Source organism: Pseudoalteromonas sp. McH1-7, from assembly GCF_013366255.1.
Taxonomy (GTDB): Bacteria; Pseudomonadota; Gammaproteobacteria; order Enterobacterales; family Alteromonadaceae; genus Pseudoalteromonas; species Pseudoalteromonas peptidolytica.
The window spans coordinates 1-57,671 of the sequence record NZ_JABWPQ010000030.1; the positions used below are offsets into that span (position 1 = coordinate 1).

50 protein-coding genes, 4 tRNA genes and 1 pseudogene (1 of these 55 running past the window's edge) are annotated in these 57,671 nt (G+C 42.6%); 21 read left to right on the forward strand and 34 right to left on the reverse strand.

All coding sequences use genetic code 11. The annotated features are described in order from the left end of the window. From HUZ36_RS18425 to HUZ36_RS18440, 4 genes are all read right to left on the reverse strand, one after another. A tRNA-Pro gene (locus HUZ36_RS18425) sits at positions 1–74 on the reverse strand. 19 nt (positions 75–93) lie between these two features. Next, positions 94–169, reverse strand: a tRNA-His gene (locus tag HUZ36_RS18430). 24 nt (positions 170–193) lie between these two features. Then, positions 194–270, reverse strand: a tRNA-Arg gene (locus HUZ36_RS18435). A 43-nt stretch (positions 271–313) separates the two neighbouring features. Continuing rightward, a tRNA-Pro gene (locus tag HUZ36_RS18440) sits at positions 314–390 on the reverse strand. Between the two features lie 416 nt (positions 391–806). Between HUZ36_RS18440 and folD the strand changes: the two genes are divergently transcribed. Then, entirely contained in the window at positions 807–1,661 is an 855-nt protein-coding gene (folD, locus tag HUZ36_RS18445; RefSeq protein WP_125253528.1) for a bifunctional methylenetetrahydrofolate dehydrogenase/methenyltetrahydrofolate cyclohydrolase FolD, read from the forward strand. 61 nt (positions 1,662–1,722) lie between these two features. Here folD and HUZ36_RS18450 read toward each other — a convergent pair whose 3' ends face one another. The 3 genes from HUZ36_RS18450 to prmB all read right to left on the reverse strand — a co-directional run bounded on the left by HUZ36_RS18450 (position 1,723) and on the right by prmB (position 4,320). Next, positions 1,723–2,154 carry a hypothetical protein gene (locus tag HUZ36_RS18450; protein WP_147391147.1) on the reverse strand — a complete coding sequence of 144 codons (432 nt, stop codon included), beginning with the start codon at positions 2,152–2,154 and terminating at the stop codon, positions 1,723–1,725. A gap of 85 nt (positions 2,155–2,239) precedes the next feature. Next, positions 2,240–3,337, reverse strand: coding sequence for a chorismate synthase (aroC, locus tag HUZ36_RS18455; RefSeq protein WP_176033641.1), 1,098 nt, complete (start codon positions 3,335–3,337; stop codon positions 2,240–2,242). 47 nt (positions 3,338–3,384) lie between these two features. Beyond that, on the reverse strand, positions 3,385–4,320 hold the full coding sequence (prmB, locus tag HUZ36_RS18460; protein WP_147391151.1) for a 50S ribosomal protein L3 N(5)-glutamine methyltransferase: 936 nt from the start codon (positions 4,318–4,320) through the stop codon (positions 3,385–3,387). A 95-nt stretch (positions 4,321–4,415) separates the two neighbouring features. Here prmB and smrB point away from each other — a divergent pair, with 95 nt between their 5' ends. Continuing rightward, on the forward strand, positions 4,416–4,967 hold the full coding sequence (gene smrB, locus HUZ36_RS18465) for an endonuclease SmrB (RefSeq protein WP_176033642.1): 552 nt from the start codon (positions 4,416–4,418) through the stop codon (positions 4,965–4,967). Positions 4,968–5,182: 215 nt separating this feature from the next. Next, positions 5,183–5,425 (forward strand): hypothetical protein, encoded by a 243-nt coding sequence (locus HUZ36_RS18470; RefSeq protein ID WP_147391149.1) that lies wholly within the window; start codon positions 5,183–5,185, stop codon positions 5,423–5,425. A 256-nt stretch (positions 5,426–5,681) separates the two neighbouring features. Here the strand turns inward: HUZ36_RS18470 and HUZ36_RS18475 are convergent, their stop codons facing one another. The 3 genes from HUZ36_RS18475 to HUZ36_RS18485 all read right to left on the reverse strand — a co-directional run bounded on the left by HUZ36_RS18475 (position 5,682) and on the right by HUZ36_RS18485 (position 9,353). After that, on the reverse strand, positions 5,682–6,287 hold the full coding sequence (locus HUZ36_RS18475) for a peroxiredoxin C (protein ID WP_099641288.1): 606 nt from the start codon (positions 6,285–6,287) through the stop codon (positions 5,682–5,684). 321 nt (positions 6,288–6,608) lie between these two features. After that, positions 6,609–7,322, reverse strand: coding sequence for a fatty acid metabolism transcriptional regulator FadR (gene fadR, locus HUZ36_RS18480; protein ID WP_125253522.1), 714 nt, complete (start codon positions 7,320–7,322; stop codon positions 6,609–6,611). 258 nt (positions 7,323–7,580) lie between these two features. Next, on the reverse strand, positions 7,581–9,353 hold the full coding sequence (locus tag HUZ36_RS18485; RefSeq protein ID WP_176033643.1) for a winged helix-turn-helix domain-containing protein: 1,773 nt from the start codon (positions 9,351–9,353) through the stop codon (positions 7,581–7,583). Positions 9,354–9,498: 145 nt separating this feature from the next. Here HUZ36_RS18485 and HUZ36_RS18490 point away from each other — a divergent pair, with 145 nt between their 5' ends. The 3 genes from HUZ36_RS18490 to HUZ36_RS18500 all read left to right on the forward strand — a co-directional run bounded on the left by HUZ36_RS18490 (position 9,499) and on the right by HUZ36_RS18500 (position 11,995). Beyond that, complete coding sequence (locus tag HUZ36_RS18490) at positions 9,499–10,995, forward strand: amidohydrolase family protein (protein ID WP_176033644.1); 1,497 nt, start codon at positions 9,499–9,501, stop codon at positions 10,993–10,995. Between the two features lie 169 nt (positions 10,996–11,164). Next, positions 11,165–11,674, forward strand: a complete 510-nt coding sequence (gene dsbB / locus HUZ36_RS18495) for a disulfide bond formation protein DsbB (RefSeq protein WP_128731984.1) — start codon at positions 11,165–11,167, stop codon at positions 11,672–11,674. A 12-nt stretch (positions 11,675–11,686) separates the two neighbouring features. Beyond that, complete coding sequence (locus tag HUZ36_RS18500; RefSeq protein ID WP_125253518.1) at positions 11,687–11,995, forward strand: hypothetical protein; 309 nt, start codon at positions 11,687–11,689, stop codon at positions 11,993–11,995. Between the two features lie 53 nt (positions 11,996–12,048). Here HUZ36_RS18500 and HUZ36_RS18505 read toward each other — a convergent pair whose 3' ends face one another. After that, a complete protein-coding gene (locus HUZ36_RS18505; protein ID WP_128731985.1) occupies positions 12,049–12,351 on the reverse strand; it encodes a ComEA family DNA-binding protein in 303 nt (100 codons plus the stop codon). A gap of 272 nt (positions 12,352–12,623) precedes the next feature. On the opposite strand from HUZ36_RS18505, the gene HUZ36_RS18510 reads away from it, so the two are divergent. After that, entirely contained in the window at positions 12,624–12,932 is a 309-nt protein-coding gene (locus HUZ36_RS18510; protein WP_125253516.1) for a YebG family protein, read from the forward strand. Between the two features lie 130 nt (positions 12,933–13,062). Here the strand turns inward: HUZ36_RS18510 and HUZ36_RS18515 are convergent, their stop codons facing one another. From HUZ36_RS18515 to HUZ36_RS18530, 4 genes are all read right to left on the reverse strand, one after another. After that, positions 13,063–14,253: an amino acid aminotransferase gene (locus HUZ36_RS18515; protein ID WP_128731256.1), complete on the reverse strand. Its 1,191-nt coding sequence runs from the start codon at positions 14,251–14,253 to the stop codon at positions 13,063–13,065. Positions 14,254–14,485: 232 nt separating this feature from the next. Beyond that, positions 14,486–15,151 carry a GAF domain-containing protein gene (locus HUZ36_RS18520; protein ID WP_176033645.1) on the reverse strand — a complete coding sequence of 222 codons (666 nt, stop codon included), beginning with the start codon at positions 15,149–15,151 and terminating at the stop codon, positions 14,486–14,488. Between the two features lie 128 nt (positions 15,152–15,279). Further along, on the reverse strand, positions 15,280–16,938 hold the full coding sequence (locus HUZ36_RS18525; RefSeq protein WP_176033646.1) for a fused response regulator/phosphatase: 1,659 nt from the start codon (positions 16,936–16,938) through the stop codon (positions 15,280–15,282). 21 nt (positions 16,939–16,959) lie between these two features. Then, positions 16,960–17,265, reverse strand: coding sequence for an STAS domain-containing protein (locus HUZ36_RS18530; protein WP_128731259.1), 306 nt, complete (start codon positions 17,263–17,265; stop codon positions 16,960–16,962). 141 nt (positions 17,266–17,406) lie between these two features. On the opposite strand from HUZ36_RS18530, the gene HUZ36_RS18535 reads away from it, so the two are divergent. After that, a complete protein-coding gene (locus tag HUZ36_RS18535) occupies positions 17,407–17,736 on the forward strand; it encodes a stress response translation initiation inhibitor YciH (protein WP_176033647.1) in 330 nt (109 codons plus the stop codon). Positions 17,737–17,858: 122 nt separating this feature from the next. Here the strand turns inward: HUZ36_RS18535 and HUZ36_RS18540 are convergent, their stop codons facing one another. Beyond that, positions 17,859–20,822, reverse strand: a complete 2,964-nt coding sequence (locus HUZ36_RS18540; protein WP_147388859.1) for an EAL domain-containing protein — start codon at positions 20,820–20,822, stop codon at positions 17,859–17,861. A gap of 365 nt (positions 20,823–21,187) precedes the next feature. On the opposite strand from HUZ36_RS18540, the gene pheA reads away from it, so the two are divergent. Continuing rightward, positions 21,188–22,342: a prephenate dehydratase gene (pheA, locus tag HUZ36_RS18545; RefSeq protein ID WP_125254099.1), complete on the forward strand. Its 1,155-nt coding sequence runs from the start codon at positions 21,188–21,190 to the stop codon at positions 22,340–22,342. A gap of 301 nt (positions 22,343–22,643) precedes the next feature. On the opposite strand, the gene HUZ36_RS18550 is transcribed toward pheA, so the two are convergent. From HUZ36_RS18550 to HUZ36_RS18560, 3 genes are all read right to left on the reverse strand, one after another. Then, the gene (locus tag HUZ36_RS18550; RefSeq protein WP_176033648.1) at positions 22,644–25,484 is read right to left on the reverse strand and encodes a discoidin domain-containing protein; all 2,841 of its coding nucleotides are present in this window, start codon (positions 25,482–25,484) and stop codon (positions 22,644–22,646) included. A gap of 144 nt (positions 25,485–25,628) precedes the next feature. Further along, positions 25,629–28,613, reverse strand: a complete 2,985-nt coding sequence (locus tag HUZ36_RS18555; RefSeq protein ID WP_176033649.1) for a TonB-dependent receptor — start codon at positions 28,611–28,613, stop codon at positions 25,629–25,631. 600 nt (positions 28,614–29,213) lie between these two features. After that, a complete protein-coding gene (locus HUZ36_RS18560) occupies positions 29,214–29,945 on the reverse strand; it encodes an AraC family transcriptional regulator (RefSeq protein ID WP_176033650.1) in 732 nt (243 codons plus the stop codon). Between the two features lie 157 nt (positions 29,946–30,102). Between HUZ36_RS18560 and HUZ36_RS18565 the strand changes: the two genes are divergently transcribed. The 8 genes from HUZ36_RS18565 to HUZ36_RS18600 all read left to right on the forward strand — a co-directional run bounded on the left by HUZ36_RS18565 (position 30,103) and on the right by HUZ36_RS18600 (position 38,859). After that, positions 30,103–31,263, forward strand: a complete 1,161-nt coding sequence (locus HUZ36_RS18565) for a Gfo/Idh/MocA family protein (RefSeq protein WP_176033651.1) — start codon at positions 30,103–30,105, stop codon at positions 31,261–31,263. Between the two features lie 7 nt (positions 31,264–31,270). Beyond that, complete coding sequence (locus HUZ36_RS18570; RefSeq protein ID WP_176033652.1) at positions 31,271–32,326, forward strand: sugar phosphate isomerase/epimerase family protein; 1,056 nt, start codon at positions 31,271–31,273, stop codon at positions 32,324–32,326. Positions 32,327–32,340: 14 nt separating this feature from the next. Next, entirely contained in the window at positions 32,341–33,558 is a 1,218-nt protein-coding gene (locus tag HUZ36_RS18575; protein WP_176033653.1) for an MFS transporter, read from the forward strand. A gap of 171 nt (positions 33,559–33,729) precedes the next feature. Further along, on the forward strand, positions 33,730–34,425 hold the full coding sequence (locus tag HUZ36_RS18580) for a 3-keto-disaccharide hydrolase (protein ID WP_176033654.1): 696 nt from the start codon (positions 33,730–33,732) through the stop codon (positions 34,423–34,425). Continuing rightward, positions 34,425–36,107: a GMC family oxidoreductase gene (locus HUZ36_RS18585; protein WP_254879588.1), complete on the forward strand. Its 1,683-nt coding sequence runs from the start codon at positions 34,425–34,427 to the stop codon at positions 36,105–36,107. Before HUZ36_RS18580 ends, HUZ36_RS18585 begins: the two co-directional genes overlap by 1 nt. Beyond that, on the forward strand, positions 36,107–36,859 hold the full coding sequence (locus tag HUZ36_RS18590) for a gluconate 2-dehydrogenase subunit 3 family protein (RefSeq protein ID WP_125254090.1): 753 nt from the start codon (positions 36,107–36,109) through the stop codon (positions 36,857–36,859). Before HUZ36_RS18585 ends, HUZ36_RS18590 begins: the two co-directional genes overlap by 1 nt. Positions 36,860–36,924: 65 nt before the next feature. Then, positions 36,925–37,788: a sugar phosphate isomerase/epimerase family protein gene (locus HUZ36_RS18595; RefSeq protein ID WP_254879589.1), complete on the forward strand. Its 864-nt coding sequence runs from the start codon at positions 36,925–36,927 to the stop codon at positions 37,786–37,788. Positions 37,789–38,031: 243 nt separating this feature from the next. Further along, entirely contained in the window at positions 38,032–38,859 is an 828-nt protein-coding gene (locus tag HUZ36_RS18600) for a hypothetical protein (RefSeq protein ID WP_176033655.1), read from the forward strand. A 313-nt stretch (positions 38,860–39,172) separates the two neighbouring features. On the opposite strand, the gene HUZ36_RS18605 is transcribed toward HUZ36_RS18600, so the two are convergent. The 4 genes from HUZ36_RS18605 to HUZ36_RS18620 form a co-directional block, all read right to left on the reverse strand. After that, on the reverse strand, positions 39,173–40,303 hold the full coding sequence (locus HUZ36_RS18605) for a serine hydrolase domain-containing protein (protein WP_176033656.1): 1,131 nt from the start codon (positions 40,301–40,303) through the stop codon (positions 39,173–39,175). Between the two features lie 133 nt (positions 40,304–40,436). Further along, positions 40,437–41,186 carry a type 1 glutamine amidotransferase domain-containing protein gene (locus HUZ36_RS18610; protein WP_176033657.1) on the reverse strand — a complete coding sequence of 250 codons (750 nt, stop codon included), beginning with the start codon at positions 41,184–41,186 and terminating at the stop codon, positions 40,437–40,439. Between the two features lie 270 nt (positions 41,187–41,456). Beyond that, entirely contained in the window at positions 41,457–42,461 is a 1,005-nt protein-coding gene (locus tag HUZ36_RS18615) for a hypothetical protein (RefSeq protein ID WP_176033658.1), read from the reverse strand. 50 nt (positions 42,462–42,511) lie between these two features. After that, on the reverse strand, positions 42,512–42,913 hold the full coding sequence (locus tag HUZ36_RS18620; protein ID WP_147388849.1) for a VOC family protein: 402 nt from the start codon (positions 42,911–42,913) through the stop codon (positions 42,512–42,514). 61 nt (positions 42,914–42,974) lie between these two features. On the opposite strand from HUZ36_RS18620, the pseudogene HUZ36_RS21810 reads away from it, so the two are divergent. Then, positions 42,975–43,121: pseudogene (locus HUZ36_RS21810) on the forward strand (IS110 family transposase); the annotation flags it as partial. Positions 43,122–43,149: 28 nt separating this feature from the next. On the opposite strand, the gene HUZ36_RS18625 reads toward HUZ36_RS21810, so the two are convergent. From HUZ36_RS18625 to rpsP, 8 genes are all read right to left on the reverse strand, one after another. Next, entirely contained in the window at positions 43,150–43,611 is a 462-nt protein-coding gene (locus HUZ36_RS18625; RefSeq protein WP_176033659.1) for a GNAT family N-acetyltransferase, read from the reverse strand. A gap of 590 nt (positions 43,612–44,201) precedes the next feature. Continuing rightward, complete coding sequence (locus HUZ36_RS18630; protein WP_176033660.1) at positions 44,202–44,729, reverse strand: hypothetical protein; 528 nt, start codon at positions 44,727–44,729, stop codon at positions 44,202–44,204. A 172-nt stretch (positions 44,730–44,901) separates the two neighbouring features. Continuing rightward, the gene (locus HUZ36_RS18635) at positions 44,902–46,911 is read right to left on the reverse strand and encodes a methyl-accepting chemotaxis protein (RefSeq protein WP_176033661.1); all 2,010 of its coding nucleotides are present in this window, start codon (positions 46,909–46,911) and stop codon (positions 44,902–44,904) included. Positions 46,912–47,605: 694 nt separating this feature from the next. After that, positions 47,606–48,754, reverse strand: a complete 1,149-nt coding sequence (gene tyrA, locus HUZ36_RS18640) for a bifunctional chorismate mutase/prephenate dehydrogenase (protein WP_176033662.1) — start codon at positions 48,752–48,754, stop codon at positions 47,606–47,608. Between the two features lie 212 nt (positions 48,755–48,966). Next, the gene (gene rplS / locus HUZ36_RS18645; RefSeq protein ID WP_125254081.1) at positions 48,967–49,326 is read right to left on the reverse strand and encodes a 50S ribosomal protein L19; all 360 of its coding nucleotides are present in this window, start codon (positions 49,324–49,326) and stop codon (positions 48,967–48,969) included. A gap of 33 nt (positions 49,327–49,359) precedes the next feature. Continuing rightward, a complete protein-coding gene (gene trmD, locus HUZ36_RS18650) occupies positions 49,360–50,127 on the reverse strand; it encodes a tRNA (guanosine(37)-N1)-methyltransferase TrmD (protein WP_176033663.1) in 768 nt (255 codons plus the stop codon). Next, entirely contained in the window at positions 50,127–50,660 is a 534-nt protein-coding gene (rimM, locus tag HUZ36_RS18655; RefSeq protein ID WP_176033664.1) for a ribosome maturation factor RimM, read from the reverse strand. The genes trmD and rimM overlap by 1 nt, the downstream gene beginning before the upstream one ends. 17 nt (positions 50,661–50,677) lie before the next feature. After that, positions 50,678–50,926, reverse strand: a complete 249-nt coding sequence (gene rpsP / locus HUZ36_RS18660) for a 30S ribosomal protein S16 (RefSeq protein ID WP_017216164.1) — start codon at positions 50,924–50,926, stop codon at positions 50,678–50,680. A 255-nt stretch (positions 50,927–51,181) separates the two neighbouring features. Here rpsP and HUZ36_RS18665 point away from each other — a divergent pair, with 255 nt between their 5' ends. Further along, on the forward strand, positions 51,182–52,897 hold the full coding sequence (locus HUZ36_RS18665) for a tannase/feruloyl esterase family alpha/beta hydrolase (protein WP_254879590.1): 1,716 nt from the start codon (positions 51,182–51,184) through the stop codon (positions 52,895–52,897). Positions 52,898–52,946: 49 nt separating this feature from the next. Here HUZ36_RS18665 and ffh read toward each other — a convergent pair whose 3' ends face one another. Next, a complete protein-coding gene (ffh, locus tag HUZ36_RS18670) occupies positions 52,947–54,326 on the reverse strand; it encodes a signal recognition particle protein (protein ID WP_125254078.1) in 1,380 nt (459 codons plus the stop codon). A gap of 208 nt (positions 54,327–54,534) precedes the next feature. Here ffh and HUZ36_RS18675 point away from each other — a divergent pair, with 208 nt between their 5' ends. Further along, positions 54,535–55,341: a cytochrome C assembly family protein gene (locus tag HUZ36_RS18675; RefSeq protein WP_125254077.1), complete on the forward strand. Its 807-nt coding sequence runs from the start codon at positions 54,535–54,537 to the stop codon at positions 55,339–55,341. Positions 55,342–55,409: 68 nt separating this feature from the next. Further along, positions 55,410–56,687, forward strand: a complete 1,278-nt coding sequence (locus HUZ36_RS18680; RefSeq protein ID WP_176033665.1) for an HlyC/CorC family transporter — start codon at positions 55,410–55,412, stop codon at positions 56,685–56,687. Positions 56,688–57,179: 492 nt separating this feature from the next. On the opposite strand, the gene HUZ36_RS18685 is transcribed toward HUZ36_RS18680, so the two are convergent. Together HUZ36_RS18685 and HUZ36_RS18690 are read right to left on the reverse strand one after the other, a co-directional pair. After that, complete coding sequence (locus HUZ36_RS18685; protein ID WP_176033666.1) at positions 57,180–57,326, reverse strand: hypothetical protein; 147 nt, start codon at positions 57,324–57,326, stop codon at positions 57,180–57,182. A 99-nt stretch (positions 57,327–57,425) separates the two neighbouring features. After that, on the reverse strand, positions 57,426–57,671 hold the end of the coding sequence (locus tag HUZ36_RS18690; RefSeq protein WP_176033667.1) for a trypsin-like serine protease. Its footprint extends 627 nt past the window's final position; the window shows 246 of its 873 coding nt (coding positions 628–873); its start codon lies beyond the right edge, outside the window; it ends in the stop codon at positions 57,426–57,428.

Here is a 57,671-nt window from a genome sequence, read left to right on the forward strand (position 1 = left end):
TCGGCGATGCAGGATTTGAACCTGCGACCCCTTGGACCCAAACCAAGTGCGCTACCAAGCTGCGCTAATCGCCGACTAATTTTGGCATGTAGATGGGGCGACTGATGGGACTTGAACCCACGACAACCGGAATCACAATCCAGGGCTCTACCAACTGAGCTACAGCCGCCACTACATGTGGATTAAAATAAGATGGCGCACCCTGAAGGATTCGAACCTTCGACCGACGCCTTAGAAGGGCGTTGCTCTATCCAGCTGAGCTAAGGGCGCAAACTCGAGTAAACATCTTCATGCTACTATCTTATTTTAAAAGTGGTCGGCGATGCAGGATTTGAACCTGCGACCCCTTGGACCCAAACCAAGTGCGCTACCAAGCTGCGCTAATCGCCGACTGTGACCTTGGAGAACTAAGAACCTTTTTATCGGTGAGTCCTCGTTGGCAACGGGGTGCATAATAGTGATTTGCCCCCAGCAGGTCAAATATTTTTTTTAGTTTTTGTTTCAACTGCCTAATTTTACCACAAATTGTTGATAAAACAGCTGACTTAATCAAATTTTATACGCTCTTACCTAGGCAAGTTGTGAAAACCTCCGGTTTTACGCAATGCTAACTTGGCGGGCTAGCTGTTTTTTGCGAAAATAGCGGGCAAATGTCCTCTATCAAACTAATTAGCAGGACATATAAATAGAGCAACCCCATTATTTTTCTTTACAAGCAGAGTCATCACTCAATAAAAGTACTTGTATAGGAGAATTTAAAGGCTCTATCATCGTTCAAGTTTTTTAACCCTTAATATAGGTCAATCATGACGGCAAACATCATTGATGGCAAAGCTATCGCGAAACAAGTTCGTTCTACTGTTGCACAACGAGTTCAAGAGAGACTGGCACAAGGTCTGAGAGCACCAGGCTTGGCAGTTGTGTTAGTAGGTCAGGATCCTGCGAGTCAAGTTTATGTTGGTTCAAAGCGTAAAGCCTGTGAAGAAGTTGGATTTGTTTCTAAATCTTTCGACTTACCAGGTGACACGAGCGAAGCGCAACTGCTCACGCTAGTTGACGAGCTTAATGCAGACCCTGAAGTTGATGGGATCTTAGTGCAATTGCCGCTACCTGAAGGCCTAGACGCGGAAAAAGTGTTAGAGCGTATAGATCCTCACAAAGACGTCGACGGCTTCCATCCTTATAATGTGGGTCGTCTTGCTCAACGAATGCCAGCACTAAGACCTTGTACGCCAAAAGGGATCATTACCCTACTCGACTCTACCGGTGTGCGTTATAAAGGGATGCACGCTGTTGTGGTTGGTGCTTCAAACATTGTAGGTCGTCCAATGTCACTTGAACTGCTACTGGCAGGATGTACCACAACCGTTTGCCATAAATTTACCCAAGACTTGGAAGCCCACGTTCGTCGTGCAGATCTACTCGTCGTCGCAGTCGGTAAACCTGAGTTTATTCCGGGTGACTGGGTTAAAGAAGGTGCCATTGTCATTGATGTAGGTATTAACCGATTGGAATCAGGTAAGTTAGTCGGTGACGTGCAATATGACATCGCGGAACAAAACGCGAGCTTTATCACTCCAGTGCCTGGTGGCGTAGGCCCGATGACAGTAGCTAGCTTGATTGAAAACACCCTTGAAGCGTGTGAAAACTACCATAGCTAAACAGTATTGAGTTATAACACTGATAAGGCCTCTAATGAGGCCTTTATCATTTTGAGCCTCACTAACTCAGTAGCGTGTCCTTGTTCGCTTTGTTTTCTTCTTGAGTTACCGCATCTCTCATTGCTTCTTCTAATGCAGCCATACGCTCTTCTAATTCTTCGGGTGAAATTTTTCCCTCGGCTGCGAGCTTTTCAAGCTCTGCCATTTTCTCTTTTAATTCATCAATTTTCTCTTTATTTGCCCCTAAGCGGCTAAACATTACCGCTTCTCTCATTTTTTCGAGAAATGTTTCATTACGCTCCACTACTTCATATTTAAATGGCTCGTCTACTTTATGGTCGAGTGCACGAGAAGATTGTGCAGCTATATTCGCAGCCGCGACATACGCTTGCTCTTGAGCACTTGATTTAGCTCGATTAGTTTGGGTAGGGCTGTGCTGCTGCGAAGCAGACTCTACTGTACGAGTTGCAAAGTGAGATTGATAAGTGATCATGATTGCTCTCCTTGATTTGTTCAAGAAGAGCAAACACTGTGCCAGAACAACCTGAAGTCAAATAACCCCAGGACGCCGAATAAAATCAGAGACGGCTTGAAATGGGCTTGTGCGGCAAATTGACGTCTTGGTTTTGACCGCGGTGACGTAATAGATGATCCATAAGTGTTATGGCTAACATCGCTTCCGCTATAGGGATGGCACGAATGCCCACACATGGATCGTGGCGGCCTTTGGTAACTACCTCTTGCGGTTGATTTTGGGTATCAATGCTCTGCCCAGGGACTGAGATACTTGAGGTAGGTTTTAGCGCAATTGACGCGATAATGTCCTGCCCTGTTGAAATACCTGCTAATACGCCACCTGCATGGTTTGAGGTGAAGCCCTGCGGTGTCAGCTCATCTCTATGCTCAGAACCTTTTTGTTCAACCACATCAAAGCCGTCACCAATTTCTACACCTTTTACCGCATTAATGCTCATTAGGGAGTGCGCAATTTCGGCATCCAGACGGTCAAAAACAGGCTCACCTAGACCTACAGGTACGTTTTTCGCCACAACTTTAACTTTCGCGCCAACTGAATCACCTTCTTTTTTCAGCGTACGCATATATTCATCTAACGCTTCAAGCTTAGACTCATCAGGAAAGAAAAAGGGGTTGTTTTCCACAACTGACCAATCATACGTTTGAGCTTTAATAGGGCCTAATTGGGAAAGACAAGCATTGATCTCAATGCCATGAGCTTGTTTTAGATATTTTTTCGCTATCGCACCAGCCGCAACTCGGATCGCTGTTTCACGGGCAGAAGAACGTCCACCACCACGGTAATCTCTGTGGCCATATTTGTGCCAATAGGTGTAGTCGCCATGACCCGGACGAAATAAATCTTTGATGTTAGAATAATCTTTGGAACGTTGATCGGTATTTTCAATTAACAGTCCAATACTAGTTCCGGTCGTCTTACCTTCGAATACACCCGAAAGGATTTTTATCTCATCACCTTCGCGTCGCTGTGTTGTGTATCGGCTTTGACCCGGTTTACGTCTATCCAAATCAATTTGTAAGTCAGCTTCAGTTATCTCAAGCCCAGGTGGTACACCATCCACCACGCCACCAAGCGCAGCGCCATGGCTTTCACCAAAGGTCGACACCTTAAATAATTGGCCAATGCTATTGCCTGCCATCGTTTTTCCTCATTCCAAAATAGACGATAGAGAGCATTGGCTCCCTATCAATTTTTAAAGTATTCCAACAATTGCTGTTTGGATACCACAAAGACCCCCAGACCACCGTGGTCAAACTCTAACCAAGTGAAAGGTGCTTCAGGGAATTGCTGTTCCATATGTACCATAGAATTGCCGACTTCGACAAATAACAAACCGTCATCATTTAGATGATCCGCAGCTTCTGCTAACAAAGTACGAGTTACGTCAAGGCCATCCTCTCCTGACGCCAAACCAAGCTCTGGCTCATGATGAAACTCTTCAGGCAAGTCAGACATGTCTTCAGCATCAACGTAAGGTGGGTTTGCTACGATTAAGTCATATTTTTGACCCGGTACACCACTGAATACATCAGACTGGATGGCAAACACTCTATCGTGCATCATATGCTGATTGATATTGTGATCAGCCACTTCTAAAGCTTCAAAAGAAATGTCTACTGCATCTACTTGTGCACGCTCAAATGCTTTGGCAAGTGCAATTGCAATACAACCAGAGCCCGTACACATATCTAAAATACGGTTTATTTTGTTAGGCGATGCCACCCAAGGAGAAAAATGTTTTGCAATTAATTCTGCAAATGGAGAGCGTGGTACTAATACGCGCTCATCAACATAAAACGGCATACCAGCAAACCAAGCTTGATTGGTCAAATAAGCCACGGGAATACGCTGTTCAATACGTGCTTTAATGTAGCCAATCAAGTGAGATTTTTCACTTTGCGTCACACGGGCGTGCATAATTTCTTTAGGTGCATCAATAGGCATATGGAGCACAGGCAGCACCAAACTTACCGCTTCATCCCACGGGTTATCTGTTCCGTGACCAAAAAAGACCTCATTGCTGACAAACTGAGTTGCAGTCCATCGTACCCAGTCTTGGATGGTATGGAGGTCTTGAAACGCTTCATTTGCCATTTCGTCGGTGATTAGTGGTTGTGACATTTCCGTCATGAAGATTCTCTAAGATCAAACTATATGGCGACATTGTAGCGGTTTTTAAGCTAGGTTTTTATGCTTTTTTTATTTAAAATGTCACCATGAACAAAGAATCTAACACTAATGCTGACCTAAATGATGATTTCGCGATGTTTCGCGAGTCCTTGAATGGTGTAAAACCTCTTAAGCAAGATCAGGTGCAGCTCAAACAAACGAAAAAAATTCACAGTGTAGAGCTGAAACAACAAGTGAAGCAGCAACAGTCAGAGTTTTACTTTTCGGACGAGTATATTCCTGATATCGATACTTCGGGAACTATTAATTATGTTAAGGCTGGCGCTGACCGCTATCTCGCTAAACAGCTTAGGCGTGGTGATTATGCACCAGAGCTGATATTAGATTTACACGGTTTGAACAAAGAGACCGTCAAACAAGAGCTTGCTGCGTTAATTCATGCTTGTAAAAAACAGCATATTGCTTGTGCCTGCATTGTTCACGGCATTGGCGAGCGAATACTCAAACATAAAGTGCCGCAATACCTTGTACAACACCCTGATGTCTTAGCGATACACCAAGCACCGTTAGAGTACGGTGGTAAAGGTGCTGTATTGATCCTTGTCGACCTACCAGACGATCCAAGTTTTGGCCGTTAATTCGGCCTCATTACGAGCTCAACCTCCTCTTTATATATTTGACTAAAACTTCGTTATTTTTGTTATGTTACCTTCGTCAAATTCACCAACGTCTTACGTTAACTTCTTCATAGAAAACTAAATTGATTTAAAAATCAAAGCTTTAAAAAATAAATTCACGTTGGCACAACCTTTGTAATAGTTATTGCGACTAACAAATTACAAGGAAACTTATTATGACTACTTTAGCGAAACTAACCATGACTACGTTACTACTAACAGCTAGCATGACAACTACTGCTACAGAAATAGACGACTCCATCCTACAGGATGTGAAAAGCAAAATATCACAAGCGATCAGTGAATCAATAAAGGCCAACATCGAAGAGCTGAGAATCGAAACCAAACAATCATTGCAAGCAGCATTTCAAGCTGAAAATACTAACAAGAAAGACGAAAAGGAAAAGCGTAATGATTAATGAACTTACATTTTTGAGTTTACTAGCAACTCCAGTGATAAGCTTATTTGCAGCGTACCTAAGCATTCAACTAATAAAGTCGCTCGGTCAGTACATTAATTTTAACTAGCATGGCACTTGCTAAAGAGGCAGGGCTGCCGAATAGTCAACGTATTACCCTGAGAAAGCCGCCGAGAAATCGAAAGCAATTAAAAAAACCCGCTAACTAGCGGGTTTCTTTTTAATATCTTATAGATATTACGTAGCAGACACTAAATTATAGTGCGCCTTCGTTCTCAGATAGGAACTTCGCAACACCTTCAGGGCTTGCGTCCATACCTGCTTTACCTTCAGTCCAACCAGCTGGACATACTTCACCGTGCTCTTCGTGGAATGCAAGTGCATCAACCATGCGCAGCATTTCGTCGATGTTACGGCCAAGTGGTAGATCGTTCACTACTTGGTGACGTACGTTACCTTCAGCGTCAATTAGGAAAGAACCACGGAAAGCAACACCAGCCTCTGGGTGCTCAACGTCGTATGCTTGACAGATTTCGTGTTTAACGTCAGCAACTAGATCGTATTTAACTGGACCAATACCACCTTCGTTTACTGGAGTGTTACGCCATGCGTTGTGTGAGAATTGAGAGTCGATAGAAACACCGATAACTTCAACACCACGCTTTTGGAACTCTTCGTAACGCTTGTCAAATGCGATTAGCTCTGAAGGACAAACAAAAGTGAAGTCTAGTGGGTAAAAGAAAACAACCGCTTTTTTACCTTTAATACGCTCGTGCAGGTTGTAGCTATCTACGATCTCACCGTTACCTAGTACTGCTGCTGCTGTAAAGTCTGGTGCCTTGCGGCCTACTAATACACCCATTTTTATCTCCAATAGTTAGGTTTATTTCCAATCTTGTTTTGTCTCTCTATCGAGTTCAAAACATCTGGTACTTAATATTGTGGCATGCTTATAAAAAAACAACCTTTGCATTTAGCGTTCACTAAAGTGCCTTGTGCTTTTTTACTACCAAAAACTTTGACTAGTGTATTGGCGTAGGAACAGAAATAACAATCGAATTAACCGATAGCATCAATCTATAAATTCGATTGCCGGAAAAAGTAGCAAATATCTTGCAAACCAACACCTGAGATCAAAAAAGGCTTCACTATGAAGCCTTTAATGTATAATTCTGTGACTAATTTAGTCCATGATATTTTCAGGCATATCACCACGGATCTGCTGCCAAATTTCGCCAGACTGATGACCATATTTACGCATCAGAGAGATTGCACCATCATGTTCTTGGTTTTCTGCCAACGTGGTAAGGTCTGCGTAAAACTGTCTAGCGAGATCTCGCGTTCTTGAATCAGAGAAATAATGACAACCAATCTTAGAATACAACCCTTTGAATCCATTTAAGATAAGTACATAAATTTTGTTCTGACCTGCGCCTGCCAGTTCATGGTGCACCTGATAGTCATAATCGGCAAATGCTTCGGCGGTGTCCGCTAATTCTGCATGTTTGGATAAGATATCAATAACACGTTGAGGGTTAAACTTGATAGCAGCACGAGTATAGATGGCGCTGATATTGGTTCTAGCAGACAACAACTGATCGGTTAGTTCAGGCATTTTATCTTCATCAAGACGCGCTAGTGTCTCGAGAATATTTAGCCCTGACGTTTCCCAAAAATTATTGACTCGAGTTGGCTTACCATGCTGGATAGTCAACCAACCATCGCGTGCCAGCCTTTGCAATACTTCGCGTAGTGTTGTTCTAGTTACACCAATGAGTTCAGAAAGCTCACGCTCAGCAGGTAGGATTGATCCCGGAGGAAATTCGCCGTTCCAAATTGACTCAACAATATATTCTTCAGCAAATCCAGCTGGGCTCTTGGCTTTGAAAATTCTCATCTCACACCACTTTATTATTACATCAATGCCTATATTGGCAGGTTGTGCTCGTTAATCCACTGATTGTACCAGATGAAGCTCAACTAACAAGCAACAAATCACCCAAGCCAGAAATTGATGCTACATAGCAAAGATAATCTCCGGAAGTAGCAGCGCAAGGCTTGCTGTATTTATTGCCTTTTTTGATATGGGCTATCCGTCGCGTACCTCAACGGATAGCCACGATTTAGGTTCATCCATAACTTTGCTCGAGGTAGGTTATTCTACCCGCTCCTCCAGCTGGGCTTGTATACGCTTGAGACGTCGTTGCCATTGACGTTTAAACTCATGATCAGTAAAGCGAGAAAAATAGAGCTCAATTGCAAAGAAGCTATCGTTATAATCTGGAAGCCAACCATCATTGAGTAAATCAGTGAGTGCTTGTTTAGCACGGAGCTCTTCGTTATTAATAGTAAACCACAGCGCTAGCAAGGAGGTGTCAAGCACCTTATCTTGGGCGAGGTGATTCGAAATTAATGTGTTTACTCTCTCATACTTATTTTGTTGTTCCGTGAGCTTTAGCATTAAGGCATAGATGAGGTACTGCCCAGTATGCTCTGAAATAGGTGCCAGCAAAGAGCTAACTTCACTAAAATGACGCTCAAAAAGCTCCTTTGCTAATTCAGATTTGCTGTTCGCAATTAGTGCCATCACATAGGGCATCACGTAGTGCTTAGCGTTTGAGCCTAGCGTATAACGTTGCTTTAAAAGCGTTTCGGCTTTTTCTGCATTACCTTGTTGCCAAGCCAGCCCTGCTTCAACATATAGTCTGAAGGATGCTGAAGTGGCCGTGAACTGTGTGGCTTGCTGATACAACGTATTAGCCTCTTGTGTACGTCCTAAGCTGAGCAACATCAATATATGGCTTAGCTGTTGTGCTGGGTAGAGCTTATTGTGATCAACATGATTTTCACGATACCACTGTAGGTACTGGAGCGCCCGCTTTTGACTCAAAGGATAGAAGTCTAACTGGTAAAGTGGGTTATTCTTGGTATGGGGTGCGATGGCAACACTGCGTTCAAAATATTTCCTCGCTAAGCTCATGTCTCTAAAGTTTAGATAGGCGTAGGCTAAACCGCGAACGATAACGGCATCATTTGGCGCTAATCGATACGCTTTTTGGTGTGCTACTACGGCACCTTCTATGTCATTGCTCTTGCGAAGAAATCGTCCATACCAATGCCATAACCTCGGATTGTCTATTGATATTTCAAAACCACGAGTAAAATATTTCTGTGCTTGTATATCGTTATTTTCTATTACAGCGAATCGAGCCAAGGAGGTGATAACTTCAATATTTTTCTCTTCCAATGCGCGTGCTTTTTCCAGTAAAGGACGGCATAGCGCCAATAACTCATATTCTGATATTTCACCAAATAAGCTAAGCCCCATATAGGCATTACATAACCCACTTAGCGCGTCTATATTTTCTCCTTGCTTAGACAGCACCTGTTGATAAAGGCTTTTTGCTTGCTCTAATTCTGCAATATTAGTGCTTTTAGATAAGTGCTTTGCAAGCGTAACCTCATCAAAGTAAGGGTCATCCTCTGCGCTATTGCGAGTACTTTCGTTAAAGATAGATGTCAAAATCGCAAGCAGTAGCGCTAACGTAAAGCCGACACTTGCAAACCAGATCCAACGACTGCTTTTTACCGAAGTGTTTATACTATTTTGAGTGACGAGTACATTCGGAGCTATCCTATAACCATGACCTGATATTCTCTCTATATACTCTTTATGTTGTGGGTCTGAGTTTAGGATTTTTCTTAACTGTGCTACGGCTTGGTAAACTGAGCTGTCAGACACTACTTTTGGTTTCCATACCAATTCAATGATCTCGTCAATGCTAAGCGGCTGTGCATCCGCCTCGATCAAAACAAGTAACAGCTGCATCATTTTTGGCGTTACTGTGTACTCTTGCCCGTTGGGATACTCAATAATTTGATTCAACTTAGGCATAACTAACCAATTACCTAGTAACAAATCTTTCAACTCAAAAACACCTTATATTATTGATTATTATAGTTTTAATTAAATTTAGAAAAATTTAAGAGTTTATTTATATGAAAATTAGTTCAACAACTGTAAACCAATTTATGCTCGGTAACTCCTATTACAACACAAACAAATTTTTATTATGAAAAAACAAATATTATTTGCCGCGACATACTGCATGCTATTTTCTAATGCGTTATTTGCAGCTGTCGACCTTAGAATTGACAATGCTATCATTTTAAACCCTGTTGATAAGCACCAAGTGAATATCATTTCAAATCATTGGATAGCGATACAAAATGGCAAAATCATTAAGGTATCCAATGCACGTAAAAAACCGCGTGCAAAAACTGTCGTTGATGCGAAAGATAAATACCTTATTCCGGGGCTCACCGACAGCCACGTACACCTTAAAACTATGCCTGGGTTACTCGCTTCAGATCCAAACGCCAAACAGATGCAAAAGGCGTTTTTGCAAAGGCAAGGAAGAAACTATCTATATTATGGCGTGACGCAAGTAATCGATCCGTCAAATACAGCAAGTGGCATCGCTGATTTTATGGCTAATGTGCCTGCACCGAATGCTTTTTTTTGCGGTGCAATGCCAGTTTATCAAGGTTATAACGCCGAAGGCTTAAGCTACGCTAAGCTACATCATCATAAACCTTATTTTATTGCACAGCATAATGACCCAACACATGAACTCACGCCATCACAGGTACATTCACATCAAGGTAGTCAACCGCTTGAGCGCATGAGGTCAGATGGCGCAACTTGTGCCAAACTTTACTTTGAAGATGGCTTTGGAGAAAACAGTAATATACCGCTTATCTATCAAGGTGATGCAAGGCGCTTGACCGAGTCTGCCAAGGCAATAGGATTACCTTCCATGGCTCATGCCAATGCCGTTGATATGCAGCAACTTGCCGTAGATGCCAATGTTGACATAATGGCTCATGGTCTTTGGAACTGGTTAACGCCTAATATCAACCAAGCTACAAACGTTCTGCCACCAACAGTAAAAGCGGTACTTGATAGCATCATTGAAAAAGACATTGCATATCAGCCGACGTTGACTGTAATGGACTCATTGGCAAAAGTAACTGACAGCACATTCTCTTTCACTGAAGAATATCAAACTGTGCTCCCTTCACCTGTGATTGCTTGGTATCAAAGTGAACCTGGTCGTTGGTTTTTTAAAGAAATGAACCAAGGTTGGGGCAGCATGAGTAATCAGAAAAAAGTCGCTAAGCTGAAACGCATTTTTTCCCAAGGGCAGTTAGCACTTAACTACTTATATAAAAATGATGCCACATTGCTACTTGGTTCGGATACACCGCCAGCACCAACCTATACATCACAACCTGGATTATCTACATATAAAGAATTGACTATGATGCACCAAGCTGGCGTAGGCTTGGCTAGCTTGCTCAGTGCAGCGACCATAAACAATGCCAAAGCCTTCTCTTTAGATGATAGATATGGCAGTGTAGCTGTAAATAAAATTGCCAACTTACTACTTTTAAACAGCGACCCTTTAAAGTCAGTAAGCGCTTACAACGATATTGATTCTGTAATTGTAAATGGCACCATGATTAAGCGCGCTACACTACATATCAATGCCTTAGGAGCGCGGTGAAACAGATACTAGTGCTGCTGAGCGCTTAGTTGACCTTTGGCAGGCTCTTTTCAACCCGATATATTGAGAATTGAGCGCAAAAACGCTCAAAGGTAGCGCCCACTCACGATGGAAGGTTGCTCTGATAGGGCCTGATAAAGCATAATAAAACAAAAAGAGGTTCTTCATAATGAGCATTGCATCTTTTCACCTTTCAAAGCAGTCTTGGGGATTGCTTGCGCTCTCAGCAGCTATTTTTGAGGCTGTGGCGCTTTACTTCCAATATGGTATGGGGTTAGAGCCTTGTATCATGTGTATTTATCAACGTTTTGCGATGCTCGGGTTACTCGCTGCTGGTTTAATCGGTATGATAGCACCGCGTAATTTTGCCGTGCGAAGCCTAGCATTTACTTCGTGGGGAGTCGGAAGCATTTGGGGGTTCTTGATTGCACGCGAACATATAGAGATGCAAACAACCACAGACCCATTTGCCTTCACCTGTGACTTTATACCTAATTTCCCATCTTTTATGCCCCTTCACGAATGGCTGCCAAGCTTCTTTGCTGCAACAGGTGATTGCGGTAATATAGATTGGTCTTTTGCAGGACTGTCTATGCCTGGTTGGATGGAAATCATTTTCGCATTTTACAGCGCGGTGTTTATCTTGTTTTTATTCTTCCATTTCACAAAAAGAAGTTGAGATAGCAAATTCATGTATTTTAGGTTAAGCCAAATAGCACAACTTGATGAATTTAAGCTCCGTGAAAAACAGATGATTTTACGTATCGCGTTGAGTCATCTTGATGCCAAAACTAAGGTGCTATTACGGATCGCTAAATTAATACTATTAACTCCATTTTTTGCATCGTTAGTAGTATTTGAAGGGTGGCTCCTATTGCCTGTCTTATTCGTTGCAGGATTGATCTACCCATTACTTACTACACCGCTAGAAATTTATTTTGGACAACCCAAACTGACACAAGCAATAACAGAGTTTACTTCAGCACAAAAAGTAGACTAAACAGTTAAATTAGTATGCGGACAACTAAAATTAGCCCGCATACTCCTGTTCTATCAAACTTTTATCTTGCCCTCCAGTTTGGCCAGTATTCTATTCCCGATACCTTTTACCTCAAGCAGCTCTTGTATGGATTTAAAGCGGCCGAGCTTTTCGCGATATTCAATAATAGCTTCAGCTTTATGTATACCAATCCCTGGTAAAGTTGACAGTGCATCCGCATCAGCTGTGTTAATGTCTAATACACTGTGGTTTTGTGATTGCACTGTGATGACTTGCTCTGGAGGTTTAGCAACGGTCACAGAGTGACCAAGGCCTAGCGCAAGTAAAATGGATAGTGTGATGGTTTTTATCAACATAAATAACACTCCTTGTGTGAAAAGATCCAATCCCTCATTTATCACCTGCATTCTCACTGATGATTAATAAGGCCATATAACTAAAGTCAGTGTTTTATGATTTGTCAAAGCCACTCATTGTTCAATAAATAAAAATTATTGATAACCTCCTGTTTTAATTTAAGTTATTAAAACAAACTAAACTCATCCGAACTTGAAAAATTTTCAAAATAACTTGCGTATTATGGAGTTTAGGATTACTGTATATAAAAACAGTGACAAGGGGAATAACCATGGCAGTTATCATCAAATATGTTGTTGAAAGAAATGGAGTCGAGCGTATGACTTTCACATCTAAAAAAGAGGCTGATGCTTACGATAAAATGTTAGATGTCGCAGAGGCACTAGAAGATATGCTGACTAAGGTAGACGTACCACTAAGTGAACAACAAGTCGAATCCCTAGCACTTGAAATTGCAAAACAAAAAGATGACTTTGTTTCCGTATTAAAAGGTGGCAAGGTATCAACAAAAGCCAGTGCAAAAAGTAAAGTTGAGACTGAAAATCCCTCAGATAAAGTAACTAAAATTAAACAAGCTTAAAAGGATAACATTTAGTCTCCGGTAGCATCTATTCCATGTGAAATTTGCGTAAAGTAAATTCGATTCATGCAATCCTACACACAAAAAAAACCGCAGCAAATTGCGGTTTTTTTATCACGCGTAATAAAGCTTATTTAATTACACTTGCTACAGCATCTGCAAAATAATCGATATTATCTTTGCTTACACCAGCGACGTTAACACGGCTAGAACCTACAATATATATAGCATACTCATTACGAAGCCTGTCGATTTGCTCTTTGTTTATTCCTAGGAATGAGAACATACCATGCTGGCGATCAATAAATGAGAAGTCTTGGTCAACGCCTTTTGCCGCTAAGCTTTCCTTTATCAATGTACGCAAGCCATTGATGCGACCACGCATCTCATCCAACTCATCATGCCACATCTGCGTCAGCTCAGTACTACTTAAAATTGTATTTACAATATCTGCACCATGCGCTGGTGGCATTGAATAGATACTACGTACCACGCTTAGCATTACCGAATTCGACACATCAGCGACATTGCTGTCTTTGGCAATAATAGAGCACGCACCAACTCGCTCACGATACAGACCAAAGTTCTTCGAGCATGAAGAACAGATAATCATTTCATCGACCTGATCAGCAACCGCTCTTAACCCTTGTGCATCGGCCTCCAAACTAGTGCCAAAGCCCTGATAAGCAATATCAATAAGAGGCGTAAAGCCCTGCTCTTTTGCAAGCTCTGCCACGGTTTGCCACTGCTGTTGATTCAGGTCCATACCGCTTGGGTTATGACAACAAGCATGAAGAAGCACTACATCACCTTTGGGCACTTGTTTTAGCGCATTGATCATTTCGTCAAATAGTAACCCTTTATTTTCATAGTCATAATAAGGGTACTCTTTTACCGTCAAGCCAGCGGCTTCAAATAAGCTAATGTGATTTGCCCAAGTCGGGGTAGTCACCCACACAGTTGCATTAGTATTGCAACGTTTAATAAACTCAGCTGCGACACGTAAAGCACCGGTGCCACCAGGTGCCTGTGCTGTACGTACACGGTTTGCCAACAGCGCGCTATGCTCCCCAAGTAATAAAGACTCTATTTTCTGACAAAAGTCTAAATTACCAGCTAAACCAATGTAGCTTTTCGTTGTTTCGTTTTCTAGACGAAACGCTTCCGCCTTTTTAACCGCTCTGAGAACAGGTGTATTTCCCTGTTCATCTTTATAAACGCCGACACCAAGATCTATTTTTTGTGGGTTGTTATCCTGCTTATAAGCGGCCATCAGGCCTAAAATAGGATCTGTTGGGAGTGGTTTTAGCTCTGAGAACATAGCTTATCTCTTTTATTTTAATTAATTCCAATTCGGATGATTGACATCCGATTCCAATAGCGTTGATGGTAACATACAGATTTGTTACCAGTTACCATATTTATCTAGAATTTTATTCATTTTTGTAAACTTGTCCGCACCTAAGCAGAGGCAAGTTTACAGACTAAAATATCAAGTGGTGCTAGTTATCTTAGGGCTGCTACGCTACCAATTGAATAAAGAAATAGACTGGTTATTTTGGTAAATATTGTGGGATGCGAATACATGCAGCGGCTAATAACGCGAGTATTTCCTCATCAAAAAAAGCCTCTGTAAATGCTTCAGCATCAATAATACCAATACATTGCTCGTGCTTATTAAATAAAGGCAAACACACCTCAGCTTTAACTTTAGGGTCGCACGTATAATATTCCCCTCCCCTAGCAACATACGCCGGTATATCGTTAATTACCCGTGCCTTTGCACTTAGTACCGTTTGAATATTATTTGACGTTGCTGCAAAAGCCTCTGTTATTGGAAATAATGGTCTGCTCGGCGCACCATGGTAAGCCAGTTTAAGCAGCTGCTTACCCTCTTGAGTTTCCCTAGCTTGATAGATCCCAAACCAGTCTACTGCGCTATGCGCAACCACAGCAGATACTATTGTTTGCAACTTGCTCAACGCATACTCATTAGATTCAGCTTTTTCTATATATTCCTGCAATAAAAAAGGCGTGTCTTGTAGGTTGCCAAATAAACTACAACTACCTGCTTCACCAAGCTCTGGGATTTGATAAGACCACACCGCCGAACTTGTGTTTTGCTCAAGGAATGTATCTACTTTGACTAGTTGCTGCTGTAAAAGCTCAGGTTGGATTGATAACCCACTTAAAGAAATATAACGTGACACTTTAGCCATCTAAACATCCAAATTAAAATTAATGCAAGACTAACACGCTGGTGTCACATTGCCAACTCAAAAGTAGTAGTTTTATAGCGGTTTTCAAGCTTTGGTATGAGTATAATAAAAGAGCGTCTGAGTTTGCTTTAAATAGATTCGGAGGTAAGTGAATACACCATTTCTAACTCATTCCCAGCGCTGTTATAGCTGACACTTTGTGCAATTTCCCCCAGCAAACTTACGCCCCGACCATGACTATACTCCTGCTTCACTTGATTACGTGTGCCCGCTTTAAAACCATTTCCGGAGTCACAAATAGAAAAATACAACTTAAGCTCTTCAGGGCTATAACGTACAGAAATAATGATCAATGCTTCTTTCAGCTCTTTTAAAACGCTCTCTCTGAGACAGTAATACTCAAAAAAGCCGTCTTCTTTATTTTTTATTTCTGAATCAAGACCCAATACACCATGATCAAGTGAGTTATTATATGCCTCTGATAGTAGTAAGAAGATATTGGAGCGATGTGCTGAAATTCCATCTACTTCGCTTAACAAATCAACCAACTCAAGCACTGGATCGGTTGTTTTCATCTGCTGTGCATCCAAGGAGAGTGATATATTGAATGGAAGGCTTGAATAATGAGATGGGACTGATGCCACAGATTCACTCGCCACACAGTTGATGATTGCAATGCTTAAATCATCTTGCTGCTCCCCACTTCCTGTAAACTCCCTCACTTCAGAAATGATTTGCTCGGTTGAAATAACAGGTCGGCTTGCTAGCAAACGTTTTAGTCTTCTCTCTCCATACATGTCCCCCCTATCAGATTCTGACTCTATGATACCATCCGTTGCCATGACCAAACGTTGTTCAGGGTTTACTTCAAAGTGCAATAAGTTTCGCTCAAATTCCTCTGTGTCCAATATCCCCAATGCCATATGCTGGCTTTCTATTGTTTTAATCAACTTGCCGTTTCTGTCAATAAGATAAAGATCTGGTAACCCACCGATCCAAGCAGAAATACTCTTACCTGAACTACTTAATTCAATGATGGCTGCGGCGCAAAACATATGTCCAGGTAATAATTCATTCAGAGCTGTATTCAATTCAACGGCAATATCACTTACCGCCATCCCTTTTTGAACCATGGTATAAAAGATCCTTGAAGCGGGTAATGCCCCCACTGCCGCAGCAAGTCCATGCCCAGTAAAATCGCCTAGTAGACAATAAAATCCTCCCATCGGACTTTTTGCCATTAAAAACATATCACCGTTAAACATAGAGGCTGGTGATAAATGATACTCGCATATCTCAGGATACGTTGTCTGCTGGGCTAGAGCATTACTAAATATATGCTCAACAATTTCATGCTCTCGTTCGATTTGATTGTAATGATACTCAAGCTGTCGTTTTTGTTCGTTACTTTGTTGACTAAGCCTTCGAGTTCTCGCATGTGCTTTTATTTTCGCCGACAAAATGACTTTATCAAACGGTTTGTGAATGAAATCATCCCCACCTACAGCGAGACACTTTTCAAAACTACTTTGATCTTCCAATGCGGTAATAAAAATGATTGGTAAGTACACATTTCCGGCATGCTGTTTTATTTTTGGCGCGGTTTCAAAGCCATCCATCACTGGCATCAACACATCCAACAAGACAATATCGATGTCATGAAGCGCGAGTATTTTTAGCGCCTCAGAACCATTATGAGCACAAAAAACAGTGTAAAATTGCTGCTCAAGCATTGTCGTGAGAAGTCTGCAATTCAGTATTTGATCATCAACAACCAAGATATTCATGAGGGTTTAATCTTGCTGTGATCAGTCAATATCGAACTTTTTATCAAATCTTGATATTTGAAGGATTTTTTTGAGTTGAGGGCGACAGTTACTTATATGAATACTAGAAACGGAAGTACCGAGTGTTTTCTTCATGTTCAGCAGCATACCCAGTGCAGAGCTATCCATGTAATCAGTTTCACGCAAATCGACCACTACCTTTTCGGTTTGATCGCTGACTTCCGCATAGGCTTGTCGGAACGACTGCACCAGATTAAAGTCAAACTTTCCCCTGATTTGAATTGTTAATGTTTTACCATCAGCAGAAGCATTTTTACTTAAGCTCATCTTTAAGCTCCTAAATTATTTTGATTTGTTTCCCCTCACCAGTTTAAATATAACGCTTAAAAAGCATTTAGCAAAAAATAAAAACATCTAATCTGCTTTTTGTTATCATCTTATAAAAGAACAGCTATAAGGCCAAATTAGATGTCAGAATCTAGACTCGTATACTCGACAGATATAGGTCGTATCGATACAAAAGAACCTAAAAAACAAATACAAGGAAAAGTATTTAAAGATGGTGCCGTACGCATTGAAAGGCAAACAAAAGGCCGAAAAGGTAAAGGCGTCATGTTGGTAGTGGGTATTGATGGTGAGCAGCACGACCTAAAAAAAATAGCTAAAACGCTAAAGTCTAAAATGGGGCAAGGCGGTGCAGTCAAAGAAGGAGTTATTGAAATCCAAGGTGATGATAGAGACAAGCTTAAACAGCTTCTAGAGGGTCAAGGTTTTAAGGTAAAAATCGCGGGCGGTTAATTGTTATAATACATAGGTTAAGACTTGTACGGTGTATCGCGTACAAGTCTTATCAAACTAAAAAGCAAAGCAATATGGATACCAATCGCAGTTAGTGAGCGGACCAATACAATCACAATAAACTATATCGTAGGAACGAACTTAAATATATCGGCTTCACAAAGTGGTGGGCTGTAGTAGTAACCCTGCACAATATAGCAATTGTTTTTCGCCAGGAATGCCATTTGAGCTTCGGTTTCCACTCCTTCAGCAATTACCTGTAAATTTAATTTTTGCGCCATTGCAATAATTGCTGCGGTAATTTCCATATCATTAGGATCTTCAGGTATATCTTTTACAAATGAGCGATCTATTTTGAGTATATCTACTGGAAAGCGCTTTATGTAGCTAAGCGAAGAGTAACCGGTACCAAAATCATCAATAGACAACGACACTCCTAATGATTTTATGTGCTTGAGTTGAGCAATTGCTGCTTCGACGTCTCCCATTAACATACTTTCTGTCAACTCAAGGTGCAGCTGCGTTGGTTCTATCTTTGTTTTTTCAATAATATCCGACAACGTTTTAATAAGCTGTGCATCTTTAAACTGCCGCGCTGACAAGTTAATGGATACATTGCCAATTTTACCAGCTGTTTTCAGTCGACGAGAAAAGTGACAGGCTTCTTCCAATACCCAAGCACCAAGCTCAACTATCAGCCCTGTTGCCTCTGCTATTGGAATAAATTTACTAGGAGGGATCGCCCCCTCGATTGGGTGAAACCAGCGGATCAACGCTTCATAGCCCACCACTTCTGTGGTTTCACTGTTTACCTGTGGTTGATAATACAGCGTAAACTGCTTCATTTTTATTGCCGTACGTAATTCGTTTTCGATATATAATCGCTCATTTGCTGCGGCATCTAGATCTTGGCTATAGAAATGATAGGTATTGCGGCCTTTGGCTTTGGCTTGATACATGGCCAAATCGGCATGTTTTAGGAGTTGCTCTTCTTCTTGGCTATCAAAAGGAGCCATTGTTATGCCAATACTCGCACTGACTATAACCTCGTTATTACCCAATTTGATTGGCTGTGAGAGCGTTTTTTGAATAATATTTGCCACGTCCATGGCTTTTTCTCGTTCATTAATACCACTGAGCAGTACCGCAAATTCATCACCACCTAACCTTGCAATGGTGTCCTCGGCACGAAGACGTTTTTTCAATCGTGTCGCGACTTCAAGGAGTAGGCGATCCCCAGCATCATGGCCTAAGGTATCATTGATCCGCTTAAACTCGTCTAAGTCAAAGTAAAATAAAGCAAAGGCGTAATGACCGCGCTCTGCAAGCGCCATCGATTTGCGCAGCTGCATTCTGAAGAAGGTACGGTTTGCAAGCCCCGTTAGCGTGTCAAAATATGCAAGCTCCTCCATCTTGCGCTGGCTTTCTTTAACAAACGAGATATCTTGAGCTGAAGCAACATAGCTTGAAATTGCACCGCCCTCTTCACGGATAGGCGAAACACTCAAACTCACCCAAATAGGTGCTTCTCGATTACCAGCAAGCATAGTATCACCGCGCCAATAGTTACGACTGCGCAAATCAATATCAATGTCATCAATTAAAATTGCCATGTCTTTTGAAATAATACTCAAAAGAGGTGAGCCTATAAAATGCAGTTCATCATAACCTGTCATTTCTTGCATCTTAGGGTTTACATACTCAATTTGAAAATGCTCATTAGTTAAAACCACCCCTGTGCCCGAAAAAGCCACTGCTTTAGATAACCTGTTTGCCGCTTTTTCGGCTATTTCTTTTTCGGTAATACGCTGATTTAGGCCGTTGACAAGTTGCCTGATCTCTACGCTCATATCATTAAAAGAGGCATTAAGCTGACCAATTTCATCGTCAGTGCTTGGCAGCGTTGGCATATCCCATTGACCACGACCGAACCCTTTTACCGCTTTAACTAGCGCATTGATACGTTTGAGCACCAATTGATATAAAACTTGATGTAATAACAGCGCAACAAAAATCGCGTAAAGAATAAACAAGCCAAAGAACTTCACCTTTAGTTCTTCTATTGCTGAAATAGCAGAAGCACGCTTTTTGTATATACCAATGTACCAATCTAAATTGGCAATATGGGTAACGTGCATAATATGCCATTTATCCCTGTGCTTAAATTCATCTTGAATATTAGGTAGCTTGGTAAATAGTGCTGCTTGTACTATTTTGCTTAACCCCTCGGGCAGCTCAGTGTAGTCTTGGAGTTTGCCAGTGATAGCAGTCGTTTGAAGTAAACCAGGCGCAGCTAATAAGCGCCCCTGTTTGTCAAAAACAATAAAATTTTGTTGTTGATCAGAGCGCGGAAGTTTCTCAAGTAGCGTCTCTAATTCAATATCACTCCCAGTTAGACCAATGTAGGTATCATCAAGATAAAGTGGAACCAAAATGCTGATCACCCATTTGTTCCATACTCGATCAAAATAAGCGCCTGACCACACGGCCTCGCGCGTTGGGTTTTGATCTGCATGTAGTATTGGCAAATTATGTAGCTGGTTATTGACTAACCGAGGGTCTTTGGCCAGCAGTGCATTTGGGGGCGCGACTCTCACAAAACCATCTTTTGTAGAAAGATAAAAGTTAAAGAAATCTTGTAACAGTGGAGGCGCGAGTATATTCCAAAGTAATTCCGACTCTGAAAAGAGCTTTTGCATAGCTTGTGAATCATTGCCATCAGTATACAGAGCAGCGGATAAGCCATTTCTTGCAGTGCTTGCAAGGTTATCACCCCGCTTTTCTATATTCGCGGGCGCGCCAGAGAAGTCTTCACTGCTGTAAAGAAGGTGCTTGGCGACAACAGAATTTGCTTGCTCAGCTAAGCTAGACTTTAACTCTAAGTAGCTTGAAAACTGACTGTTAACCTGTGCGCTGAAACGTTTTAGCTCATCATATTCTTCGTAGATTAACTGCTTTTCTTCAGATTTTAGCATCAATGCGGCCGCAAAAACGCCAGAGATCAGGCATATTGCCGAGATCAGCATCGATAATTTTACACTTAAGGAGTTCGCACCATATCTGGATGGTGGGCGACGATTACCCACAAGTTAGCCTATCTTCTATTTGTAGTGGTGTATTGCCTGAATATATCAGAATATTTTTCGACTCGCCAATAAGTTACGTTTGATTAACCTATATATAAGTCAAACAGATGAAGTGTCTCTATTGATAGCCCCTAAGAATTTTTTCCACCACATTCAAACTAGTACTTGTGTTTCGTTTTGGTTCTATGTTAATAATGTATTCGATTTCAAAATAAGGTTTGAAAAAATGAATTTCATCACACGCAACACATATTTCTTTTTTGGCTTCTTTAGGTGAAGAGGCTTGACTGTTCGCGAGTGAAAAAGAATAGCTAAGCCTCCCAACATCGGGGGGCTTTTTTTTGGCTAAATGGGAGTGAGGACCTATGACACAAGACACATTAGATGCCCTTAGGCATGACATCAATGAGATAGATTCAGAGTTATTAATACTACTGGCAAAACGCCGCCGCATTAGTCACGGCGTGCTTGAATATAAAATAGCCAACAATAAGCCAATCCGTGATGAAGCGCGTGAGCAAGCACTGCTAGAGAAATTAATCCGCTATGGTAAATCTCTGGGTCTAGATGCTTTTTACATAAACAGCGTTTTCCAAACCATCTTAGAAGACTCTGTATTAAACCAACAAGCCATGTTGCAAAAGAATTTAAATCCCGATGCTGTAGGTGATACACATCGCGTTGCTTACCTTGGCGGACAAGGGTCTTACAGCCAACTAGCATGCCATAAATATTTTAGCCGTCGTCCCGGCAAGCTTGTGGAAATGGGTTGCCAAAGCTTTGATCAAATCACCGAGCAAGTAGAAAAAGGCCAAGCCGATTTCGGCATTTTACCCATTGAAAATACCAGCTCTGGCAGCATAAACGAAGTATTCGATTTACTACAGCATGCGCAAGTCTCCATTGTGGGCGAAGTAACGCATACCGTGGAACATTGCTTACTAGCACTGCCTGACACAGAGTTACAAGCTATTGAAAAAATCTATGCGCACCCACAACCTTTTGCCCAGTGCAGCCGTTTCATTCAAGGCCTTGGCGATATTCAGCATGAAACATGCGACTCGACTTCAAGTGCGTTAAAGCATGCGGCTGAGCATCCAAATAGTGCAGCTATCGGCTCAGCTCAAGCAGGAAAAAACATGGGTCTTGAGGTAGTCAAGGCGGGTCTTGCAAATCAAACTGAAAACCATAGTCGTTTTATTGTGGTCGCAAGAAAAGCACTTCAAGTGTCCACTCAAATCCCAACTAAAACTAGTTTAATTATGGCCACCAAACAGCATGTTGGCTCACTTGCCGACGCGCTAATGGTATTTAAACAGCATAATATCAATATGGTTAAGTTAGAGTCACGCCCAGTACCTGGTAACCCTTGGGAAGAAGTTTTTTATGTAGATTTGCTTGCCAATATTGCAGACTCACAAGTCCAAGTGGCACTTGAAGAGTTAAAAGATCATACCCAGTTTGTACGCTTACTGGGCTGCTACCAGAGCGAATCGCTACAAGCTGTGGATGTATTATGATCCCAATTTAACTCAATACTTGCTCAATTTGAGGGATTAAATCTGACGCTAGCTGCGTTAAAAATTTCTCATATAGAGCAAATAGCAAAATTTTTGCCTTGCCTACAGGGAGGTAGGTACCTTGGCGATAGTAGGACGCGGTAGCGGGGCTATCGACAAGATTTTCTTGCCTCAAAATAGACCGCTTAATTAAGTAAATTGGCATAATCAACCATACTAAATCACTCTCATTGAGAAAAATAAAAAGCCAAAGCGCAAATTGCATTCTGGCTTTTTTGGTTGAGATTTATTTAACCTTAGGCTAGTCGCCGCTAAGACCAAGGAGCTCAATTTCTGAGATCTGTACTAAGCCATCGTTATTCGCATTTTTGCTAATGTTTAGACGATAACTGCGATAGGCAAAAGCATTGGAGAAAGTAAACACTCTTCGTTGTAAGCGTTCATCCCAGCGCTCACCTACCCAAACCGCGACTTCTGTCCACGTCTGACCACCATCATTAGATCCCAGTAGCTGAAAGTTTTCGGGATCGCGTTCTGGCGCATCATTGGCACTGGTGATAGCCAAACCACTCACAATCTGTGACGCAGTAAAATCAGCTTGGATCCAAGATGGTGATCCCTCTGTTGGCGGGCCTTGCCATTCATTGTGATCTAGCCATTTTGTCTCGGTATCATTATCAAACGCTTTTTGTTCACTTTCCGCATCTCCAATACGATTACGCGCGGTAAAGCTTGTTCCAGCCAAGTCAGACAAGTCTTCAAGTGCATACTGAGGTCCAGCGAGTTCAATTTCAGCTATTTGCACTAACCCATCATTATTCGCATTTTTACTGATAGACAAGCGATAATGTGTGTAAGCCAAGCCATTAGCAAACGCAAAGGCTCGACGTTCAAAACGCGATTCAAACGGCTCCCCTACCCAGGTATTTAATAATTGCCATACTTCCCCATCGTGAGATGCCAAAAGTTGGAAGTTTTCAGGGTCACGCTCCGGCGCATCATTGGCGCTGGTAATGTACAAAGTATTTACCGCTTGCGCTTGTGGTAAGCTTACTTGAACCCAAGCTGGATCTTCAGCAGTGGGAGGCCCCTGCCAATCGTTGTGATCGAGCCACTTAGTCTCAACATTTTTATCAAAGGCTTGCGCTGCGCTCTCTGAATCGCTAATACTAAAACGCGCCGTGTAACTCGCACCTTGAACTTGTGCATGATCTAATCCAGAGATTTCTGGGCCGATTAATTCAATCTCAGCAAGCTGCATCAAACCATCATTATTTTTGTTCTTGGTTATCTCAAGGCGATAGCTTTGATATGACAATTGATTCGCTACCGCAAAGCTTTGGCGCTCTCCTCTTGCTTCAAAAGATTCACCAACCCAATTACTCAACTGCTGCCATGTAACTCCGTTATCGTTAGAGCCAAATAAAGCAAAGTTCTCAGGATCTCGCTCAGGAGCATCATTGGCGCTCGTTATCGCAAGCTGATTAACTGCCACCGCCTCATTAAAATCTACTTGGATCCATGAAGGCGCTTCGACAGTAGGTGGGCCTTGCCAATCATTATGATCCAGCCACTTAGTGGTTGGGTCGTTATCAAATGCCTTATCTTGGTTTTCTGCCTCACCGATACTGTTGCTTGCCGTGACCGCAAACGTCTCAGTATCCGTATGGTCAACGCTCGGATAAACCGGCCCAACAAATTGAATTTCTCCAATTTGCAGTAAACCATCGTTATTTTTGTTTTTTGTCACAGCAATTCGGTAGCTGGTATATTTTTGCGCATTACCAAATACAAAGCCTTGACGTTCAAAGCGCGCTTCAAACGACGCCCCAACCACATTGCCCAAATTAACCCAACTCGCGCCCTCATCGTTAGAAGCTAATAACGAGAAGTTTTCTGGATCTCGCTCTGGGGCATCGTTAGCACTGGTAATGTAAACACCACTAATTGCTTGTTGAGTGGGAAAATCCACTTGGATCCAAGATGGTGCTTCCTCTGTCGGTGGCCCCTGCCAATCATTGTGGTCAAGCCATTTAGTTTGCGGATCGCCATCAAATGCCTTGTCTGCACTCTCGGCGTCACTAATCGCATTTCTTGCTGTAATAGTGGCACCTGATGTCACGACTTGCAGCATGGGTCCGGTGGATACCGGCTCATCAAATAGTGGTAGTGCTAAGTCCATAATACTATCGGCACTAAGACCTAGCTGCTTCGTTAATGGGTGAGCTTGCAGCGCGTTGTAGATTGGCAATCGAAGCGCTTCAAGTGCAGCTTCATCACCGCCAAGTGCGGCGCTAAGATTACTAGCAGAGTCGCTTAAGATACCTTGCAAGGAACCTTGCTCGTCAAACTGTGCAAACGCAGCATTGAATAGGGAAAGCTTTTGCACACTCTCGGAAACATACGTCATCTCGCAACTTTGCTCACCAGAGTCAGAGGTTATGCAAGTTTCCCCTAATTCAAAATTCGTTAATTGGTCAGCGCTAACCACAGGTAACTCAAAAACATTAGTGTCCCCTGTTTGCCAGCCAAGAGCCCGAAGCAATATCGCAGACATCTGGGCTTTTGCCAGTGCCATTAATTCGGGAGTGGAGACATTACGCCCCTCGGCAATCTGCTGCTCCACCAGCATGGTTGCTAGTGTCGTCAAGGCGTTAATTTGTAAGGTAGCATCAGCACTACCATCGGCATTTGAACCAAACGGCACGGCAACATGACTTAGAGTAGCCAAAGTCACACCAGAAATGTAATCGCCACTTACCTGCTCCCCAATACCTACTGAGCCACAGCGACTCGCGTCGCAGCGCATCTGCGAGCCTTCGCTCGTTGTGGCGGTCACTTTAATAGTAGAATTAATACCAAACCCAGCTTTACCAGTCAGTTCTATAAACCATTCCCCCGTTTGACTGGTTGTCGAGTTCTCATCCATCATCATGCTAGAGCCATTGAGCGCCGTCACCGAAATGCGGGCTTGACTCAACGCGCCTTTTATCACTGAACCTGATACTTCTGCCGTCGTCACAACAGGGGTTACTGGCACTTTTTCAACTTTTGGAGCATCGCTCCCGCCGCCACATGCAGCCAATAAACTGCTAACGGCAATGAGCGGGATCGCATTTCTTATTTTATTTAACGTGTTCATATTTATCCCTTCTTACATATCAACCAACTCGTGTGAATAGGTTGATATAAACGCACCACAAGCAGGTGATAAGCCGTGATATTGTTTCTCGTTGTACTGACACGACTTCACCCGGTTTGCATTACTTTATGGTTATCGCCAAAGTTAAAATCGGTAGGTGATCCCGGCATAGTAGCGCTGCCCGGTGTAGCTGCTGCTGCGCAATCTCGCTTTAGAATCTTCACCATAAAAGGTTCTCGGTTCTTCTTTGGTTAGGTTGATAACAGACGCGGTTAGGATCAGGTTTTCCATCAAGTTATAAGAAGCGTTCACATCAACTTGTTGATATGGTTCCTGATATACAGTGAGCCCGTCGGCAAGCCCCAAAGCGGTCTCTCCTCGGCGGTTATATGATGCTCTGACACTGAAAGTGTCATTCTCGTAATAGACGGAGAAGTTAAATTGATTATCTGCACTACCGACAAGTGCAGACTCACCGACCTTTTCACCGTCTACGCTAATGTCTGCCTGATTGGTATCGTTTAGGGTGTAGTTAACGTTGAGACCAAAGCCATTATCGAACGCATGTTGTGCAAACAGCTCTACTCCCCGAGAGGTTGCGTTTGTACCATTGGCGGTGGTGGTAAACGGCGTGACGGTAATATCACCCGGCGGCACAATTTCAACACCGGTAAAAGGGTTATTAAAGCCCTCAAACGGCCTTACTGAGGTAATGATCAAGGGCACGATAAAGTTATCTACGTCTTTGTTGAATACCGCAATACCAACCGCAGATCCTTCGCCATAATAATACTCCGCAGATAAATCCATCTGTACCGATTCAAATGGTTTTAGCGCTTTGTTACCCCCTGAACCACGCCATCCAGGCTCCACAGGGTTGCCTCTAAACTCTAGCCTGTCGTCTGCCCATTCTTGAGAGATAAAGGTTAACTGCTCGGGTGCTCCCATGTCGTTGAACGGGGCTCGAGACATCGTTTTGGCGATAGCACCTCGTATAACAAGATTGTCGCTGGCATCCCAGACAATATTGAAGCTAGGTAAAAATTGCGAGTCGGTTACGGTACGCACGGTGGTGGTTTCAACGTCAATAAGGCGCTCATCACCTAAGATATCTTCTTCGGTGACATCATCAATGTCATCTAAAAAGTAGTTAATTTTATCCGATGACATAATCTGCGTTTCAGTCTCGACATAGCGTACCCCAATGTTTCCTCTAAAATCTCCAAAAGAAAAATCGGCTTGTAGATAGGCGGCCATGATCTCTTCTTCTATGTCGAACACAAAATCAGGCTCACGGCGCGTGTGCTTAACATATTCACTGGTCACGATTTCGCGGTATCTATCCCAATTGATCGTGGGCATGGTATTTACTTCAAAGCCGCCTGGGATATTTTGTTCAGACGTTGTATTCAAAATATCTTCCAGTTTTGGCATACCACCAATCCACTGGTAAGACACCTCATCAATGGCACCTTGACTGAATGGATCAAGCTCGCCACTGGCAATTCTGTCAGCCCCATCTTGAGTGATGAAGAAGGTGTTGTTGGTTTCGCGATGCAGTGTCGCTTTACGATATTTAGCACCAACATGCAGCGTATCAACGATGCCGTACCCGACGCGATAATCAAGGTCTAACTGGGCATAGTCCTCTTCTAAGTCACTGACGACAAAGCTTGAACCTGTCGAACCCGGGTCGGGATCGCCGGCAATACCAGCCTGAAGGTTAGACAGCAAAGCGGGATCGGCGTACAGCGACACTCTGTCGCCTAATCGCCACCCAGCAAATGAAGCGGCGTTTTCAATCTGTCCAGAATCGCTGCGACTCGCAGGTTGGCCGCTTTTATACGCCGCGCTCCAAGATTCTGAAGGGCCTCCGCTGGCTTCAGTGTGACCCAATTTACCACGTAAATCATATAAATCACCGGCATATTCAAAAGCGAAGTCGTAGGTATCCGAGGTGTCTTTTTCTACCGTGTAACTACCAATGATCCAAGGAAATTCAAGATTCCCTTCAGTGCCACCAGCGCCACTGGTGAAGTCCATGCCTGTCACAATCGTACCGGTTTCGTCTAGGGTAATACCGGTAAGGTAATCTGGGCTGTACTTCCACTCTGGGATCCACATTTGTGACGTGGTGCGATTTTGCCCAAGCTCAAAATGAAAATGATTGAATGTTAAAGATAAATCGTCTACTGGACGCCATTGAATGGTGGCTTGTAACCCCTGACGTTCACGTTTTTCTTTGGTTACCCCAACACCTGCAACTTGCGGTGCCCAAACACCATCATAAACGTTACCATAAGCATCTTCTAACGCTGCAAATCGACGTGTACTATCAGCAATCACATTGCCCGCCGTGTCCGTTGCTGGTAATTCTGAACTTGTTGCCCAACGCCAACCGCCACCGCCCGACATATCACCGCCTAAAGACCGGTTGGTGCGGTCTTGATTGGTATAACCAACTAGCAAGCCAAAGGTTTCTTCTTCGTTTTTCCAAGAATAAACACCGCTAAAATTAGGCTCGTACTCTTCAGTCACATCAGCGTAGGTATATTCAACATTTAACGCCCCAGAATTTGCCTCCATATCCAGTGGTTTACGGCTGTGTAGAATAACCGTGCCGCCGACCCCACCTTCATCTAAACGCGCCTCAGAAGACTTAAACACTTCAACCGATTGCACCATGGTAGACGGCAACAAAGAGTAACTAAAAGAGCGCGACGGCGAGCCCGGAGAAGAAGCGATAAAATTGCCGTTTAACTGCGTAAAAGTAAGATCAGAGGAAAGGCCACGAATACTGACGTTTTCCCCTTCCCCGCCACTACGAGAAATCACCACACCGGGTACACGTTGCAGTGAATCCGCCACATTTTTATCGGGAAACTTGCCAATATCTTCTGCTGTAATGGCATCCACAATCGCGTTTGATAAACGCTTAATCGCCAAGTTTTCAGCCATAGATGCGCGGATCCCGCGCACCTCAATCGTTTCGATTTCCTGCGCCTGCTCTGTTTCGGCTTCTTCAGCCATTGCCCAGTTAGTCGCTGATAATATCGCAAGAGCGAGTACAGACTTGCTAAATTGCCGTGAATTTCCTGCTGCATGGCTTCTGTTATTATTATTGGCCATTACTATCTCCAAATTTTTATTTTTATAAAATCATGCGTCCCTTGCTGCTCCATGACGGATGATCTTATGACAACCCTTTTTGGCTTCCTTAAAGGGGGGCAACCAATTGTAATACTCGTTCAGCATAGTGAGTGCATTAACAAAAGTGATAATAGAATATCGGTTTGGAATAAAACAAAATCGGCGTAAAGGTTAAAAAAGATGCAAACCTTCATACGCTGCATTACCGAAGAAGTATGCGCTATATTCACAAAATATGACGATATTGGATAGTTTTGTATCAGGATGGGAATAGATAACCGCAAGAAAAAAAAGAAGAAATAAAAGAGTCCTGAACTTCACTTGCCCAACTAAAATATTTAATTCCAATAAATCAACCAAAGAGAATAAAATAATTCTGGTAAAAATGGTACGTATGCCAACTTTGGGTTCTACTAGTCTGTAAAAGCTGATCACTCAAAAAAGAGATAAAGTGCAGTAACCACTAAATAGCCTGAAGTGCTAATAACAAACCTATTAACGCTTATTGTAAACAACAATGGTTTACGCCCCAAAAACCACGTTCTGCACTAAATCTAACGCTGCTGGCGCTGCAACTCCCTAGTCGACTGACGCTAATTTTTTGCGTAGCTGTGAAGGAATATCACCAAATAATCGACGAAATTGCTTACTAAAATAACTAGGCTCTGAAAAACCACATTGATAGGCAACCTGCGACACAGGTAAACGGGTTTCAACTAATAGCTTTCTGGCATTTTCTAATCTGACTTCATTAATAAACTGGTTTGGGGTTTTTGCTAGGTGCTTTTTAAACCTACGCTCTAGTGCGCTCACGGAGAGGTGAGCTACGTCTGCTAATTCTTCGATGCAGATATGACGATGATAATTGGTACGAATAAATTCAACGGGAGCTTCGATTGCTCTAACATGAGAGAGCGCCTTTGACGTTTTTTCAAGATGCCGAGTGACACCATACGTACCCAAAGTATTACCATTTTCATCTAATAGCACATGCTTAGATGTAGAAAACCATGCCAAATCACCGCTACTCGTTTGATTTAACTCTAGTCTATCTGTCACTATGTACCCTTCCATCACCCGCTTATCATCATTTACATATTGAAATGCCAAATGTGGTGGCGAGAAGTCGAAATCGGTTTTGTACAATATTTGTTCTAATGCTTTATAACCTTGGTGCTCAACAAACTGTTGATTCGCGTGCACTATCCTACTGTCTGTATCTTTCACCCAAAAAAGAATATCTGGGATCAAATCAAACGCCGCTATTAGTTGATTGACCCCAGCTTGAGTCAAAATGCTTTGCTCTATCACACCCTTTCCCATCTTAACAAAATGAACTAAACCAATTTATTTAAACGCCGATTTTGTTGCATTGTCAACCGAATTTTTATTACCGCTGAGGTATGGCACTTCCCTATTATCAATAGCATCAGATCAACTCACCTTGATAACTCGATGGAGCTAAACAATGGATAATTGCAAAATCCGTATGGCCATGGTTGGTGGTGGTGAAGGTGCTTTTATAGGCGCTGTACACCGAATTGCAGCACGTTTGGACGGCCAGATAGAATTAGTAGCAGGCGCTTTTAGCTCAGATCCACAGAAAAGTATAACAATGGGTAAACAGCTAGGGTTAGCACCAACACGTTGCTATGATGACTACCACATGTTATTGCAATCTGAAGCTGCGCTTCCTGAGTCTGAACGCATTCATTTTGTCGCTATTGTGACACCAAATCACCTGCATTTTCCGATAGCGGCAAAAGCTATCGAGTATGGCTTTCATGTATTAAGCGACAAGCCTGCAACGCTGAATTTGTCCGAAGCATTACAACTACAAACCTTATTACAACAGACAAATTGCCTGTATGGGTTGACTCATACCTATACAGGTTACCCCATGGTGAAAGAGGCACGCCACCGTATTGCCACAGGAGAACTTGGTAATATTCGTAAAGTCGTTGTTGAATACAGTCAAGGATGGCTTGCAAGTGAAGATGACGAACAAAGTAAACAAGCAAGTTGGCGCTTAGATGCGAGTCAATCTGGGATCAGCTGCTGTATGGGTGATATTGGCGTACATGCAGCCAACCTCACCGAATATGTAAGTGGCTTAACTATCACTTCTCTTTGTGCCGATTTAAACACCGTTGTTTGTGGGCGCCAGCTAGATGATGACGGCACGGTATTATTACGTTTTGATAATGGTGCAAAAGGCGTGCTACTAGCAAGTCAAATAGCACTTGGTGAGGAAAATAATCTCACGTTAAAAATCTATGGCGACAAAGCCAGTATCGAGTGGTCACAAATGGAGCCTAATAGCCTCTGGCTACGCATGAAAGATGCACCGGCTCAGTTACTCCGCACAGGAGCCGGCACGCTTTGCCACGCCGCGACCAATGCGACCCGTGTGCCAGCAGGTCACCCTGAAGGCTATCTAGAGGCCTTTGCCAATATTTATCTTAATTTTGCCATGCTTATTCAAGCGCGCCAGCAACAACCGGATGTCCAGCCAGAAGACTTTGACGTACCGAGTATTCAAGCGGCAGTTCGCGGTATGGCATTTATAGAAAACGCAGTTGCTGCCAGTGCAAAAGAAACCAAGTGGCACCCTTTTAACATCGGATAAAATACACATGAAACAAATCAAAGGACCGGCAATTTTTCTCGCGCAGTTTGCTTCTGAGCAAGCACCATTCAACGACTTTAGTAGTATTTGTCAATGGGCAAGCCAATTAGGTTACAAAGGGATCCAACTACCTAGCTGGGAGGCGCGATTATTTGATTTAAGAAAAGCCGCTGAAAGCCAGGATTATTGCGATGAAATTACTGGCATTGCCAATGAGTATGGCCTTACTATTTCTGAGCTATCTACACACTTGCAAGGTCAGTTGGTTGCCGTACACCCAGCATATGACCAGATGTTTGATGGATTTGCACCAAAAGAGGTGCATGGTAAAGCACAAGCAAGAACACAATGGGCTGTTGATCAATTACTGCTTGCAGCCAGTGCAAGTGAAAAGCTAGGGCTAACCTCTCATGCCACTTTCTCAGGCGCGCTGCTTTGGCATACTGTTTACCCTTGGCCGCAAAGGCCCAGTGGACTTGTTGAGCAAGGCTTTGAGGAGTTGGCTAAACGTTGGCTGCCTATTTTGAACCGTTTCGATGAGGTAGGTGTAGATGTGTGCTACGAGCTTCATCCCGGTGAAGATTTGCATGACGGGGTCACCTTTGAGCGCTTTTTAGCAGCGACCAATCACCACCCCCGAGCCAATATTCTTTATGATCCGAGCCACTTTGTTTTACAGCAATTGGATTATTTAGCATTTATCGACATCTATCATGAGCGAATAAAAGCATTTCATGTAAAAGATGCCGAATTTATCCCCAACGGCCGCTGCGGTGTATACGGCGGATACCAAGGATGGCAACAACGGCCAGGACGGTTTCGTTCATTAGGTGACGGACAGGTCGATTTTAAAAAAATATTCAGCAAGTTAACACAGTACGGTTTTGATGGCTGGGCGGTGTTGGAATGGGAGTGCTGCATTAAACATCCCGAAGATGGCGCCAAAGAAGGGGCTGAATTTATTAAACAAAACCTGATCAGACCCACAGAGACAGCCTTCGATGACTTCGCAGGCAGTAGTACAGACACCGAGCGCAATAAGCAAATACTCGGTTTAATATAAACAGGACAGCGACCATGAAAAATAACAATTATAATCGTATCGTCTTCCATCTTTGTTGCCTAACATTGGTTGTGACGTCAATGACATTTGCGATCCGAGCGGGTATTTTAGGACAGCTAGGCGGACAATTTGGCCTTTCCGACACAGAGCTGGGCTGGGTAAACGCGATGGCATTTCTAGGCTTCCCTGTAGCAACCATGCTCGGTGGTGCTATTTACAACGCCATCGGTGCTAAAAAGCTTATCGCTTTAGCCTTTTTTTGCCACTTTGCAGGGTTAGTTTTAACCATTACCGCAGATGGTTTTTGGCTTTTGCTCATCTCGACCTTTTTGATTGGCTTTGCCAATGGCTCTGTAGAAGCTGGCTGCAACCCACTGATCGCTGAAATGTACCCCAAAAATACAACCACCATGCTCAACCGTTTCCACGTTTGGTTCCCAGGCGGCATAGTGATTGGTGCTCTGGCATCGAGTGCCATGACGACATTGGGCTTTAATTGGCAGTGGCAAGTTGCTTTGATATTAATTCCAACGCTGATTTACGGTGCGATGATGATCAAATCACAATTTCCGGAATTTGATCGCACAGATCATTCTACCACCAGCAACCTTAAACACCTGTTCTCGCCATTATATCTATTTTTAATCTGCTGTATGACCTTAACAGCAACAACCGAGCTTGGCACACAACAGTGGATTGAGCGTATTTTAGGGGCTTCTGGCGCATCTCCAATGATGATCCTTGCACTTATCACAGGACTTATGGCATTGGGCAGATTTTTTGCAGGGCCCATTGTCCACCGCTTTAACCCAACAGGCGTACTGCTCGGCTCTGCTGTATTAGCAACGGCTGGTATTCTTATGATGAGTCAAGTGCACGGAGCAGCCGTTTACCTAGCCGCCATTTTATTTGCTTTGGGTGTCACGTATTTTTGGCCAACGATGCTGGGCTGTGTTGCAGAGTACACACCAAAAACGGGGGCTCTGGGCATGTCTTTGATGGGGGGCGCTGGTATGTTTGCCGTTAGCATGTGGAATCCTGTAATTGGCAGTTGGATTGATTCAGCAAGGCGTGAGGCGCAAACCGCAGAATTAACGTCACAGCAATCTGAACTTATTGCCGGTCAAGCAGTGCTTGAAAACATCCTGTTATTTCCAGCGATTCTAATTGTGGCTTTTATCGGCCTTTATCTTTATATCAATAAAAATAAGCGCGTAGAGAAATACGCGTAATACCAATTCGCTTAATTAAGCTTGCTATTTTGAGGTGAAAAAGCCTTGCCGATAACAAGGCGAAAATTTTTCACGCAGCCAACGTTAGGTTTGCGCCTTCAAATTGAGCAAGTATTAAGACTAATTGGTACAAGTAGCAACAAGTAAAAAGTGAACAAACGAGGTTCCATTATGCTCAACTCTATAAAAATGCTCACGCTGGCATTGACTGTTAGTTGTACCGCTTGTGCGAGTACCACTGATAATCAATTGAGCCAACAAGAGCAACAAGCGGGATGGCAATTGTTATTCGATGGCAAAGACATGTCTCATTGGCGTAACTTTAAACGCGACACTCTTGACCCAAAATGGCAAGTGAAAGACGGGGCAATGACGTTAACGCAAGGGGGCGGCGGCGACATTCTAACCAAAGAAATATATCGTAATTTTGAGTTACAGCTCGAATGGAAAGTGTCAAGAAGAGGCAATAGTGGGATCTTTGTGCTGGTCGATGAAACAGGCAGTGCAATTTATTCACGAGCACCTGAAATCCAGATCTTAGACAACGAAGAGCACTCTGATAACAAAATCGACTCTCATCTGGCTGGCTCTATCTTTGACTTGATTGCCGCACCAAGTAAGGCACATAAGCCTGCTGAAAAATGGAATCAAGTACGTATTAAAATGCTAGATAATCACCTCCAAGTATGGCAGAACGGAGTCAGTACCACCAGTGTGGTGATAGGTAGCAGCACATGGAATACCCTAGTCAAAGGCAGCAAGTTCGCGACATGGGAAGGATTCGCTGAAGGCAAAAAAGGCCATATCGGTCTGCAAGACCATGGTGACCAAGTTTGGTTTAAAAATATCAAGATCAGGGAGCTGTAATGATGGCGGAATTTAACCATAAAGTACTCGTCGTTGGCTCCGGTGCAGGTGGTGCAATGGCTGCATACACCCTGGCTAAGCTTGGACATAAGGTGTTGATGCTAGAGGCCGGTAGAAATTACGATCCTAAGAAAGAAACCCCCATGTTCCGTCGCAATAGCGAAGCACCTTTGATGGGAGCAGGTAACAAAGATAAAAACTTTGGCTTTTACGATGCAACCATTGATGGTGGCTGGCAAGTACCTGACGAACCTTATACACACGCTGAAAATACCGACTTCTATTGGTGGCGAGCCCGTATGCTTGGTGGCCGAACTAACCATTGGGGGCGCTATTCGCTGCGCTTTAGTGAACATGACTTCAAGGGGAAAAGTCGTGACGGTCACGGGGCTGATTGGCCATTCGAATACCAAGATATTGCACCTTGGTATGATAAAACCGAGGAAATAGTTGGAGTCTGTGGCACGAACACTGGGCTTGATGATATGCCCCCCTCTGCTCCGGGGATCTTGCAGCCACCGCCCAAACCAAGAGTACCCGAGCTGCTTGTTGCCGCTGCGGCTAAAAAATTAGGGATCCCAGCTGTGCCCATGCACCGCGCAGTGCTTACCCGTAGTAAAGGCGATCGCTCAGCTTGCTTTTATGCGACGCCATGTGGCCATGGCTGCTCTATTGGCGCGGCTTTTCAAACCACCACTTCACTAATTCCGATGGCAAAAGCTACGGGCAACCTTGAGGTGATCACCGACGCCATGGTGAAATCAGTGACTACGGATGAAGAAGGTAAAGTTACCGGCATCACTTATGTCGATAAAAAGTCTGCACAAGAGCACGCTCTTAACGCCGACGTTGTCATACTCGCTGCCAGTGCTTGTGAATCTGCACGTATTTTACTGAACTCAAAACATACTAAACACCCTAATGGATTAGCCAACTCTAGCGGCCACGTTGGACGGAATCTGATGGACTCCACAGGTGCTTGGCTTGGTGCGCAAATACCCGCGTTAAAAGGCCGCCCTCGTTATAACGAAGATGGCCATACCGCCAACCACCTATTTATTCCTTGGTGGGGCCACAAAGCACAAGAAGAAGGTGAGTTAGCCTTCCCTCGAGGCTACCATTTTGAAATTAGCAGTGGCTTTAGGGAACCGGGCTCTGGCGTTTCAGGCGACAAGCAAGGTTATGGCCCCGAGCTAAAGCAGCAAGTACGCGACGCGTATGGCTCTTATGTTGGATTTGCACTACGCGGAGAAATGCTACCTAACCCAGATTCTTACATGGAAATTGACGAGAGTGTCAAAGACAAATGGGGGATCCCAGTTGCCAAATTCCATTTCAAATGGTCTGACAGAGAGCTAAAGCAAATTGAACACGGCCTTATAACCGCAAAGCAAATCCTTGAAACCATGGGCGCCAAGGTCGGCGAACTACCTCCTGCGGAAAAGGCTATTTCAAAAGGGGGTGAGATCATTCATGAAGTCGGCACCACAAGAATGGGCAGTTCACCCAAAGATTCCGTCACCAACCAATGGGGCCAAACTTGGGACTGTAACAACCTATTTGTAATGGACGCAGGGGTCTTTGCTTCAAACCCGCATAAGAACTGCACCTTAACCATTATGACTTTGGCGATGCGAAACTCGACTTGGCTGGCTGAACAGATTGATAAAGGAGTGCTGTGATGAATACACCTGATAACCTTAACCCTTACAGATATGTTTCAGGTATGACGCGCCGCGAGTCATTAAAATGGTTAGGCTTGCTTGCAGCAGGCTCAGCGCTCACCGTGACCGCAGGTTGTAGTAAAGTGGTAGAAGAGACGATTACGCCAAATGCTGGACACTGGCCCGATGTGGATATTAAACCCGTAACTGCTAAAGGATATGGTACAGATCCCAACATGGTGATCCCACCAGAATCACCATGGCCATTAACCTTAACCGAAGCACAACTTACCTTAGTGGCTGTCCTTGCGGATTGGATTGTGCCAAAAGAAGAGAGCCACCCGTCTGCCTCTGAAGTACAAGTGCCAAGTGTTATTGATGAATGGGTAAGCGCGCCATACCATGGCCAGCAAAAAGACCGAGTAACAATATTGCACGCATTAGCTTGGATTGATGATGAATCACAATTACGCTTTCAGCAGCAGTTTGTCGCGCTTGCAACCGCTCAACAGCAAGCAATAATTGATGACATTGCGTATTTTGATAAACACACACCAGAGCAATTTCAACGAATTGGTAAAGCTTTTTTGCGCTTCAAGGATCTCGTCCTCGGCGCTTATTTCTGCACACCAGAGGGCTGTAAGGATATTGGTTACCTTGGAAACGTGCCAATTGCAGGCGATTACCCTGGGCCGACTGCCGAAGCCAAAGCACATCTAGATGGCGTACTGGCTGAGCTTGGACTAAGCCAGTATGCGTACCGTGACTAACCCTTGAGTCATTTTGTTATGACGAATCGAAGCAGAGTTTATCTCTGCTTTTTCTTTTGGAGTAGATGATGTTTGTTAAAAGCACAAAACGATTAACGCAGGCACTACTGTTCATTGCTTTAAGTTTTATCTCACCACTGTATGCCAAGCCAGCTCTGCAATACTTACCTGTAAGTGTTCAGTTATGGTCGGTAAAAGATGAATTGACAAAAGACTTTGACGGTACCTTGCAAGCACTTGCAAGCATGGGATTTGAAGGTGTTGAATTTGCCGGAAACTTTGGCAGCTATACCGATAACCCAAGTAAATTAAAGCAAAGACTAGCTAAACTCGGCTTAGTTGCGAGCAGCGCGCACGTCGGCTTTGACGCGTTAGCTGAAGACAAACTAACAAGCACCCTGCTCTTTTACAAAACCTTAGGCGTATCTACACTCTTTATCCCTTGGGATGAAAGAGCGTGGAGTAACAATCATGTCCCAACATTTGTAAAGCAACTAAACCACGTGCACCAAGTTGCCAAACGTTACGATATGAAGATCGGGTTTCATAATCATGAAAAAGAATTTAATGCGTACGCTGCTAGCACTTTTTGGGATTACATCGCCACCAATACCCCCAATGACTTGCCACTACAGCTTGATGTTGGCTGGGTGAATTACGCTGGTAAATCAGCCCGCGAATATGTTAAGCGATATGCAGGAAGAACTGTATCGACCCATATTAAAATACGCACGCACCAAGGGGACGGCAAAAGTCCAATTATTGGTGAAAATGCGTATCCATGGAAAACGCTCATCCAAACTATGCAGCAACACGGCGGCACGCAGTGGTTAGTAATTGAACAAGAAGAATATCCAAATGGCCTGACACCACTAGAAAGCGTCGCCCGTTCAAAAGCGAATTTAGATAAGATATTAGGTGAGCAATAAGCTGGAATAAATCTACTTGTAATGGTTAGCTAGAGCTGTCACGCTAGGTTAATCAAACCTGATTGTTTTCACTGTTGTAAGCGCGTGTGGGGTGACAACTTGCTAAGTTGTGGGTAACTACCGCGACACTCAAGCCAACCGAACAAAAATGCCAAAGGTTAGCTATCAACCTTAAGCAATTTTATTATGCTTCAATGTGTTATAGTATCACTTTGATTATTCATTAGAAACACTGTGAACACTATGACAAAGAAAATCACCCGTAGCTATACCGAAAAAGATCTGAAACGGCTGGTTGCATCAGCAGGAGGTCGATGTTCTTATCGTCACGAAGGAGAAATTTGTAAAAGGCTACTAATTAGTAACAACTCTGTGGTTGGCGAAAAGGCTCATATTGAAGCGATTGGTAAAAAAGGAGCACGTCACAACCCAGATCTATCAGAAGCTAAAGTCAACAGCTATGACAACCTTATGTGGATGTGCCCTACACACCACACTATGATTGACAAACTTGACAATGAACATATTTATACCGTTGACGTACTCAGAAAGATGAAGAAGGCTCATGAAAAGGACATTGATCAAGGCAATTACAGCACAGGAGCAACACTGTACGATACTGTCATTCATGACTACACCGCTCTCAGTACTCTGTTTTATTACGTCGATATAAACAAGCTCTATTCCAGCTCTATTGATTTACCGCGCTTCTGCGGTGTTCATTTTGGTGAATTAAATGAAACGGTTAAAAACTACAAGCTAGGATTTGGGAGTTTCGGTTTACAAGATAAGTACCTCAACAAGCTATTCACCAAACTTTTAGATTCAGAGCAAATGCTATGGCAAAATATAAAAAACACCTTCGATATTGACTTTGTATTAAATGGTGATAACCCAATAGAAAAATTTTCTTGTCAACTTCGAGGCGGTAAGAGCTCAAGATATATAGAGTGGATCAACTATCTAACTTGCTGCTATCAAGAAAATGTTGATATTTTTGTACATGCCGTCCGAAATAGATACCCAGAAATACTGTTTGCTCCAATTTTTGAGTCATCTCCTGAAGCATGACCACTCATTAGCGTGTATTCCTGAATACCTCATTTATCCACAAGTAAAAATTACAACCTCAACACATAAGTCACCTTTACCTTGGGCTTTAAAACCCACGAGGAGTCAAAGTTTGCTACAATTTTCCAATAGCTTGACCCCTCGATGATCTTTAACCCAATGTCTAGAGAGAGCGTCAGCAACCACCGTACTTTGATCTGGCCTATATACTGACTTAATTTTCAATGCTATAGGTTCGTATATCATTAAGGCGTGCTAAGGCCGTAATAAGCGGTGAATAGTTGTTGACTACAACGTACAACGAAGCCAACGATTACAGCTCAGACTTTAAAGCTTTTTTATATTCAATTAAATGGTCAAAAACCTTATTTGAAATAGCTTCTAACTTTGGTTGAGTATTTTTTCCAGCTACATTGGTTGCAATGAAAATACCAATTTTTTTCTTCGGATAAATGGCAAGCCAGCTAGATGTGCCCATTGAACCACCACTATGGTATAGAACTTGTTCATTTGAATCATAGTTATTTGTGTACCAAAAAAATGCCATACCATGACCCGTCCAACTTTCATTCAAAAGTTGATGAGAAATAGCTACCTCAGGCTCTGCCGAAAGTTGGTGTTGAATATACTGCGTGATAGATTCAACGTTTGTAGTCAACCCTCCCCCAGCAAAACTATATGCACTGGACAGAGGCACTTGTTCACCATCTCTTATACCCACAGTAATTTCGCCTGGCTTAAAGTGAGTGCCTCTAAATTTCGTGTGCTGCTCTTTAGACTTAGCTGTGATGAATTCAGAAACCAATAAAGCAAAAGGTTTTTGATAAACAGATTCCAGAATATACCCTGCTAAATTAGTACCAACGCTTGAATACAAATAGTCCTCACCAGGTATAGAATTCAGCTTTACTTTTTTAAGATCCTCAAAGTAATTATCTCTGGAATAATTTGACATTTTTTCAAAAGCAACTGCAACGCCTTTAGCTTTGTCTTCACTGTTGTAAGCAAACTCTTGTGGGAGACCACTAGTATGAGTCATAAGGTGTCGTAATGTTATATATTGATTAGACAGCTCTAAATTTTTGTATTCATTATTTTTGAGGTAATGACGAATATCTTTATCAAGCTCAACCTTCCCATCCTGAATGGCTTTAGCAACAACTAAACCGGTATAGGTTTTAGTTATAGAGGCAATTTCATATATTGTCTGGTTATCAGGTGTATCTCCATTCCTTAACGTCCCTAAGTGATATTGGTAAGTATTCTCTGCATCTACAACAGAAATTGAGACCACCTGCCCAGGATTGTCATCAATAAATTCTGTGATTTCCGCTTTCGTATTGGACTCAAAATTAATGGCATCATAACTTGCGCAAGAAGCCAACACTGCCATTAATGAGATGACAAATATCAATGATAAAGACCGGGTTATTAATCGATTCACAAAAACTCCTAAATTTGAAGTGTAACCGGCATCTAGCGCTCTAATCAGAGACAACAAAATAACTGGTTAAAATTAGCATCAAAGAAGCAATACCAACCGTTTATTGTTCTTTGAGTTGGCTTGCTAAGCACTGTTACTGCTGCTTTGAGATTATCATTTCCTTTGCGACAAGTGCGGCTGAGGGTAAAAACATTGTTGAGATAACCCGTTGATCTGCGATCACTGCGTGTTTATTTTTTAGTGTTTTCTTATTTTGAGCGATAGCACCATTCTTATTAAGCTGACTTTCAATAAGAAAAGGCAAAAGTGTTCCTTGCTTTGCCCATGGCTTAGATAGTTCTGTGGAGTTAGGGAATCCTGCTACTTTTTTCCCTTTCACCAAAAACTCCCCATTAGATAATGTCACGTTTGCAATGCCTGCTGAACCATGACCACCAACACCGACCATACCACCTGACTCATAGATACTACTTATAATGGAGTGAATTTTTTTATTATCTGCAACGTCAAACATGACACCGTAGCCACCACCGATGAATACTCCCCAATAGTCATTCGGTTCAATTTCAGAGGGTTTGAGTGAATTGTTTGCTTTTTCTAAGAAGCCCTCATATTTGATGGTGTAACTACTTATCCCTAGCGGATCCATCATGAACTTAACTTCACCGCCATTGGGTGATACAAAATCAACTTCAAAGCCGTGGCTAACAAAAATATGATACGGAGGTGCAAATTCCCATAAGTTGTTTCTTGCATCATGTTTTTCAGGGTCTCCCATATCTACCATATTAGAAGCCACCATTAGTATTTTCTTTGTAGGCGCTGCTATGGCGCTGGTAGCAGATAAGGCAGCTGCTAGCATAATAGCGATAAAGAATTTCATAGTTTTCCTTTATAAATAACTAAAATCATTCTTTAGACGAGGCAAATGAGCAAAAGGTTTAAATTCTGAATTAATCTGGGAAATTAATGCCATCGTGACTAGCTAAAGTGACCTAGTGCGTGATTATTACTCATGTTTACATTGCTTAAATATTGATAGTGAAAAGGCGAAGTGCCTGTCAGAAAAGCGCAAGTGATACGATGGCATACTCTGTTTAAGGACGAATATACCACGTGCATTATCTAGAAGTTTACGGCAATAACGTCGGCTTTAACGAACGGCTCCCAGACGTGATGCCTCAGTTGATAAAGCTGAGATAAATTGTTCGGCATTATCTACCCCAATGAAAACACTTTTAACACTCCCCACAGGTTCTACCAGTGTAATTTCAACATTAGGGAAACCCGAATAGTTATAGCGCTTTATAGACTTAGAGCGCCCCACAAACCCTGTGCTCTTCTGAATTTTTGCTATATTACTTAACGGTATAACGAATGGTTGATAAAGGCCGTATCGAATGAGTAAATGATTTCCCATCAAAGAAATAGGCCGTTTTGCAACAGCACGGTACTCCGCAAAGAAAAATACCAAGCTAAATATCGTCAGCAAGGTGACGATATTTGCCGCAAACGGAGACCAGATAAAATGCAGCAATAAATGTGCAATTGGCACTTCAAGTGCAATTAAAAAGATAAAACCAAGCAGATTGCTTTGTGCCCCATCTTTGTTGTGATACGTGAAGTGCTGCTCGCCACTGAAGTTTTTTGGCTGCACTCGCTTAGAAAAAAGCGCATAGGTCCACATTCGGGTTTCAAAACTCAGTAACTTTGCAACAGGGCCGTCACCAACATATTTTTTAATCGGTTTTTCAATGGCTTGGTCGGGGTCTTCAGACTTGCAAATGGCGGCTTTAATCGCAAGGTATACAGTTAAAATTGCAGCTAGTTCAAAAGCAAGCGTGATAGCCAATAAAACGTAGCGCCCATTTTCAAGATAATGCCAAATGAGCTTACTTTGTTCGGGAATAATGTAACTGCCGATAAGTACAGCCAAACACACTAAAATAACCGACTTTAAGAAGGCTTCTTTTCTATCTTCTATACAAAAAAAGCAAATAATTGGCAGCACAATCAACGCATCTAAAAGAAACAACCATTCAAAATTTGCACTGCCATAATCAGTAAGCGAGCCATTAGATTGGTAATAGAACCCCCACCATAACGAAATACAAACAAGAAATATTAGGGGCAATTTTGACTTAATGGAACGATTCACCGATACCTCCTTATCCAAACCTCAGGTTATGTACGTGTTACTTAACGACTCTATGTTAGTTGCAGTAAATCCCACTTGTTACCATAGAGATCTTGAAATACCACTACTGTGCCATATTCTTCAATTCTTGGTTCTTCATTAAATATAACACCTTGTGCCTTCATTGACTCATAGTCACGCCAGAAATCATTTGTTTGTAGAAACAAGAATACACGACCACCAGTTTGATTTCCTACTGCTTGCATTTGTTCTGGTGTACTCGCTTGAGCCAACAGTAAGTTCGTACCATTGGAGTTTGGAGGGGAGACTTGAACCCAGCGTTTACCGCCTCCTAAATCGCTATCTTCAACTAGCGTGAATTGAAGTTTTTGCGTGTAAAACTCTATCGCATCATCGTAATTCTCAACGACTAAAGCGATGTTTCCGATTTGCTGCTGAACCGTGTTAGACATGATCTTTTCCACAATTTTAAGACTTTTTAAAAAAGCGCATAATACCCAGTTAAAGTGTAGGCAGTCTAATAACAATGTGAGGTCAACATTAAAATTGGTGGTTGCAGGAAACCAAAAAATTGCACTGATTGCCTGTGTTAGGAAGATAATTGTGATCTTAAATTCGATACTCAGAGACGAGATAATGTGGCAAGCACCACAAGCATAAAATTAGCTATTGACGCCATGGTCTCTTATTAGACACATAATTCAAGCTCCATATAAATACTCAATGGATCATATAGATAGCTTCCAAACTGTTTTCTTTTTCTAAAACCAAGTTTTTCATACAGATTGATTGCCTCAGACTGCTTGATACCTGTTTCGAGCCTTATAGCTGGGAACCTTTCTTCTTTAGCATACGCTATCAGAGCATTCATTATCGATTTCGAAATTCCTTTACCACGATAATTTGGCTTTACGTAAATACGCTTTAATTCACCATAAATACCATCGTTGCATTTACGAACAATTGCCCCACAACCTATAACTTCCTTACCATTTTTGACCCCGATAAAATAAACATCGTCGCTCATTAACTCTTCAATCGACAACAACTGATTGCTTTCCTGAGGATAAAGCGAGTTCATCAAGTCGTCTATCTCATTTACAACCGACTTCACACTTTCGGACTTAGGATCTAGTTCAATTATTTCCATATTCTTCCATGCTACGTTTGGCGCTCAACTGCTCATTAGCGTGTACTCTTGAATATCTCACTTACCCAAAAGATAAATAAAAATGAAATTCAAGTGAGCTTTATTTAATAATTTTAGAAAGTTAACAGTCGATGGTTAGCAATTCAATACACAAATTGCCCGCTACACACAAAAGCGACTTATCCGAGCTATTAGTTGGCTCGTTAAGAACAAGTTGCATCTCGCTGGTATTGTATTATTGACCTTAAGCCAGATAACAACGGGGATCAGCATCAAAAAATTGTTGTCGCCAAGCGATAAGCTTACCTGCACTTTCAAATATCCGTTTTGCTGACTCTTTGTGCTCTAAAAAAAGCAATTTGAATCTGCTCAAAGTTGATAATATCGGCAAGTCTTGTCTACATTGCTAAATTTTGTGGTGAAAAATTGAAAACGTCATAACAACCAAGTTTAATTGCAGCTTATCTAAACTTTGAAGGACTTTGTTTAAAAGTTCGAGAAAAGGCCTCAGCACTGTCACACTTGGTTTCAAGTGCGGACATATTGGGCCTTTCATGACGATATGGTGGTCTATTAGCCAAATTTCATGCTCAATCTGCATTGACACGTTTGTCACATTTTCCACTAACTTCGGCAGCCTGCATGATTTGGCATAACTGGTCATTTACCCAAGACAACGTAACTACATACCCGACATCATCCATAGGCTCCTCAAATATTTCACAACGCCCTAAAGAACCGATGGTTGTCATTACTTCTCCAGGTACTCGTGTATTCCAGTGTTTATATAACTCGCTAACTTCACGGCAGTACTGGATAAAACCGCTGCTTTGTAGAGTGTCTTCTGAGAAATCACCTGCTTGCATCAAGTTTTCTAGATTAAGCAGCGGATCGATAAAATCATAGTAAGCAATATACTTCCCATACATTTCTTTACGATATTGTTCTTTTGCAGTCCAAATACCTGTTAAGAGAGCTATAGCTGCCACTCCAAAAGCAAGCCAGCCTACCCCAGTGACTTTTCTGATTCCTGACTCGGCAGAATTCCATGTTTCACCACGAATAGACAACACTGTAGCTAAAAATGCTAATAATGGGACTAGAAAGCTTGCAAACATTGCTATTTCCCTAAATCTGCTAAACATAATGATTTTATGGTGCTAGCCTCTGCATTTCCTAATGGGAGCTAGCAACTTTATAATAGAGTAGATAACGAATACCCACGTCAAACTTTATTGATTTATAGCCAAAATGACGGTGAATATCGGCATTAAATTTTTACAATCGTAACTAACACTCTCTTTTACGATGCTTTCCTACTTGGCTCACTTGATATTGAGCAATGAGCTTGTCCATCACTTTAGCTGCACTTGCAATATCACGTGCGGCAATGCTTATCTGCTCTGCACCGGATACATTTTCCGTGGCTTTTTCAAATATTGCAGAGATATTTTTGCTGACCTCATCAATTGCATTGCTTTGTTGTTGCGTGTTGTTTGAAACAGACTCTGTGACTAACTCTACTTGTTGTGCCTGTTCAACAATTTGTTGCAAAGCTATTTTGATCTCTTTTGCACGTGCCGCAGCTTCTAGCGCGTTTTCTTTGCCCTGAGTGATAACATTGGATGCTTCTGATGAACTACTTTGAAGCTCAGATACGAGCGCGGAAATTTCTTCAGTCGAGTTTTGAGTACGACTGGCAAGGCTGCGCACCTCGTCTGCAACAACAGCAAAACCTCTTCCTTGTTCTCCAGCCCTTGCAGCTTCGATAGCTGCATTCAATGCCAATAAATTTGTTTGCTCAGCAATACTTCTAATCATATCAACCATCGATGAAATACTACCCACTCGATTGTTAAGTTCATCCACCGTAGTTGCGGATCGCTCCATATCATTTGATGCTTGCTGAATAACATTTACAGCATCCTCCACAACTTGCTGTCCTTGTAAAGACTCTTGTGTCACAGTTTTAGCTGCGGTGGCATTTTCATGCATGGAGTTTGCAATGACTTGTATGTTAGCGCTCATTTGTTCTGAAGCAGATGCAATAGTTTGGATCCCTGATTGTTGACTAATTAGGTTATCTTGGCTTTGCTGAATGGCAGTAGCTGTCTCTTCTGACGAATTGGTTATGCCCATTGAGACTCTAGCAAATTCAACCAAATCGTCCTCAAATTGCTTCGTTAGATTGTTAATGCTTTTTGCTGATTGCCCTAACTCATCCTCGGTGACTACTTTAATTTCATGACCTAAGTCTTTTTTGACTCGAGCAATTTCAATACCCTCAGCAATCATTGCTGATTGTTGCTTACGCAGGCGAATCGCAAAAAACAATGCTGCAGTAATAAAAAAGCCAATTATTAATATGATAAATTCTACTACCAAGACCATCACGGCATGCTGTTGAATATCAATAGCTGTTTTATCAACCAATGTTAATGCTTTTTCTTCTGCCTCTTTTAGTATATTGATTCGCTCTGTCGCAGCTTTAAACCATGCTTCAGCGCTGAGGTTAAAGCCGTCATTTTTATCAGCCACACTTTGCCTGAAGACGTCAACGGTGCGCATCGATGAATGATTCAACGCTTGTTTGAATAATTCACGCATTTGTGGAGGAGAGGCTTCTAACGCTTCTTCAAGGTATACGGCTTGTTTGGTTATCAGAGCAACATATTTGTTTTTCAGTGAAGGTGTAAATGTATTAGCACTAAGCACATTAGACAAAACGGCGCGCTCTATACCAGCTGATTCCTTGGCATTTGAAAAGTTATATATTGCGACTAATTCAGTAGATATAGTGTGATCGTTGCTCAGTCTCGAGGCCTTGATAACGATATGTAGAGCCTTTAGGTTAATATCTGTGTAATACTTTAGCGCTTCTGAAATAGGCATAGAAAGAGAATCGATACTAGAACGTACACTAGATAAACGAGAGAATTTACTCTCAAACTCTATCAGCTCTTGTGCCATTTCTGGCATAAGATCCCACTTTTGCTGTTGTTGCTTTAGTTTTGCAATTGCACTATCGGTAAGATTACGTTGCAGCCTTAAGTTTTGCTCAAACTTAAGGCCTTGAGAGCCAATGAAGCCTGCTGATGCTCCCCGCTCTTTTTGTGTTTCATGGATCACATTTAAAACTGCATGGCTTAAAAAGGCATTATACTCTGCGTCATATGCGTCCTTCATTCTTTTGGCAGATACTGATACATCATAAAAAATGACAGCGCCAAGTAACATACATGGCATCAATACCATTAACGTCATATGGCTGGAAACAACACGAGCGAGAGATTTAAACATTATGCCACCACTAAAAGTTGGAGTAACAAAAAATTTAACAGCGATGATGACTATACGTTCACCGTTGCATACAAAAAACAGCCGGAATAAAAGATCAGGATGGCGAAATATCACCTCTACATGTCATGCAAAGAGTTATCGTTGAGTGTTGTAAAGAGATAATCTGGCGAGTATAAGCGCTGAAAAAATATAAAGGCATCATTGATTCTACTTCAAACTTATTTATCTTTTTATAGTCTCTAGAAGTGTTTGTTGTCAATAAATGCAAGGCTAATCCTTACAGATAATTAACCTTTTGAACTGATAATTTAATATAGTCCAAATAAAATGATACTGTAGTCATCAAGTTAGCGGTAACTTACGCAAGTTACTCGGAAGAAACTTTTAGAGTAAATGCTATCTATAATGGTTTAAAAAATTCAAGTTTCTAGTTAGAGAACCACGAGAAATATTTCACCACAAACCCAAGATACCCAGCAGTAATTACGCACTCTGAAGCTATGATGTTTGTCATGGTAAAAACACCCTCATGTACAAATCAATCACACCTACGCAACATTCGTTTGCCGTGATAGAGCCGTTACTACTTTGCCCTGAGAACAAACAAAGTATTACATACCAGCTCAAATTGTTGTCCATAATGCTTCGGTGTAAAGCTATAATGTTTAACTCATTGAACTGGCATACCTAAAAGCTAAATACTTTCCTCATAATCCAACACTTTAGCGTCATTGGCCTTGTTAAGCAGGCCGCGGCTTTGTGATAGAAAGTGTTTCGCGCTTTCTGAGAAATACTGTTTGGCCTCTGAAAAAGACTGCATTAGGCCTTCTTTGTCGCCCTGCTGCAACTTCGTCAGTGTTTGTTCGAAGGTATCTTGATAGCTTGCTAAAAGCCCTTCAACATCATTAAATTGCGCAAGCATAATATCAGAGTACAGCTCTGGCGATTGCGCAAATAGACGCCCGACCATCATCAATTCTAATTGGTAAATTGGCGATGAGCAGCTTCTTAGCTCCTTCAGTGAATGGCATTGCTTAGATAAAAACTGCCCGTATACAAAAGTGGTTAAGTGACGCATAACTTGGATAATCTGCATAGATTGATCATGCTTTTTAGCGTCCATTGGCACCAGCTGGCTTCCCCAAATTCTCAGCTGTTTGATTAGCCCTTCACACTGTTTTGGCATGCGTCCTTCACACACAACTATGGTCTGTTTAACCCAATGTGATATATCAGGGCCGAACATTGGGTGCAGCCCCACAACAGGGCCGCTATGCTTGTTCAATAGCACTTTTAGCGGCGCTTGTTTCACCGAGGTAATATCAGCGAGAATACAATCATCAGGTAGCGCAGGCAGTGCATTAACAACTTGCTCTAGTGCGTTAATTGGTACGCTCACCAACACCAGTTTTGCATCACTTAGTAACGCAGTAGCCTCTGATTGATTATCTTTATCAAGTATTCGTACCTCATAACCGGAGCGTTTAAACTGTTTCGCAAACAGTTTACCCATGGCACCTTGACCCCCAACGATCACAATAGGTGACATTATTGGTGCTGCACACGCAAGCTCACTTTGTTGGTTTTCGTAGGCTTCTCGCATCATTCTGCGCAGAATATCCTCGACAAGGTCAGGGTTAACCCCTTTGTTCTCGGCTTCTACACGGCGTGCTTTGATAAGCTCAGCCTCGCGCTTTGGCACGTGCAGTGGCGCGCCTTTTTGCTGTTTTATTTTTCCAACTTGCTCGGTCAATACTTTACGCTTTGCAAGTAATGCGACAAGTTCGCTATCACACTCATCTATTGCAACGCGTATTGCTTCTAAATCATTAGCCCCATTCATGATGTAAACTTATATATACAGTAGTAAATTAAATAATACACCGAGTCTAACAAGAAGTAAGCCGCATTAAAAGTAAGCTACCATGAAAATATCATGACAAAAGATGTGATATGAGAGTGAGTATTTACAGAATGGGAATAATGAGCAGGGCTAAAACCAAAACAGGCCGCATATAGCGGCCTGTTTTATCTGCATTTGATAAATGCGACGTATTAGTTAAGTTTCTCTTTAATACGTGCAGATTTACCAGAACGCTCACGTAGGTAGTAAAGCTTAGCACGACGAACCGCACCACGACGCTTAACTGTTACGCTGCTGATAAGAGGGCTGTGCGTTTGGAATACACGCTCAACACCTTCACCGCTTGAAATCTTACGAACAGTGAAAGATGAGTGTAGACCACGGTTACGCTTAGCGATTACAACACCTTCAAAGGCCTGTAGACGCTCTTTGTTACCTTCTTTAACGCGTACCTGTACAACAACTGTATCACCAGCGCCGAACGCAGGTACGTCTTGCTTAAGCTGTTCAGCTTCAAGCTCTTTAATAATATTTTGGTTTACTTTTGCCATTTTATTTCTCACATTCCTAGGTGTAACTGTCTTCTAGCCACAAGCTTGGTCATTCTCCTGCTGAAACTCAGCAAGTAATGCCGCCTGCTCCTCAGTCAGAGCTAGGTTACGCAACAAGTCAGGACGACGTTGCCAAGTTCTACCCAAAGACTGCTTTAAGCGCCATTTGGCTATCTCTTGGTGGTTTCCGCTGAGTAATACAGCAGGCACCTTTTTATCATCCAATGTTTCCGGCCGAGTATAATGAGGACAATCTAACAAGCCATCCGAGAATGAATCTTGTTCAGCTGATTGGTTGTGACCTAGTACGCCTGGCACTAATCGTGCGACTGCATCAATTAATGTCATGGCAGGTAACTCACCGCCACTCAGTATAAAATCACCAATGGACCATTCTTCATCTATAAAAGACTCGATGATCCGCTCATCAATACCTTCATAACGACCCGCAACTAGTATCAACTTTTCAGATTTCGCCAATTCTGACGCACCTTGCTGATCTAGTTTTCGCCCTTGAGGGGACATATAAATTACTTTAGCACCACCACCTGCTGCCGCTTTGGCATCAAGAATGGCTTTTTTGAGAGGCTCAACCATCATTAGCATTCCAGGACCACCACCATAAGGTCGGTCATCCACAGTTCTATGCTTGTCAATGGCATAATCTCGGGGGTTCCAGCAATTAAACTCAATCAAGCCGTTTTTCACAGCTCGACCCGTTACGCCTTGCTGAGTTATCGCATCAAACATTTCAGGAAAAAGTGAAACCACCCCAACCCATAGCTTTTGCTGATCACTCATTAAAACGCTGGATCCCAATCTACAGTAACTTTTCTCTCTTCATGGTTAACGTCCAAAACAACAGAGTCTGTTAAGAATGGAATTAACCTTTCAGATTGCCCAAACGCATCTTTTTTGTTTGCTTTCACAACCAAAACGTCATTTGAGCCTGTCTCCATCAAGTCATCGACTACGCCTAAGTCGTATCCTTTATTTGTTACGACCGACATGCCGATAAGATCTCGCCAATAAAACTCCCCTTCAGGTAATTCAGGAAGCTGCTCAGCATAAACAGCGATTTCCGCATTGGTATAAGCCATTGCCTCATCTCTGTCGTTTACTTGCGCAAATTTAGCGATATATCCCTTGTTGTGACGACGCCAGTCGCTCACTTCAAGGTTTTGCCATTTACCTTGTTGCCCTATCAACCATGGGCTGAAATCGAAGATCCCTTGGGGATCATCAGTAAATGAATGCACCTTAAGCCAACCCTTGATGCCATAAGGAGCACCAAGCTTACCAACAACGATTGTCGAGGTTTTACTTTGACTCATGGTTACACTTACGCCTATTAAGCCGCTTTACGAGCGTCTTTAACCAGCTTAGCAACGCGATCTGAAAGAGATGCGCCTTGACCTACCCAGTGATCAACACGAGATAAATCTAAACGTACTTTTTCTTCCTGACCTGCTGCGATCGGGTTAAAGAAACCTACTTTCTCGATGAAACGACCGTCACGCGAGAAACGGCTATCCGCAACCACGATTTGATAGAATGGACGCTTTTTAGCGCCGCCACGTTGCAAACGAATAGTTACCATACCGTCCTCTACATAGATTGACTGTTTTCATTAATAAGTTTGTACTTCCCACTACGGGAAGCTCGGGCATTTTACGCATTTTCACGCGCAATGCAAGTAAATTCCAAAGCCAAGCGCAGATTTCGCTCAGCAAAACGCAAAAGTAAAGTTTACCTCAGCACCACCGTCTCATTTTAGGTACAAGCACAGACGGTATGTAAGCACGGTAAAAGTCAAAACGCACTGTTATTTTTTGTTATTAAGGAAAGTAATCACATGATCCGAATAAAGATGAAAACACACCGCATAGCACAGCGCTTCATCGGCGTAGCTCTTCTTGGTACGGCCAGTTTAACCACACACTCAGCTTTCGCCGCAAATAATGACACAGCGACAGCCTGTAAGCTATTACGCTTTGGTGACTACTCCCAACTGGAAAATGGTAACGCGGCAACAAGTATTACTAATGCTGAATATATCCCAAGCCAAACCCTTGATGCCGATACTGAGATTTGGACGTATAAATATAGTCGGTTATTAGGTGCCCCAATCCCCAAAGGGACAAACACGCTCCCTGCACACTGTTTAGTCGAAGGCTATGCAGCACCAACGATACGCTTTCAGCTGAGATTGCCACTGGATCAAGCTTGGAATAAACGCTTTTTACTCAATGCTTGTATGGGTTTTTGTGGCGAAGTATCAAACTACCCCACGATGGCAGGGATCATACGTAACTACGCCACCATGTCTCATGATGGCGGCCATACCGCAGCCGGATTTGATGGCTTGTGGGCTAAAAATAATGTGTCATTAAAGGAAGATTTTGCCTATCGAGCAAATCATGTGGTAGCGGTTGCGGCAAAAGCTATTATTGAACGCTTTTATGCCAAGCCTCCAACCTACTCATTTATTTCAGGTTGCTCAAAAGGAGGTCATGCAGGCATCATGGCTGCTAAGCGTTACCCTAACGACTTTGATGGGGTAATCGCCAGAGGACCAACAATTAACTACACCAAAGTCAACCTGATCAACTGTATGGATAATGCCAAAGCAATATTGGATGAAAACGACAATGCACTGCTCGACGCCAGCTACACGGATTTTATCTCACAGGCTGTCATGGCAGCTTGCGATCATAAAGATGGTTTGGTTGATGGGTTGATCAGCGATCCAAGACGCTGTGATTTTGACCCGCAAACGCTGATATGTGAAAACAACAGTTCTAGTAAGTGTCTAACACCACGTCAGGCCAATGCAATCAAAGAAATATATGCCCCTTCCTACGACCAACAGGGCAACGCCATTTATGGTGGCTTACCTTATGGCTCTGAACCGGAGTGGACAGGTTGGCTATTCCCAGAAGCACCATTTATCAAACCTTACCACTACTATGCCGCAACCGAATATTTGAAATACCTTGCGTTTCCTCAAGAGAGATATCACCAAGGCAATTGGAGAAGTTTTTCTTATAACAATGAAGTCGGCGAACTCTCGTCTATTTCAAGCTTTATGGATGCTGACCACCCTGTTCTGACCGGATTTAGAAATAGCGGCGGCAAAATGATAGTACTACACGGATGGTCAGATGCGGCAATTCCTGCTTACGCAACGATTGACTGGTACAACGCAGTGATCAACTACATGGGCAAAGATAATACATACGACTTTGCGCGGCTATTTTTACCCCCTGGGCTTGTTCATTGTGGTATTGAAGGGCCTGGTGCTGAAACCTTTGATGCCATAGCTGCGTTAGAACACTGGCTAGATACTGGGGTAGCACCAGATGCACTGATGACACAAAAAGAAGATACGCAGGGTAATATTATTTTCACCCGCCCAGTATATTCATATCCGCAAGAGGCGCAGTACATCGGTAGTGGTGATCCTAAAAAAGCTGAAAACTTTAAACCCTTTGTGCCCGATTTTACTAATAAATCAATATCCGTTACCTCTAACGAGTCCGGCGATATAATTGGCAAACGAGTTAGATAAAGTAAAAAGGCGAGCAGTGAGGTGCTCGCCTTTTGTAATATAAACAGTGTTAGAACTTAGGTCCACCACCACCGAACATACCCGGTGGCATCATCCCTTTCATGTTCTTCATCATCTTCATCATACCGCCCTTACCCTTCATCTTTTTCATCATTTTTTGCATTTGGGTAAATTGCTTCAGCAGCTTGTTGATGTCTTGTACTTGTGTACCAGAACCGGCTGCAATCCGCTTCTTACGAGAACCTTTGATGATTTCAGGACGCGCGCGCTCTTTAGGTGTCATTGAGCTGATAATGGCTTCCATTTGATTAAAGGTCTTGTCATTCACTTGGCCTTTTACTGCATCGGGAAGATTTGACATGCCCGGAAGCTTGTCTAGCATCGACATCATACCGCCCATGTTTTTCATTTGACGTAGCTGCTCTGCAAAGTCTTCCAATGTGAAGCCATCGCCTTTAAAGACTTTTTCAGCCACTTTTTGAGCTTTGTCTTTATCGACTTTCATCTCTACTTCTTCGATAAGGGACAATACATCACCCATACCTAAGATCCGAGACGCAATTCTATCTGGATGGAATGGCTCAAGCGCATCCGTCCTTTCACCTACACCGATAAATTTTATAGGTTTGCCCGTAATGTGACGAATTGACAATGCTGCACCACCTCGTGCATCACCATCTGTTTTGGTTAAGATCACACCACTTAGCGGTAGCGCTTCATCAAACGCTTTTGCCGTATTTGCAGCATCCTGACCCGTCATTGAGTCGACCACAAATAAAGTCTCGATAGGATTAATCGCAGCATGTAAATCTTTGATTTCATCCATCATGTCTGCATCAACGTGCAAACGACCTGCGGTATCTACAAGTACCACATCAATAAATTTTTTCTTAGCGTGAGAAATTGCACCCGTTGCGATATCAATTGGCTTTTGTGAAATATCACTAGGGAAAAACTCGACGTCGACTTCAGCGGCTAAAGTTTCAAGCTGCTTGATAGCAGCGGGACGATAAACGTCAGCACTGACCACCAGCACAGATTTCTTTTTGCGCTCTTTTAGGAACTTAGCCAACTTACCAACACTGGTGGTTTTACCCGCACCTTGAAGGCCTGCCATCATCACAACCGCTGGCGGTTGAGCATTTAAGTTCAGCTCTTCATTGGCCTCACCCATAGACTTTTCAAGTTCTTCACGAACAATCTTGATGAAAACCTGGCCTGGGCTCAGACTTTTTGTGACTTCAACACCAACCGCACGTTCTTTTACTTGTTTTACAAAGTCGCGCACAACTGGCAAGGCAACGTCAGCCTCAAGTAGCGCCATGCGGACTTCACGGAGTGTTTCTTTAATATTGTCTTCGGTTAATCGGCCACGGCCACTAATGTTTTTGAGCGTTTTTCCTAAACGCTCCTGGAGGTTTTCAAACATGTATCGGTTCCAAAATCTCGAAATTAACGGGCATTATACTGATATGCGAGCGACTAATACAGTATTCAAGCTGATTGTTCTGCTTTTTACGCTTTGATTGCACTAAAATAAGAATAAGTTAATAGATTGAAATAAAACTCTATGCAAGCGAAGTGGCTTTAAATACAATAGCCATAAAGGAAAACCAAAAAATTGAGCATTTATCTTTATGTTGATTGTTAGCTTGTCATTAATCGCCTGCCTTTTTTATTCCATGGCCACCAGCCATGTTTTGTCGCGCTTATTTGACAAACAAGGACCTAATCAAAAGAAGACTTTAATACTAAGTACCGTTGCTATTTTGACCCACATGCTTGTGTTGGTAAACTCAGTATTTACTCATCAAGGTCAAGACCTCAGCACGGTAAATGTCGCACTATTAACCTGCTGGGTTATTGTGGTTTCAGTAACCACGGTATCTTTGCGTTTTCCTGCAACCTTACTGCTTCCCGTTGTGTATGGATTTGCGGCGATTTTACTCTTAGCTAGTCTGTTTATCCCGCATCATATTATTATGGATACCATAAACGTAGATATTGGCTTAGTGCTACATATTTCATTATCGCTATTGGCATACTGCGTACTTATTATTGCGACGCTTTACGCTATCCAGTTTATGTTTATCGATAAGCGTCTAAAACAAAGAGACTTGGCCATTATGACTAGCCACTTACCACCGCTTATGCAGGTAGAAAGGCAGCTTTATCAGCTATTGTTTGTGGGCACTGGACTACTTACGCTAGCTTTGGCTTCTGGTTTTTACTTTTTAGACGGCATGTTCGCCAAAGAGACTATCCATAAAACCATATTGTCTATCGTGGGCTGGCTTATCTATGTAGTAATAGCTTTTGGACATCGTGTGTTTGGATGGCGTGGTAAGCCGGTTGTTATCTCTATCATCACCGCTTCTGGTGTCGTTACGCTTGGGTACTTTGGTAGTCGCTTTATACAAGAAGTGATTTTAGGCAGGTTTTAAACTTTAACTTGACTATCGTAACTCACTAACGCTTAATACGCTTTCGTAAGTAAAAAAGGGATCCACTGTTGGAAGACATATCGACCAGCGCCTTGTTTATTATACTCGGTGTGCTCATTTTGATGTCGGCTTATTTTTCTAGTTCAGAAACCGGTATCATGTCAATCAACCGTATTCGCCTGCGACATCTTGAAAAAGAGAATCACCGTGGCGCGAAGCGTGTAAGTAACCTCCTCAACCGTCCAGACAGACTGATTGGTCTGATCCTGATCGGAAATAACCTTGTCAACATAGCCGCCGCTCAGGTCGCAACAATTATCGGATTACGCCTTTATGGCGACATGGGTATTGCTGTCGCGACTTTCGGTCTTACACTTGTGGTGCTTATTTTTGCTGAAGTCACACCAAAAACATTAGCTGCGCTATATCCAGAAAAAGTCGCATTCCCTAGCTCTGTTATTCTTAAAGTATTATTGAAAGTACTATTCCCTTTGGTTGTTGCAACCAATTGGATCACCAACGGCATGCTACGTTTGGTTGGTATCACACCACAAGAAATTGAAGAGCATAGTCTCAGTAAAGAAGAATTAAAAACCGTGGTGAATGAGTCCAGTGCAATGTTGCCTTCCAACCACCAAAATATGCTGACTTCTATTCTCGATTTAGATCATGTTACTGTGGAAGACATCATGATCCCACGAAGTGAAATCAATGCCATTGATATTAACGACGAGTGGAAAGACATTGCCCGTCATTTAACCAATGCTCAGCACACCCGTGTACTACTTTACCGTGACCAAATTGATGATGCAGTAGGCTTTATTCATGCCAGAGATGCACTACGCCTACTGACCAAAGAACAATTTGATAAGCCATCGCTACTGCGAGCAGTGCGAGAAATCTACTATGTCCCAGAGAATACCTCGTTAAATACTCAGCTCATCAAGTTCCAAGAAGCAAAAGAACGCATCGGGCTTGTGGTTGACGAGTATGGTGATATTCAAGGCCTAGTAACGCTTGAGGATATACTTGAGGAAGTTGTGGGCGACTTTACGACAACGCAGACGCGTGCACCGAGTGAAGACGTCAACATGCAACACGACGGCACAGTAATGGTAGAAGGCAGTGTCAACATTCGTGACTTAAACAAAGAGATGGATTGGGACTTACCTACAGAAGGCCCTAAAACCCTAAGCGGCTTGATTGTCGAGTACCTCGAAGACATTCCTGATGCCCCGCTAAGCTTACGTGTCGACAACTATCGTATGGAAGTGGTTGAGATCAAAGAGAACATGATTAAGCAAGTAAAGGTCTCACTAGAGACTGAAGCAACAAAACACAGCTAATACTAAAAGGCGAGCTAGTTAGCTCGCCTTATTTGTACTTAGCTGTATCTGCTAGGCTTTGTTACCATACTATCAAAAGCCATTACTGCAGGAAGTCAAAAGGCCCAACCAAGGTGTAACGCTCGCAATACTAATGCCACATCACCTTAATCACTACAATGAACGCATTTAGGCTAATTAATCGCTATTTTTTGTAAAGTAACGCGTGACTAACGAGTTAACTGAGTATAGCGTGACAGTTGTTAAGGCAGAGACATGACTTGCTCTGATAATCTCTATTCAGCCACTTGTTAGAATTCTCATGGTGTGTCAACAAGCTCTCATTCAGTGCTGTAACTGTAATGAGCATTTCAACAGTGCCGGGAAGTAAGTATCTCTTATTTTTGTATTTCTTTCCTCCTCAGAATTGCTGGTAAATTCAAATACGCTAATCCTTAAAGTCCCAGTATCAGGCAGGTCTTCATAAAATGTGCCCTGGACGCCAAACTCGTCCTAGACTTCCCAGTTCGTGAGGATTTGAAATGAAATGGCATCTCGATAGTTGACTGTTTTCATATCTTGAATTTCTAACCCATTAGCAAATGGAGTGAGAGGTACAAACAGAAAAGATAAAATACTCATACGTAGCATTTTTATCATAAAGAGAATCCTAACGCCGCTTTAAGCGGCAAGTAGTAGCTTGTCAAAGTATGAAATGAAACAGATCAAACTGTTTCGAGTCCAACTTAAAAACCCTTGCTAGGTTTTGTTTCTGTATGCCAAAATTGTTTTATCGATCCATTGATTGTATGACGAAATCCTGACAAATACGGAAACAGCGCCATACTTTCCTCCGACATACCCCTCTAAATCACCTTCGTACTCTTGCCAGCTTGCTAATCCGATCAGCAAAGGTATGCCATTTCGTATCATAATTGCAGGACCTCCACTATCACCAGAACCAACATTACCTTCTAGAGGAAGTGCATCATCAGCTTTATCGAA

Bases quoted from the DNA above. Each gene is read 5' to 3' on its own strand.
- folD (WP_125253528.1), top strand. From the start codon at position 807: ATGACGGCAAACATCATTGATGGCAAAGCTATCGCGAAACAAGTTCGT.
- HUZ36_RS18450 (WP_147391147.1), bottom strand. From the start codon at position 2,154: ATGATCACTTATCAATCTCACTTTGCAACTCGTACAGTAGAGTCTGCT.
- aroC (WP_176033641.1), bottom strand. From the start codon at position 3,337: ATGGCAGGCAATAGCATTGGCCAATTATTTAAGGTGTCGACCTTTGGT.
- prmB (WP_147391151.1), bottom strand. From the start codon at position 4,320: ATGTCACAACCACTAATCACCGACGAAATGGCAAATGAAGCGTTTCAA.
- smrB (WP_176033642.1), top strand. From the start codon at position 4,416: ATGAACAAAGAATCTAACACTAATGCTGACCTAAATGATGATTTCGCG.
- HUZ36_RS18470 (WP_147391149.1), top strand. From the start codon at position 5,183: ATGACTACTTTAGCGAAACTAACCATGACTACGTTACTACTAACAGCT.
- HUZ36_RS18475 (WP_099641288.1), bottom strand. From the start codon at position 6,287: ATGGGTGTATTAGTAGGCCGCAAGGCACCAGACTTTACAGCAGCAGCA.
- fadR (WP_125253522.1), bottom strand. From the start codon at position 7,322: ATGAGAATTTTCAAAGCCAAGAGCCCAGCTGGATTTGCTGAAGAATAT.
- HUZ36_RS18490 (WP_176033644.1), top strand. From the start codon at position 9,499: ATGAAAAAACAAATATTATTTGCCGCGACATACTGCATGCTATTTTCT.
- dsbB (WP_128731984.1), top strand. From the start codon at position 11,165: ATGAGCATTGCATCTTTTCACCTTTCAAAGCAGTCTTGGGGATTGCTT.
- HUZ36_RS18500 (WP_125253518.1), top strand. From the start codon at position 11,687: ATGTATTTTAGGTTAAGCCAAATAGCACAACTTGATGAATTTAAGCTC.
- HUZ36_RS18505 (WP_128731985.1), bottom strand. From the start codon at position 12,351: ATGTTGATAAAAACCATCACACTATCCATTTTACTTGCGCTAGGCCTT.
- HUZ36_RS18510 (WP_125253516.1), top strand. From the start codon at position 12,624: ATGGCAGTTATCATCAAATATGTTGTTGAAAGAAATGGAGTCGAGCGT.
- HUZ36_RS18515 (WP_128731256.1), bottom strand. From the start codon at position 14,253: ATGTTCTCAGAGCTAAAACCACTCCCAACAGATCCTATTTTAGGCCTG.
- HUZ36_RS18520 (WP_176033645.1), bottom strand. From the start codon at position 15,151: ATGGCTAAAGTGTCACGTTATATTTCTTTAAGTGGGTTATCAATCCAA.
- HUZ36_RS18525 (WP_176033646.1), bottom strand. From the start codon at position 16,938: ATGAATATCTTGGTTGTTGATGATCAAATACTGAATTGCAGACTTCTC.
- HUZ36_RS18530 (WP_128731259.1), bottom strand. From the start codon at position 17,265: ATGAGCTTAAGTAAAAATGCTTCTGCTGATGGTAAAACATTAACAATT.
- HUZ36_RS18535 (WP_176033647.1), top strand. From the start codon at position 17,407: ATGTCAGAATCTAGACTCGTATACTCGACAGATATAGGTCGTATCGAT.
- pheA (WP_125254099.1), top strand. From the start codon at position 21,188: ATGACACAAGACACATTAGATGCCCTTAGGCATGACATCAATGAGATA.
- HUZ36_RS18550 (WP_176033648.1), bottom strand. From the start codon at position 25,484: ATGAACACGTTAAATAAAATAAGAAATGCGATCCCGCTCATTGCCGTT.
- HUZ36_RS18555 (WP_176033649.1), bottom strand. From the start codon at position 28,613: ATGGCCAATAATAATAACAGAAGCCATGCAGCAGGAAATTCACGGCAA.
- HUZ36_RS18565 (WP_176033651.1), top strand. From the start codon at position 30,103: ATGGATAATTGCAAAATCCGTATGGCCATGGTTGGTGGTGGTGAAGGT.
- HUZ36_RS18570 (WP_176033652.1), top strand. From the start codon at position 31,271: ATGAAACAAATCAAAGGACCGGCAATTTTTCTCGCGCAGTTTGCTTCT.
- HUZ36_RS18575 (WP_176033653.1), top strand. From the start codon at position 32,341: ATGAAAAATAACAATTATAATCGTATCGTCTTCCATCTTTGTTGCCTA.
- HUZ36_RS18580 (WP_176033654.1), top strand. From the start codon at position 33,730: ATGCTCAACTCTATAAAAATGCTCACGCTGGCATTGACTGTTAGTTGT.
- HUZ36_RS18585 (WP_254879588.1), top strand. From the start codon at position 34,425: ATGATGGCGGAATTTAACCATAAAGTACTCGTCGTTGGCTCCGGTGCA.
- HUZ36_RS18590 (WP_125254090.1), top strand. From the start codon at position 36,107: ATGAATACACCTGATAACCTTAACCCTTACAGATATGTTTCAGGTATG.
- HUZ36_RS18595 (WP_254879589.1), top strand. From the start codon at position 36,925: ATGATGTTTGTTAAAAGCACAAAACGATTAACGCAGGCACTACTGTTC.
- HUZ36_RS18600 (WP_176033655.1), top strand. From the start codon at position 38,032: ATGACAAAGAAAATCACCCGTAGCTATACCGAAAAAGATCTGAAACGG.
- HUZ36_RS18610 (WP_176033657.1), bottom strand. From the start codon at position 41,186: ATGAAATTCTTTATCGCTATTATGCTAGCAGCTGCCTTATCTGCTACC.
- HUZ36_RS18620 (WP_147388849.1), bottom strand. From the start codon at position 42,913: ATGTCTAACACGGTTCAGCAGCAAATCGGAAACATCGCTTTAGTCGTT.
- HUZ36_RS18625 (WP_176033659.1), bottom strand. From the start codon at position 43,611: ATGGAAATAATTGAACTAGATCCTAAGTCCGAAAGTGTGAAGTCGGTT.
- HUZ36_RS18630 (WP_176033660.1), bottom strand. From the start codon at position 44,729: ATGTTTGCAAGCTTTCTAGTCCCATTATTAGCATTTTTAGCTACAGTG.
- HUZ36_RS18635 (WP_176033661.1), bottom strand. From the start codon at position 46,911: ATGTTTAAATCTCTCGCTCGTGTTGTTTCCAGCCATATGACGTTAATG.
- tyrA (WP_176033662.1), bottom strand. From the start codon at position 48,754: ATGAATGGGGCTAATGATTTAGAAGCAATACGCGTTGCAATAGATGAG.
- rplS (WP_125254081.1), bottom strand. From the start codon at position 49,326: ATGGCAAAAGTAAACCAAAATATTATTAAAGAGCTTGAAGCTGAACAG.
- trmD (WP_176033663.1), bottom strand. From the start codon at position 50,127: ATGAGTGATCAGCAAAAGCTATGGGTTGGGGTGGTTTCACTTTTTCCT.
- rimM (WP_176033664.1), bottom strand. From the start codon at position 50,660: ATGAGTCAAAGTAAAACCTCGACAATCGTTGTTGGTAAGCTTGGTGCT.
- rpsP (WP_017216164.1), bottom strand. From the start codon at position 50,926: ATGGTAACTATTCGTTTGCAACGTGGCGGCGCTAAAAAGCGTCCATTC.
- HUZ36_RS18665 (WP_254879590.1), top strand. From the start codon at position 51,182: ATGATCCGAATAAAGATGAAAACACACCGCATAGCACAGCGCTTCATC.
- ffh (WP_125254078.1), bottom strand. From the start codon at position 54,326: ATGTTTGAAAACCTCCAGGAGCGTTTAGGAAAAACGCTCAAAAACATT.
- HUZ36_RS18675 (WP_125254077.1), top strand. From the start codon at position 54,535: ATGTTGATTGTTAGCTTGTCATTAATCGCCTGCCTTTTTTATTCCATG.
- HUZ36_RS18685 (WP_176033666.1), bottom strand. From the start codon at position 57,326: ATGATAAAAATGCTACGTATGAGTATTTTATCTTTTCTGTTTGTACCT.